At 39.6% G+C, this 57671-nt stretch carries 47 protein-coding genes and 2 tRNA genes (2 of these 49 only partly in view); 29 read left to right on the top strand and 20 right to left on the bottom strand.

Annotated elements, in window-relative coordinates; genetic code table 11:
* From carA to greA, 3 genes are all read left to right on the top strand, one after another.
* Window positions 1-383 carry the 3' portion of a glutamine-hydrolyzing carbamoyl-phosphate synthase small subunit gene (gene carA, locus ACSLUH_RS06365; protein WP_448565454.1) on the top strand. The gene continues 748 nt to the left of window position 1, outside the view, so 383 of the gene's 1131 nt are visible here — the last part of the coding sequence; its start codon lies beyond the left edge, outside the window; the stop codon is at window positions 381-383.
* 26 nt (window positions 384-409) lie between these two features.
* Window positions 410-3628, top strand: a complete 3219-nt coding sequence (gene carB / locus ACSLUH_RS06360) for a carbamoyl-phosphate synthase large subunit (protein WP_448565453.1) — start codon at window positions 410-412, stop codon at window positions 3626-3628.
* A 114-nt stretch (window positions 3629-3742) separates the two neighbouring features.
* On the top strand, window positions 3743-4219 hold the full coding sequence (greA, locus tag ACSLUH_RS06355; RefSeq protein WP_448565452.1) for a transcription elongation factor GreA: 477 nt from the start codon (window positions 3743-3745) through the stop codon (window positions 4217-4219).
* A 69-nt stretch (window positions 4220-4288) separates the two neighbouring features.
* On the opposite strand, the gene ACSLUH_RS06350 is transcribed toward greA, so the two are convergent.
* The 3 genes from ACSLUH_RS06350 to yhbY form a co-directional block, all read right to left on the bottom strand.
* Window positions 4289-4636: a rhodanese-like domain-containing protein gene (locus tag ACSLUH_RS06350; protein WP_448565451.1), complete on the bottom strand. Its 348-nt coding sequence runs from the start codon at window positions 4634-4636 to the stop codon at window positions 4289-4291.
* 302 nt (window positions 4637-4938) lie between these two features.
* A complete protein-coding gene (locus tag ACSLUH_RS06345; RefSeq protein ID WP_448565450.1) occupies window positions 4939-5631 on the bottom strand; it encodes a MipA/OmpV family protein in 693 nt (230 codons plus the stop codon).
* A gap of 421 nt (window positions 5632-6052) precedes the next feature.
* On the bottom strand, window positions 6053-6349 hold the full coding sequence (gene yhbY, locus ACSLUH_RS06340) for a ribosome assembly RNA-binding protein YhbY (RefSeq protein ID WP_448565449.1): 297 nt from the start codon (window positions 6347-6349) through the stop codon (window positions 6053-6055).
* A gap of 135 nt (window positions 6350-6484) precedes the next feature.
* Here yhbY and rlmE point away from each other — a divergent pair, with 135 nt between their 5' ends.
* From rlmE to ACSLUH_RS06305, 7 genes are all read left to right on the top strand, one after another.
* Window positions 6485-7114 (top strand): 23S rRNA (uridine(2552)-2'-O)-methyltransferase RlmE, encoded by a 630-nt coding sequence (gene rlmE / locus ACSLUH_RS06335; protein WP_448565448.1) that lies wholly within the window; start codon window positions 6485-6487, stop codon window positions 7112-7114.
* A gap of 70 nt (window positions 7115-7184) precedes the next feature.
* The gene (ftsH, locus tag ACSLUH_RS06330) at window positions 7185-9107 is read left to right on the top strand and encodes an ATP-dependent zinc metalloprotease FtsH (RefSeq protein ID WP_448565447.1); all 1923 of its coding nucleotides are present in this window, start codon (window positions 7185-7187) and stop codon (window positions 9105-9107) included.
* Window positions 9108-9251: 144 nt separating this feature from the next.
* Window positions 9252-10031: a dihydropteroate synthase gene (folP, locus tag ACSLUH_RS06325; RefSeq protein ID WP_448565446.1), complete on the top strand. Its 780-nt coding sequence runs from the start codon at window positions 9252-9254 to the stop codon at window positions 10029-10031.
* Between the two features lie 20 nt (window positions 10032-10051).
* Window positions 10052-11389 (top strand): phosphoglucosamine mutase, encoded by a 1338-nt coding sequence (gene glmM / locus ACSLUH_RS06320; protein WP_448565445.1) that lies wholly within the window; start codon window positions 10052-10054, stop codon window positions 11387-11389.
* Window positions 11390-11489: 100 nt separating this feature from the next.
* The gene (gene tpiA, locus ACSLUH_RS06315; protein WP_448565444.1) at window positions 11490-12260 is read left to right on the top strand and encodes a triose-phosphate isomerase; all 771 of its coding nucleotides are present in this window, start codon (window positions 11490-11492) and stop codon (window positions 12258-12260) included.
* A 4-nt stretch (window positions 12261-12264) separates the two neighbouring features.
* Window positions 12265-12687 carry a preprotein translocase subunit SecG gene (gene secG, locus ACSLUH_RS06310; RefSeq protein ID WP_448565469.1) on the top strand — a complete coding sequence of 141 codons (423 nt, stop codon included), beginning with the start codon at window positions 12265-12267 and terminating at the stop codon, window positions 12685-12687.
* 18 nt (window positions 12688-12705) lie between these two features.
* Window positions 12706-12790: transfer RNA gene (locus ACSLUH_RS06305), tRNA-Leu, on the top strand.
* Between the two features lie 356 nt (window positions 12791-13146).
* Here the strand turns inward: ACSLUH_RS06305 and ACSLUH_RS06300 are convergent.
* On the bottom strand, window positions 13147-13950 hold the full coding sequence (locus ACSLUH_RS06300) for a substrate-binding periplasmic protein (RefSeq protein WP_448565443.1): 804 nt from the start codon (window positions 13948-13950) through the stop codon (window positions 13147-13149).
* A 577-nt stretch (window positions 13951-14527) separates the two neighbouring features.
* On the opposite strand from ACSLUH_RS06300, the gene ACSLUH_RS06295 reads away from it, so the two are divergent.
* Genes ACSLUH_RS06295 through ACSLUH_RS06275 form a run of 5 tightly spaced genes read left to right on the top strand, consistent with a single transcriptional unit; the run spans window position 14528 to window position 19192 of the window.
* Window positions 14528-16021 (top strand): C40 family peptidase, encoded by a 1494-nt coding sequence (locus ACSLUH_RS06295; protein ID WP_448565442.1) that lies wholly within the window; start codon window positions 14528-14530, stop codon window positions 16019-16021.
* Window positions 16022-16031: 10 nt separating this feature from the next.
* Window positions 16032-16832, top strand: coding sequence for a L,D-transpeptidase family protein (locus ACSLUH_RS06290; protein WP_448565441.1), 801 nt, complete (start codon window positions 16032-16034; stop codon window positions 16830-16832).
* A complete protein-coding gene (locus ACSLUH_RS06285) occupies window positions 16822-17538 on the top strand; it encodes a 5-oxoprolinase subunit PxpA (RefSeq protein ID WP_448565440.1) in 717 nt (238 codons plus the stop codon). Before ACSLUH_RS06290 ends, ACSLUH_RS06285 begins: the two co-directional genes overlap by 11 nt.
* The gene (gene pxpB, locus ACSLUH_RS06280) at window positions 17526-18254 is read left to right on the top strand and encodes a 5-oxoprolinase subunit PxpB (protein ID WP_448565439.1); all 729 of its coding nucleotides are present in this window, start codon (window positions 17526-17528) and stop codon (window positions 18252-18254) included. Before ACSLUH_RS06285 ends, pxpB begins: the two co-directional genes overlap by 13 nt.
* Complete coding sequence (locus ACSLUH_RS06275; protein WP_448565438.1) at window positions 18254-19192, top strand: 5-oxoprolinase subunit C family protein; 939 nt, start codon at window positions 18254-18256, stop codon at window positions 19190-19192. The genes pxpB and ACSLUH_RS06275 overlap by 1 nt, the downstream gene beginning before the upstream one ends.
* 292 nt (window positions 19193-19484) lie before the next feature.
* On the opposite strand, the gene ACSLUH_RS06270 is transcribed toward ACSLUH_RS06275, so the two are convergent.
* On the bottom strand, window positions 19485-21221 hold the full coding sequence (locus tag ACSLUH_RS06270) for a diguanylate cyclase domain-containing protein (protein ID WP_448565437.1): 1737 nt from the start codon (window positions 21219-21221) through the stop codon (window positions 19485-19487).
* 193 nt (window positions 21222-21414) lie between these two features.
* Between ACSLUH_RS06270 and ACSLUH_RS06265 the strand changes: the two genes are divergently transcribed.
* Window positions 21415-22530, top strand: a complete 1116-nt coding sequence (locus ACSLUH_RS06265) for an anhydro-N-acetylmuramic acid kinase (RefSeq protein ID WP_448565436.1) — start codon at window positions 21415-21417, stop codon at window positions 22528-22530.
* Between the two features lie 143 nt (window positions 22531-22673).
* Window positions 22674-23519 (top strand): hypothetical protein, encoded by an 846-nt coding sequence (locus tag ACSLUH_RS06260; protein WP_448565435.1) that lies wholly within the window; start codon window positions 22674-22676, stop codon window positions 23517-23519.
* 182 nt (window positions 23520-23701) lie between these two features.
* Here the strand turns inward: ACSLUH_RS06260 and ACSLUH_RS06255 are convergent, their stop codons facing one another.
* Entirely contained in the window at window positions 23702-24478 is a 777-nt protein-coding gene (locus ACSLUH_RS06255) for a glutathione S-transferase family protein (protein ID WP_448565434.1), read from the bottom strand.
* Between the two features lie 447 nt (window positions 24479-24925).
* Here ACSLUH_RS06255 and fdhD point away from each other — a divergent pair, with 447 nt between their 5' ends.
* A complete protein-coding gene (fdhD, locus tag ACSLUH_RS06250; RefSeq protein WP_448565433.1) occupies window positions 24926-25795 on the top strand; it encodes a formate dehydrogenase accessory sulfurtransferase FdhD in 870 nt (289 codons plus the stop codon).
* A gap of 191 nt (window positions 25796-25986) precedes the next feature.
* Here the strand turns inward: fdhD and ACSLUH_RS06245 are convergent, their stop codons facing one another.
* The 6 genes from ACSLUH_RS06245 to ACSLUH_RS06220 all read right to left on the bottom strand — a co-directional run bounded on the left by ACSLUH_RS06245 (window position 25987) and on the right by ACSLUH_RS06220 (window position 32743).
* Window positions 25987-27483, bottom strand: coding sequence for a M28 family peptidase (locus ACSLUH_RS06245; protein WP_448565432.1), 1497 nt, complete (start codon window positions 27481-27483; stop codon window positions 25987-25989).
* Window positions 27484-27922: 439 nt separating this feature from the next.
* Window positions 27923-28339 (bottom strand): Hsp20/alpha crystallin family protein, encoded by a 417-nt coding sequence (locus ACSLUH_RS06240; protein WP_448565431.1) that lies wholly within the window; start codon window positions 28337-28339, stop codon window positions 27923-27925.
* A 163-nt stretch (window positions 28340-28502) separates the two neighbouring features.
* Window positions 28503-29699, bottom strand: coding sequence for an ABC transporter permease (locus tag ACSLUH_RS06235; protein ID WP_448565430.1), 1197 nt, complete (start codon window positions 29697-29699; stop codon window positions 28503-28505).
* A complete protein-coding gene (locus tag ACSLUH_RS06230) occupies window positions 29700-30905 on the bottom strand; it encodes an ABC transporter permease (protein ID WP_448565429.1) in 1206 nt (401 codons plus the stop codon).
* A 9-nt stretch (window positions 30906-30914) separates the two neighbouring features.
* Window positions 30915-31616 carry an ABC transporter ATP-binding protein gene (locus ACSLUH_RS06225; protein ID WP_448565428.1) on the bottom strand — a complete coding sequence of 234 codons (702 nt, stop codon included), beginning with the start codon at window positions 31614-31616 and terminating at the stop codon, window positions 30915-30917.
* Between the two features lie 2 nt (window positions 31617-31618).
* Window positions 31619-32743 carry an efflux RND transporter periplasmic adaptor subunit gene (locus tag ACSLUH_RS06220; RefSeq protein ID WP_448565427.1) on the bottom strand — a complete coding sequence of 375 codons (1125 nt, stop codon included), beginning with the start codon at window positions 32741-32743 and terminating at the stop codon, window positions 31619-31621.
* Window positions 32744-33100: 357 nt separating this feature from the next.
* On the opposite strand from ACSLUH_RS06220, the gene ACSLUH_RS06215 reads away from it, so the two are divergent.
* Entirely contained in the window at window positions 33101-34156 is a 1056-nt protein-coding gene (locus ACSLUH_RS06215) for a zinc-binding dehydrogenase (protein WP_448565426.1), read from the top strand.
* Here the strand turns inward: ACSLUH_RS06215 and ybaK are convergent.
* Window positions 34145-34609 (bottom strand): Cys-tRNA(Pro) deacylase, encoded by a 465-nt coding sequence (ybaK, locus tag ACSLUH_RS06210; protein ID WP_448565425.1) that lies wholly within the window; start codon window positions 34607-34609, stop codon window positions 34145-34147. The two genes, ACSLUH_RS06215 and ybaK, sit on opposite strands and share 12 nt — an antisense overlap.
* Before the next feature lie 177 nt (window positions 34610-34786).
* Between ybaK and sbcD the strand changes: the two genes are divergently transcribed.
* A complete protein-coding gene (sbcD, locus tag ACSLUH_RS06205) occupies window positions 34787-36073 on the top strand; it encodes an exonuclease subunit SbcD (RefSeq protein WP_448565424.1) in 1287 nt (428 codons plus the stop codon).
* Entirely contained in the window at window positions 36070-39807 is a 3738-nt protein-coding gene (locus ACSLUH_RS06200) for an SbcC/MukB-like Walker B domain-containing protein (RefSeq protein ID WP_448565423.1), read from the top strand. The genes sbcD and ACSLUH_RS06200 overlap by 4 nt, the downstream gene beginning before the upstream one ends.
* Window positions 39808-39941: 134 nt before the next feature.
* On the opposite strand, the gene ACSLUH_RS06195 is transcribed toward ACSLUH_RS06200, so the two are convergent.
* Complete coding sequence (locus ACSLUH_RS06195) at window positions 39942-42668, bottom strand: collagenase (RefSeq protein ID WP_448565422.1); 2727 nt, start codon at window positions 42666-42668, stop codon at window positions 39942-39944.
* 633 nt (window positions 42669-43301) lie between these two features.
* Here ACSLUH_RS06195 and ACSLUH_RS06190 point away from each other — a divergent pair.
* Together ACSLUH_RS06190 and ACSLUH_RS06185 are read left to right on the top strand one after the other, a co-directional pair.
* Window positions 43302-44642 carry an EAL domain-containing protein gene (locus tag ACSLUH_RS06190; RefSeq protein WP_448565421.1) on the top strand — a complete coding sequence of 447 codons (1341 nt, stop codon included), beginning with the start codon at window positions 43302-43304 and terminating at the stop codon, window positions 44640-44642.
* A gap of 1418 nt (window positions 44643-46060) precedes the next feature.
* On the top strand, window positions 46061-46639 hold the full coding sequence (locus ACSLUH_RS06185) for a hypothetical protein (RefSeq protein ID WP_448565420.1): 579 nt from the start codon (window positions 46061-46063) through the stop codon (window positions 46637-46639).
* Between the two features lie 396 nt (window positions 46640-47035).
* Here the strand turns inward: ACSLUH_RS06185 and ACSLUH_RS06180 are convergent.
* Both ACSLUH_RS06180 and ACSLUH_RS06175 read right to left on the bottom strand, forming a co-directional pair.
* Window positions 47036-47112: transfer RNA gene (locus tag ACSLUH_RS06180), tRNA-Val, on the bottom strand.
* A 107-nt stretch (window positions 47113-47219) separates the two neighbouring features.
* On the bottom strand, window positions 47220-48590 hold the full coding sequence (locus ACSLUH_RS06175; protein ID WP_448565419.1) for an MATE family efflux transporter: 1371 nt from the start codon (window positions 48588-48590) through the stop codon (window positions 47220-47222).
* A 69-nt stretch (window positions 48591-48659) separates the two neighbouring features.
* Here ACSLUH_RS06175 and ACSLUH_RS06170 point away from each other — a divergent pair, with 69 nt between their 5' ends.
* Window positions 48660-49286 carry a riboflavin synthase subunit alpha gene (locus tag ACSLUH_RS06170; RefSeq protein WP_448565418.1) on the top strand — a complete coding sequence of 209 codons (627 nt, stop codon included), beginning with the start codon at window positions 48660-48662 and terminating at the stop codon, window positions 49284-49286.
* A 10-nt stretch (window positions 49287-49296) separates the two neighbouring features.
* Here ACSLUH_RS06170 and ACSLUH_RS06165 read toward each other — a convergent pair whose 3' ends face one another.
* From ACSLUH_RS06165 to ACSLUH_RS06155, 3 genes are all read right to left on the bottom strand, one after another.
* A complete protein-coding gene (locus ACSLUH_RS06165) occupies window positions 49297-49503 on the bottom strand; it encodes a CPXCG motif-containing cysteine-rich protein (RefSeq protein ID WP_448565417.1) in 207 nt (68 codons plus the stop codon).
* Window positions 49504-49618: 115 nt separating this feature from the next.
* Window positions 49619-50473: a fructosamine kinase family protein gene (locus ACSLUH_RS06160; protein WP_448565416.1), complete on the bottom strand. Its 855-nt coding sequence runs from the start codon at window positions 50471-50473 to the stop codon at window positions 49619-49621.
* A 153-nt stretch (window positions 50474-50626) separates the two neighbouring features.
* Window positions 50627-52738: a TonB-dependent receptor, heme/hemoglobin family gene (locus ACSLUH_RS06155; protein ID WP_448565415.1), complete on the bottom strand. Its 2112-nt coding sequence runs from the start codon at window positions 52736-52738 to the stop codon at window positions 50627-50629.
* Between the two features lie 192 nt (window positions 52739-52930).
* On the opposite strand from ACSLUH_RS06155, the gene ACSLUH_RS06150 reads away from it, so the two are divergent.
* Genes ACSLUH_RS06150 through ACSLUH_RS06135 form a run of 4 tightly spaced genes read left to right on the top strand, consistent with a single transcriptional unit; the run spans window position 52931 to window position 56354 of the window.
* A complete protein-coding gene (locus tag ACSLUH_RS06150; RefSeq protein WP_448565414.1) occupies window positions 52931-53779 on the top strand; it encodes a heme/hemin ABC transporter substrate-binding protein in 849 nt (282 codons plus the stop codon).
* Window positions 53772-54833, top strand: a complete 1062-nt coding sequence (locus ACSLUH_RS06145; protein ID WP_448565413.1) for a FecCD family ABC transporter permease — start codon at window positions 53772-53774, stop codon at window positions 54831-54833. The genes ACSLUH_RS06150 and ACSLUH_RS06145 overlap by 8 nt, the downstream gene beginning before the upstream one ends.
* Window positions 54826-55605, top strand: a complete 780-nt coding sequence (locus tag ACSLUH_RS06140) for a heme ABC transporter ATP-binding protein (RefSeq protein WP_448565412.1) — start codon at window positions 54826-54828, stop codon at window positions 55603-55605. The genes ACSLUH_RS06145 and ACSLUH_RS06140 overlap by 8 nt, the downstream gene beginning before the upstream one ends.
* Before the next feature lie 29 nt (window positions 55606-55634).
* Window positions 55635-56354 (top strand): HugZ family pyridoxamine 5'-phosphate oxidase, encoded by a 720-nt coding sequence (locus tag ACSLUH_RS06135; RefSeq protein WP_448565411.1) that lies wholly within the window; start codon window positions 55635-55637, stop codon window positions 56352-56354.
* A 69-nt stretch (window positions 56355-56423) separates the two neighbouring features.
* On the opposite strand, the gene ACSLUH_RS06130 is transcribed toward ACSLUH_RS06135, so the two are convergent.
* A complete protein-coding gene (locus ACSLUH_RS06130) occupies window positions 56424-56882 on the bottom strand; it encodes a porin family protein (protein WP_448565410.1) in 459 nt (152 codons plus the stop codon).
* 122 nt (window positions 56883-57004) lie between these two features.
* On the opposite strand from ACSLUH_RS06130, the gene ACSLUH_RS06125 reads away from it, so the two are divergent.
* Window positions 57005-57671, top strand: partial view of a TonB-dependent receptor gene (locus ACSLUH_RS06125; protein WP_448565409.1) — the start only. Its footprint extends 2069 nt past the window's final position; the window shows 667 of its 2736 coding nt (coding positions 1-667); its start codon is at window positions 57005-57007; the stop codon falls past the right edge of the window.

The following is a 57671-nucleotide window of genomic DNA, read 5'->3' as shown; positions in this document are numbered from 1 at the left end:
AAGCAATTAAAGTGTTTTTAGATAAAGATTTACCTATTTTCGGTATCTGCTTAGGGCATCAATTACTTGGCTTGGCCAGTGGTGCTAAAACCGTGAAAATGAAGTTTGGACATCACGGTGCCAACCACCCAGTTAAAGACTATGATCGTAATGTTGTTATGATCACTTCGCAAAACCATGGTTTTGCTGTTGATGAAGCCGCGCTTCCAGAGCACTTAAAAGTAACGCATAAATCATTATTTGATGGTTCTTTACAAGGCATTCATCGCACAGATAAACCAGCGTTTAGTTTTCAAGGTCATCCTGAAGCAAGTCCGGGTCCTCATGATGCTGCGCCATTATTTGACCACTTCATTGATTTAATCAAAGCAAACCAAGCTTAAGTACTAGAGAAGAGAGATTAGATAATATGCCAAAACGTTCCGATTTAAAAAGTATCTTGATCTTAGGTGCAGGGCCCATTGTTATAGGTCAAGCATGTGAATTTGATTACTCTGGTGCTCAAGCATGTAAGGCGCTTAAGGAAGAGGGATATCGCGTTGTTTTAGTTAACTCTAACCCTGCGACAATCATGACTGACCCAGAAATGGCTGATGCAACATACATCGAACCAATACACTGGGAAGTTGTTAGTAAGATTATTGAAAAAGAGCGCCCATGTGCAGTGCTTCCTACCATGGGTGGCCAAACAGCGTTAAACTGTGCGTTGGATCTTGAAAAGCATGGTGTCTTAGAAAAATACAATGTTGAAATGATTGGTGCTACTGCCGATGCTATTGATAAAGCAGAGGATCGCAATCGTTTTGATAAAGCCATGAAAAACATTGGCTTAGAAACACCACGTGCAGAGATTGTTCATTCTTTAGAAGAAGCACATGAAACAATGGGACGCATTGGCTTTCCGTGTATCATTCGTCCGTCTTTTACTATGGGTGGCACAGGTGGAGGTATCGCCTATAACCGCGAAGAGTTTACTGAGATATGTACCCGAGGTTTAGACCTTTCACCAACAAGTGAATTGTTAATCGATGAATCACTGATCGGTTGGAAAGAATATGAGATGGAAGTGGTTCGTGACAAAAATGATAATTGCATTATCATTTGTTCGATCGAAAACTTTGATCCAATGGGGATCCACACTGGCGATTCAATTACCGTAGCGCCTGCGCAAACGTTAACAGATAAAGAATATCAAATTATGCGTAATGCCTCGTTAGCGGTATTACGTGAAATTGGTGTTGAAACCGGTGGTTCAAACGTTCAGTTTGGTGTCTGTCCAAATACGGGTCGTATGGTTATCATTGAGATGAATCCACGTGTGTCTCGCTCATCTGCACTCGCATCAAAAGCAACGGGTTTCCCTATCGCTAAAATTGCCGCTAAATTGGCAGTTGGTTACACCTTAGATGAATTATCAAATGATATTACGGGTGGTGCGACGCCAGCGTCATTTGAGCCGACAATCGATTATGTCGTTACCAAGATCCCTCGCTTCAACTTTGAAAAATTTGCAGGTTCAGAAGACAGATTAACTACACAGATGAAGTCTGTGGGTGAGGTTATGGCTATTGGACGTAACCAACAAGAGTCGATGCAAAAAGCGTTACGCGGGTTAGAAGTCGGCGTTAATGGTTTTGACCCTGTGGTTGATGTAACGAAACCAGGTGCTAAAACAGCGATCATGCATGAGCTTCAAGAGGCTGGTGCCGATCGCATTTGGTATATCGCTGATGCATTTCGTTTAGGTTTAAGTTTAGACGAAGTCTTTAATGCCACTAAAATTGATCGCTGGTTCTTGGTCCAAATCGAAGATTTAGTGAGAGAAGAACAAAAGGTTGCTGAAGGTGGCATGGCGAGTTTAACACCTGAGTACCTTCGTCAGTTAAAACGTAAAGGTTTTTCTGATGCTCGCCTTGCCGCTGTTATTGGTGTATCGGAAACAGAAATTCGTAAAATGCGTCATCAAGCCGAAATCTATCCTGTTTATAAAAGGGTGGATACGTGTGCGGCAGAGTTTAGCTCTGACACAGCCTATATGTATTCAACATATGATGAAGAGTGTGAGGCTAACCCTTCAGACAAAGAAAAAATCATGATCTTAGGTGGTGGTCCTAACCGAATTGGTCAGGGGATTGAATTTGATTACTGTTGTGTGCATGCCGCATTAGCTTTACGTGAAGATGGTTACGAAACGATAATGGTTAACTGTAACCCAGAAACCGTTTCTACGGATTATGATACCTCTGATCGCTTATATTTTGAGCCAATTACGTTTGAAGATGTACTTGAAATAGTTCGAATCGAAAAACCTAAAGGTGTCATCGTGCAGTATGGTGGTCAAACACCACTTAAACTTGCGCGAGCGCTTGAAGCTGCTGGTGTACCTATTATTGGTACTTCGCCAGATGCTATTGACCGTGCTGAAGATAGAGAGCGTTTCCAGCAAGCGGTTGAACGCTTAGGGCTTTTACAGCCAGAAAATGCCACCGTTACTTCGTTGGAAGAAGCCGTTGCTAAAGCAGAAGTGATTGGTTTCCCATTAGTTGTTCGCCCATCTTATGTATTAGGTGGCCGAGCAATGGAAATTGTTTACGATGTCACTGATTTAAAACGTTATATGAACGAAGCGGTAAGTGTTTCTAATGAAGCACCAGTATTACTTGATCATTTCTTAGATGATGCTATTGAAGTTGATATTGACGTCGTTTGTGACGGCACTTCAGTGGTTGTTGGCGGCATTATGCAGCATATAGAACAAGCGGGTGTTCACTCGGGTGACTCAGCTTGTTCACTGCCAGCTTACAGTTTAAGTGAAGAAGTACAAGATACGATGCGTGAGCAAGTTACTGCACTAGCGTTTGAATTAGGTGTTGTTGGTTTAATGAATACACAAATGGCCGTAAAAGATGGCAAGGTGTATTTAATTGAAGTTAACCCTCGCGCCGCACGTACTGTGCCGTTTGTATCTAAAGCGACCGGAGTTCCTTTAGCGAAAGTGGGTGCGCGTGTTATGTCAGGGAAAAGCCTTGCTGAGCAAAATATGACTAAAGAGGTAATTCCTCCATATTTTTCTGTTAAAGAAGTGGTTATTCCGTTTAACAAGTTCCATGGTAGTGACCCGTTAGTAGGCCCTGAAATGCGCTCAACAGGCGAGGTGATGGGCGTTGGTAAAACGTTTGAAGAAGCTTATGCAAAAGCCAATTTAGGTGCGGGAAATTTTGTACCTAAGTCAGGACGCGCTTTAGTTTCTGTACGTAATAGTGATAAAACACGCGTGTTAGATTTAGCAAAGCAACTTGTTGAGTTAGGGTATGACCTTGATGCAACACATGGCACCGAAATTATCTTGAGAGAAGCTGGTATTCCGGTTCGTCGTGTTAATAAAGTGCATGAAGGTCGACCTCATATCCTTGATAGAATCAAGAATGGTGAGTATAGCTATATCATTAATACTACAGAAGGTCGTAAAGCGATTGAAGATTCAAAAGTTTTGCGTGGTGGAGCCTTACGTTATAAAGTCCCATATACAACGACACTAAATGCGGCGTTTGCGACTTGCCAATCTCATGCTGCAGATGATAGAAATACAGTAACCTCTATTCAAGAGCTTCACAAACAGTGTAGTTAAGTTACAATAGTATTAATCCATTAACCAAAGCGTTAACAAACGAGTGGTTTTTTCTAGAGAAAAAACCACTTTTTAATTAGCGTGGCTTAAAATTTTACGGAAAGAAGATTTAAAATGAATCAATATCCAATGACGATACACGGCGCTGATGCATTAAAAGATGAGCTGAATTACTTGAAAACAGTAAAGCGCCCAGAAATCATTAATGCCATTGCAGAAGCGCGCGAGCATGGTGACTTAAAAGAAAATGCCGAATATCATGCGGCAAGAGAGCAACAAGGCTTTTGTGAAGGCAGAATTCAAGACATTGAAGGCAAATTAGGAAATGCACAAATAATCGATGTGACTAAAATTCCTAACACTGGTAAAGTCATTTTTGGTGTTACCGTGACTTTACTTAACATCGATACCGATGAAGAAGTAAAGTATCAAATCGTTGGTGATGACGAAGCTGATATTAAAAACAATCGTATTTCAATTAACTCGCCTATTGCGAGAGGGTTAATTGGCAAAATGGTTGACAGTGAAATTGAGATCAAAACACCAGGTGGTGTTGTTGAGTATGAAATAATAGCTGTTGAGCATATTTAAGTTATAGATGCTTGAATAATGAGTTTAAAAAACGCCGCTTTAAGCGGCGTTTTTTATTAAGGGGTTTTACTAATTAAACTGATCACACATTTCTTGATGACTACCAAGGATCGCTTTAACGTTTTTGTAGCCCATTTTATTTAGCTGCTCTGTTGCTAAACAGGCTCGTCCGCCACTTTGACAATGAACCAATATTGATTGTTGCGGATCGTCACAAATACTGGTTATCTTCGCTTCCAGTAAACCGCGGCTTATCGCGATAGAGCCTTTTATCTGACTGGCTTCAACTTCTATGTTTTCTCGAACATCTATTAGGATAGATTGATGTTCATCGAAATATTTTTTTGCATCACTTACCGATATTGTTTCGATTGATTTTTTTGCTTGCTCAACCAGTGCTGACATAGGGGAAATCATATTAGCTCCAGATATCTATGGATTAATTATATTATGATTATCTAATGTAATATAGAACGGATGTCGCTGTAAATGAAGAAATTATCGCTTTTTATAAATGTCCTAATGTCAGGTTTTACAGCAATATTTTGTATCAGTGACTTGTATGGTTAATCGTTGTAAAGAAAAGGGGCGATATAAAGAAGTCGCTTGCAATACATTTTATACTGACAGGTTAGTCGCAGCCGCTTGATTAAGGCAAGATATGTTAGCAAACATAAGGCAACTCGCTAACCATAATCCTAAGGATTGTTATTAGCGCTCTAGAATACATAAATAAAACCAATACCTATTTCCTCTTCATAATTAGCGCGGGCTATTGGGCTGATTTCAATATCGCTGCTATAACGCTCGTAGACTGCTTCACCAAAAACTTGCCAATTCTCGTTAACAATGTGTCGATAATGATAATTGATCCCAACAGAGCGAAATCCACCTTCTAACACGGTTTCATTTAATCCGGATGTTTTTGATTGTTCCAGGCTTACACCGAAGTCTTTATTGGCGTAATCGCTATCGTGAAAAACGACAGCAATAGCAAGTTCATGTCCGCTGCCGTCATTATGTTCACCAAAGCGCGTGCCAAAACCTAACAGGCCAAGGCTACCATCCTCACCAGTAACCACTCTTCCATCTAGCCAATATCGCCAATCTGAATCAAAGGCGGTGCGTAATTGCAATACGAATTCAAGTCCTTCATCGCCGTTACCGAGTCCATCCAAATATCCGTCATCGGAATCACTTTCTTCTCGCCCTTCATCAAAACTCACGGCGACATCGAATAACCAGTTTTGGGCACGAAGTCCTCGCCAGCCAAGTGCTTCTCCAGCCCAATAGAAAATATCATTGTCTTGTCGCCATTGCACAGCGCCGGCAGGATCGACTTCAATACCGAACTCATCTGAACCTTCGTAAGCAGATTCATACTCTACACCCAAGCCAAGTCCAATTGCCAAGCCATTGTCGCCTTTAGAAAAATCTTCTAGCGAAGGCAGTGCTACTAAGACGTGTTGTTTGTTCTGCTAAAACGTGTTGTTTGTTCTGCGCCATTGCAATTTGAGAAAAGGGCGTGTTTAACATGAGGATAAACAATAGAAAGATGAGCTTTTTCATTTTCTTGTCTCAGTTTTTTAGAACAGAACCAAGTGTTGTGTAAAATGCTGTTCTGATTGAGTGATTGATTAATTGTAGTCTACGCAGAACGTTAGTGAAGGGATCAAACAATCGAACGTTGCGTTTAACGTTCGATGTACTTATTTCCTGATGCCTAAGAGCTAAAAAGTTGGAGCAGACTTGGTATCATAATCGTCTGCTCTTAGTGCATTTTCGGAGAGAACAAGTTTGGCCTTGTTCAATAAAAGGCTATCTTAGTGAGAATTATGCACGAGGAATGCGAATTTTTTTCTCTTCTGATTCTCGATACAAAACCAATGTTTTGCCAATAACTTGGACTTTAATTGCATTGGTTTCGCGGACGATAGCGTCGACAATTAACCCTTTTGTTTCCCGATCATCTGTTGGGATCTTTATCTTGATTAATTCATGATGATTTAATGCAAAATCAATTTCTGCTATGACGGCTTCAGTTAAGCCATTACTCCCCAATAAAACTACTGGTTTTAGAGAGTGGGCTAAACCTTTAAGGTACTGTATTTGTTTTTTATTTAGGCTCATTAACAATTTTCGTTACAAGTTAGCTTGAATTAGCACTATTTTACCCTCATCTTGTCTGTAATACTAATATTGTTTAATCAGCATGCATGACGACAGTCGAATAATTGAAGTATATTGCTGTCATTAGAGAATTGAATGAGTAAGAAAAAGTTAACTGCAAGCAGCGCTCGTTGGATGCAAGAGCATTTTGAAGATGAGTATGTCAAAAAAGCGCAAAAATTAGGGCTACGCTCTCGTGCTTATTTTAAAATCGAAGAAATAAATAACAAAGATAAGTTGATCAAATCCGGCATGAAAGTCGTAGATTTAGGTGCGGCCCCTGGTGGTTGGTCTGAATATGCAGTGAAAGCCGTAGGTGATAATGGTCAAGTTGTTGCCTGTGATATTTTACCCATTGATCCTATTGCTGGTGTTGATTTTCTTCAGGGAGACTTTAGAGAAGAAGCGGTTCTTGATACGCTACTGGATAAAATCGATGGTAAAAATATCGATGTGGTCATGTCAGATATGGCGGCTAATTTTACCGGTAATGATGCAGCGGATGCAGCACGAAGTATGTATTTGGTCGAATTAGCGCTTGATATGTGTCACCAAGTACTGAAAAAGAATGGTGCCTTTGTTGTAAAAGTGTTTCAAGGAGAGGGCTTTGAGCAATTTTTAAAGGATGTGAGAAGTTCATTTACGACGGTTAAAACCCGTAAACCTGACGCTTCTCGAGCAAGATCACGCGAAGTTTATCTGGTGGCGACCGGATACAAATTGTAGTAAATTAGTTAAAATTACCTGATTACATCAGTTATACTACCGTTGTAACTATTAGCAAGAGGTCATTAAGTTGAGCGATATGGCAAAAAATCTTATTTTGTGGCTAGTAATAGCCGTTGTGTTAATGTCTGTTTTCCAAAGTTTCACACCGAGTGGAGGAAATCAGTCAGAAATTAATTATACCCGATTCGTCAAAGACGTTAATCAAGGGCAGATCCGAGAAGCGGTTGTCGATCGCAATGGTGTAATTAAAGGTACAAAGCGCAGCGGTGAAACTTTTGTCACAGTTATTCCTGGTGGATACGATAGAGATTTAATTAATGATCTAGTTAAGCAGGGTGTCGTTGCTAAAGGTGAATTACCTGAAGAACCAAGTATGCTAACGACCATTTTTATTTCTTGGTTCCCAATGATTTTGCTCATCGGTGTGTGGATATTCTTTATGCGCCAAATGCAAGGTGGCGGTGGTAAAGGTGCGATGTCCTTTGGAAAAAGTAAAGCGCGTTTACTGAGTGAAGATCAAATAAAAACAACGTTTGCGGATGTCGCTGGTTGTGATGAAGCGAAAGAAGAAGTGGCTGAGTTGGTCGATTATTTAAAAGATCCTTCTCGTTTCCAAAAACTTGGCGGTCGCATTCCATCCGGCGTGTTGATGGTAGGTCAACCTGGTACAGGTAAAACCTTGCTTGCGAAGGCAATTGCAGGTGAAGCAAAAGTACCGTTCTTTACTATCTCTGGTTCAGATTTCGTCGAAATGTTTGTTGGTGTTGGTGCGTCACGCGTACGAGACATGTTTGAACAAGCAAAAAAATCAGCACCATGTATTATTTTTATCGATGAAATTGATGCCGTAGGTCGCCAACGTGGAGCTGGATTAGGTGGTGGACATGATGAGCGTGAACAAACACTTAACCAAATGCTTGTTGAAATGGATGGCTTTGAAGGCAATGAAGGTGTTATCGTGATTGCGGCAACTAACCGTCCTGACGTTCTTGATCCGGCGTTATTACGTCCAGGGCGTTTTGACCGTCAAGTAACCGTTGGTTTACCTGATATTCGCGGTCGTGAACAAATTTTAAAAGTACACATGCGTAAAGTTCCTTTAGGCGATGATGTTAAAGCATCGGTCATTGCACGTGGTACACCTGGTTTTTCTGGCGCGGACTTAGCAAACCTTGTTAACGAAGCCGCTTTGTTTGCAGCTCGAGCAGGTCGCCGTTTGGTATCGATGGATGAATTTGAAAAAGCAAAAGATAAGATCTTAATGGGGGCAGAGCGCCGCTCAATGGTCATGTCAGAAAGCGAAAAGGAAATGACGGCTTATCACGAAGCAGGGCATGCAATTGTTGGTCGATTAGTACCAGATCATGATCCTGTGTATAAGGTAAGTATCATCCCTCGTGGACGTGCATTAGGTGTAACAATGTACTTACCTGAACAAGACCGATTCAGTCATAGCAAGCAACACTTGGAAAGCAATATTTCTTCATTGTATGGTGGTCGTATTGCTGAAGAAATGATTTACGGTCCAGATAAAGTATCAACAGGTGCTTCTAACGACATTGAGCGTGCTACACAATTAGCTCGCAAGATGGTAACTCAATGGGGTCTTTCAGAAAAAATGGGTCCTATGTTGTTTGCTGAAGAAGAAGGTGAGGTGTTCTTAGGAAGAACATCAGCTAAAAGCCTTCATATGTCTGATGAAACCGCTAAAGCAATAGATGAAGAAATTAGATCTTTTGTTGAGCGCAACTACAAACGTGCAGAGAAAATATTAAAAGAAAATGAAGATATTTTGCATGCGATGAAAGATGCATTGATGCATTATGAAACCATTGATGCAGGTCAGATCGACGATCTAATGGCGCGCAGAGAAGTACGCAAGCCAGCAGCTGAGTGGGATGACCATTCATCAGATTCATCAAAGCCACCTACAGGTAAAAGTGAAGTAAAACCTGATTTAAGCAATCCTTCAGACGCTCCTGCCAAGTAGCGATGAATTCAAAGCCTCGACTATCGGGGCTTTGTTTTATCCCTTATTTCTTTTTGTATTATGACTATGTTTGCAACGAGTAACGATCTATCTAAACAATTAACTTGCCAATCATTTACGTTGGACCTGGGTTCGCCATGTATCATGGGAATATTAAATGTCACGCCAGACTCTTTTTCTGATGGCGGGAAGTTTAATACCCAAGCTAAAGCCCTAGCACAAGTTGAGGCAATGATGAGTGACGGTGCTAAGATAATTGATATTGGCGGCGAATCAACAAGACCAGGAGCAGAAGCCGTTGCGGTAAAAGAAGAGCTTGAACGCACTATTCCTTTACTTAAAGCAATCAAGCAACGCTTTGATGTTTTAGTGTCGATTGATACCAGTAAAGCTGAGGTAATGGCGCAAGCGATCGAAAATGGCGTCGACATTATTAATGATGTTTGTGCATTGCAAAATGAAGGCTGTTTGTCTGTAGTTTCACAAACGGACATCCCTATTTGCTTAATGCACATGCAAGGGCAACCAAGAACAATGCAAATTAACCCTCAGTATGACGACGTTATCTCGGATATTAAGGTTTTTTTTGAAGATAGAATCACTCAATGCGCTGAACATGACATAGAGCGGCAACGTTTAATTCTCGATCCTGGTTTTGGCTTTGGTAAAACACTTGAGCAAAATTATAAATTACTTGCTAATTTGTCTGCATTTGATAGCTTCGGATTACCTGTTTTATCAGGAACATCGAGAAAGTCGATGATAGGCAATTTGGTCAATAGAGGCCCTAACGAGCGTTTAGCAGGTAGTCTCGCAACTGCCTTAATTGCTGCTCAGCAAGGGGCAAAAATAATTCGCGTACATGATGTTAAAGAAACACATGATGTGCTTGCTGTGTTAGCGGCAACAGAAAATAATAAGTAGAACTGACAACGGAGAGCTTTATGTCAGAAAGAAAGTATTTTGGTACCGATGGAGTACGTGGTCTTGTTGGACAATATCCAATTACACCAGACTTTGTCATGAAATTAGGTTATGCCGCAGGTAAAGTACTGGCGGCACAAGGCACTAAAAAAGTGCTTATTGGTAAAGATACCCGTATATCAGGTTATATGCTTGAATCGGCTTTAGAGGCTGGGTTTTCAGCCGCAGGTGTTGATATCGGTTTGCTAGGACCTATGCCGACGCCAGGTATAGCCTATTTAACCAAAACATTTCGTGCAGAAGCCGGCATTGTCATCAGTGCATCTCATAATCCTTATCATGACAATGGCATCAAGTTCTTTTCTCAAGATGGTCAAAAATTACCAGATGATGTTGAACTCGCGATTGAAGCTGAGTTAGATAAACCGATGGGGACGATAGAGTCGCGATTATTAGGCAAGGCTAATCGAATAGAAGATGCTGCAGGTCGTTATATTGAATTTTGTAAGAGTAATTTTCCAAGTCAATATTCATTAGCAGGTATGAAGATAGTCGTCGATTGCGCTCATGGGGCGACTTATCATATCGCTCCCAACGTATTTAGAGAATTAGGTGCAGAAGTCATCGCTATTGGTGCTAAGCCCAATGGACTTAATATTAATGATGGATGTGGTGCTACATCCATGGATGCTATTTCACAAGCGGTTGTTGAGCATCAAGCAGATCTTGGTATCGCACTCGATGGTGATGGTGATCGTTTAATGATGGTCGATCATACTGGATATGTGGTTGATGGTGACGAGTGTGTTTACGTCATTGCTTCAAATGATATGAAGTCGGGAAGCGTTCAAGGTGGTGTTGTTGGTACCTTAATGAGCAATATGGGCTTGGAACTGGCGTTAGCTGAGATGGGTGTTCCGTTCTTACGTAGCAAGGTTGGTGATCGTTATGTTATGGAAATGCTTAAAGAAAATGGCTGGCAGTTAGGTGCAGAAAACTCAGGCCATGTTATTAACCTCAAACATACGTCTACAGGTGATGGAATTATCGCTGCTTTAAATGTTTTAACGGCAATATGCAGTAGCGGGAAAACATTGTTTGAATTGCGTCAGGGCATGGAAAAACTTCCTCAAGTGTTAGTTAACGTGCGCTTTAATGGTAATAGCGATCCGTTAAGTTCACACGAAGTGACCTTAGCGGTTGAGAACGTTAATAATATCCTTGAAGGTAGAGGAAGAGTGCTACTTAGAAAGTCAGGTACTGAGCCACTTATTCGTGTTATGGTGGAAGGGCCCGATCATGATGAAGTAACGACGCTTGCCCACCAAATTGCGGATGTGGTAAAAAACTCATGCTAATGGGTTGAAATATGAGCAAATGAACAAGATATTGATGTTAATGCTTGTATCTTTCGGCGAGGTTAGTTAATATCTCGCCGCTTCAATTTAGGAAAGACAAATGACAAGACAAGCAATTGTAGCTGCCAACTGGAAAATGAATGGTAGCCTTTCGTTAGTAGAAGAAATGACAAGTGGTTTGAGTAATATCACGCTTGCAAATAATGTTAACGTTGTAGTTTGTCCGAGCTTTCCTTATTTAGGGGCTTTTTCACTTTCAATGAGTCAATGCCAATTGTCAGAGCAGTTTGGTCTTGGTGCTCAAAATATGAGTGAAAAATCAAGTGGTGCATATACCGGCGAAGTATCGAGTACAATGCTAAAAGAATGTAATGTTAATTATGTTATTTTAGGTCACTCAGAACGTAGAAGCCTGTATCATGAAACGAGCCACTTGGTTGCTGAGAAAGTAGCAAAGGCATTGGAAAGTGGTCTGACACCGATATTGTGTGTTGGTGAGAGTGAACAAGAAAGACAGTCTCAACAAACAGAGACGGTATTGGCTTCCCAATTGCAGCCTGTTATTGATTTAATAGGTATAGAAAAATTTACAGAAGTTGTTGTCGCGTATGAGCCGGTATGGGCAATAGGTACAGGTAAAACAGCTTCGCCAGAAATGGCACAAGAAACTCATGCTTTTATCCGACAGTTTTTGGCGAATGAAAGTGAAGATGTGGCAAGTAAAGTACCTTTATTGTACGGCGGTAGCGTTAATAAAGGAAACTGTGAACACTTATTTGCACAACCAGATATTGACGGTGGTCTTATTGGTGGTGCTAGTTTAAAAGTCGACGAATTTAGTCAAATTTGTTTGGCTGCTAAAGGGCAATAATATGTTGTATCAAATTTTGATTGTTGTGTACTTAATCGTAGCGTTATGCTTGATTGGCTTGGTACTGATCCAACAAGGTAAAGGGGCTGACATGGGGGCATCGTTTGGTGCAGGTTCTTCAGCAACTATTTTTGGGTCAAGTGGTTCGGGTAATTTTCTAACCAAAGCAACAACCTGGTTAGCAATTGCATTTTTCGCTATCAGTCTTGTACTAGGTAACTTAACTGCAAATCGTGTAAAAGCGACAGACGAATGGAACGACTTAGCATCGCCAGTAGAGCAGAGTGCAAGTGATATTCCAGCGGTTAGTGCTGAACCAAATAGCGACGTACCAACAGGTACTGCTCCAATTACTAATAGTGATGTACCTGCTAGCGAAGAAGGTACAGCGGATAAAAAAGACAACGAAAGTAATATTCCGCAATAGTCTTTAGTAAACACATTTGCAGATGTGGTGGAATTGGTAGACACGCCATCTTGAGGGGGTGGTGCTTCGCGGCGTGAGGGTTCGAGTCCCTCCATCTGCACCAAATATAAAGCGCATGACTAATCATGCGCTTTTTTATTGCTTGTCTTTTAATGTAATAAACTTGGGTTTTCAATTGGCGCTTTATAAAACATAGCTAAGTAAATTAATGCTAGTGCAACTCATTTTGTCGCCCAAGCTAGTGAGTTTTACTAACTAATCTCAGCTGTGGATAAAGAGTGCATTGCTAGTTCTTATTATTAAATTCTACGTTATATTGTGGTGAAATAGCTGGCTATTTCTACAACCATAGGCAATGAATTAACTAAAAACTCACATGTCAGAAATATTAGCAAAGCTTAAACGTCTGATTGTTTGTGTTTTGTGCTACGTCTTATGCAATGTTTTTTGTTAGGTAGTTTACAGAGATAGCCCATATTTACGTAAAACATTAATTACCTCACCGTTTTTATACATCTGAGATAATTTTTCATCATGGTGTTTTACTAATTTTTCTCGCTTATCAGGAGCTATTTTTGGCGAAAAAGCGATATAAATATTGGCGGTAGAGACACAGCCTGCATTTTTTAATGCTGGCATATCACTATTCTGATTTTGTAAAAAGCTAATTGTATTTTTAGTAAAGAGGAATGTGTCTATTCTGCCTCTCACCAGTTTTCCAACATTTTGCTCGACATAACGATCTAAATAAGGTTGAAACTGGAATTGATGCTTATTGTTTTCTACGTAACTATTTAACTCTTCAATTGAAGTATCCTGCGCGATACCTATTGTTAAATTAGCGAGAGAATCTACGCCATTATATTGCCATGTAGATTTTGGCAGTGTGAAAAAACACATCGTTTGAATGCCAATAGGCTCTATTGGGTAGACTAAATCTGGGGCTTCTGCTTTGGCAGGAGAGAGTATGACATCAGCGTCGCCTTCTCTGGTGTATTTAATTGCTCTTGACCATGGAAGGTAATTTATTTGGATATCAAACTCATTGTTGGGATAGATCTTCTTCAAAAGATCAACAATATAACCGTTATATTCATTATCTTTAGGACAAATCTGCGGGCACCAATCTATTGCTGCTACAGACAGCGTTTCTTTTATTGTTGAAGAGGGCTCAAGTGCCAATAGTGGTGTTGAGTAATAACTTGCTAATAACCATGTGGAAACACACGTTAAAGTCCTTTTTGATAATGTGATTTTTTGCATACAAAACTTAATAAAACATTTCCTAGAAGCCCAACAGGGAGCTTGAATTACAACAACAATGCAGTTTATCAATATATGAACAAATATTCGACATATATTCTATTTTCTCAGCCAACTAATTTTCTATTTTGGCAGCTCTACATCAGTCCCAAGTACTTATTTACGACACGTATCCAGTGCTTTTTTCATACACCTAACTTAGTTTTTGGGGAGAAAACGACATTTTTTAAGAGGATTTGCCCGTGAATATCTTGCGAGTATAGCCAATGTCATCTAGTGGGATGGGAATCTTGTCTAACTGAATAAGTGGTGAGCTTCCAATTAGTGACCCGTTTAGGCAACCGCAATACCGTTAACAGGGGAAATAAAATAATGAAAATTAAATACCTAGCTTTTGCCATTAGTGCAGCGTTATCTAACGTTATCTATGCTTGATTAATGTTTATTGAAAAAAGACAACGTGTCGTTTTAAGGTAATCGTTAGACGTTAACAGAAGACAGTACTTTTTATTAAAATCGTCTAATGGTAAGGTTAGACCAATCCGCATAAATATTTAATATTTATGCGGATTGGTATGTGACATATAAACCTTTGTTCAACTGTTTGGTTCTACTTGATATGTTTAATCGGTTGTTAATAGTTACACAGTTTTACCCAGTTTATCATCGCAAAAATTATCTGTGTTTGTGGCTTTTGGTTGTTCTATTCTGTTTCTCTTTTAAGCTTTTTGCTAAAGAGGAAACGAATGGCTTATGGCAAACCAATATTCCATTCCTTGATGAGCAGCATTTAGCGCCAGAGTACTGGATAGCTAAGTTAGATAAGGGAGAGCAAACTTTATTAACCAAAGCTCAAATCGACGCGTTAAATAATCAGCAATTTTCTCAGCAAGAGTTTTTACATCGACCACTTGATGTCGCAGCAACGTTAGCGAACGAGCAGGTGATTTCATTAATCGAAAAATTGAGTAAGGTTCCTTCTGACCTGCGATATAACGAGCGTGGAAGAGTGCTAACAAAACACGATTACTCAGCCTATATTAACAATTTAAATTTACGACGATTAACGCGCCAAAAAGACCCGCAACAAGTCCTGTATGGCTTGGTAACGCAACGTGCAAGTTTACGTACGTTTCCAACCTTTGATCGCGTGTTTAGTCAACGCGGCCAAACAGATATCGATAGGTTTCAAGAGTCCGCGGTATTTCCGGGAGAAGCTGTGGCGATACTGCATACCAGTGCCGATAGAAAATGGTATTTTATCCAGAATTACCATTATCGAGCGTGGGTTGAAAAAGACGCAATTGCGATCGCAAATAAAAGTGAAATAGCGCAGTTTATCAATGCAAAGCATAAACTTGTGGTCACTGGTAATAAGGTGTTTACCACATTTAACCCCAATGATGAAACAACATCTACAATCCAGTTAGACATGGGCGTTACTTTGCCGTTACTTTTACCGCAACAACTAGATGAATTTCATGTACATAATCAACATATCTTAGCCAGTTACGTTGTCTCTCTGCCAACCCGCAATGGTAGGGGGGAATTAGTCTTAAAACCAACACTAATCCCGAGAAGTGCAGATGTTAATCTTGGTTACTTAGCGATGACGCAAGCCAACATCATTAAACAAGCGTTTAAGTTTTTAGGAGAGCGATATGGCTGGGGGCATGACTTTAACGCCAGAGATTGCACTGGCTTTATCGGTGAAATATTTAAAACCTTTGGTTTGTTGTTGCCAAGAAATACGAGTCAGCAAGAGCAAAATGTGATCGGTAGCGAGGTGCGATTTAACGCAGACATGACGGTGTCTGATAAATTACCAGCGTTAACCACATTGAAAGCTGGTGATATGTTATTTTTACCGGGTCATGTCGCCATGTTTATCGGTTTTGATCAAAATGAACCCTTTATTATTCATGATGTGTTTGGATTATCGCTTATCGATCAGCAAGGTCAAACCATTGAGGGCACTCTCAATGGGGTTTCAGTGACGCCATTAATGCCGTTTGAACAGTATTTAACTAACTTGTCGGCGATAAAACGCTATTTTGAATTAAGTCATTAAAGGGTACGCGATGCGATATATATTTAGCTTTTTATTACAGCTCTGCACCTTTACTGTTGCCATTATGATCAGCTTTGCAGCGGTAAGCCAGCCACAAAACTTTTCTTTAACAAAACTTGATAGCCAACAAGTCGTTGTTGTGGTGGTTGATGAGGAAAACTCGGTTATTGGTAAACTTTATACCTTTGAACGCTCTGGCCAGGCAGATAGCATAGATTGGCAGCGCTATTCTATTCAAACTGATGTCGTAGTCGGTAAGAAAGGCGTTGCATGGGGAATAGGACTACACCCTCAGCAAAGCGGTATTCAAAAAAGAGAAGGCGATGGCAAAGCACCAAGTGGTATTTTTTCATTAACGGGTGCTTTTGGTTATTTACCCAAATTGCAAACGTTATTGCCATACCAATCAATGGCTAAGGAAGATTATTGTATTGATGTTAATCAGTCACCTTTTTATAACCAAGTTATCTCAACTACGCAGTATGGTCAGTCAGCGGTTGAAGGTAGCTCTGAGCCAATGCGGCGTGATATTCACTTAGGTGATCAGTTATACAAAAAAGGAATTTTTGTCGCGCATAATCCTGCGAATGTTGCGCAAGCTGGGAGTTGTATTTTTATGCATATATGGCGAGGAGAAAGTCAAGGTACAGCCGGTTGCACTGCAATGGCAGAAAAACAACTTGATCGTTTATTATCATGGCTAAATACTGAAAAAAATCCTATTTTCATTTTGATGACGTTAGCTGACTATCAGCAGCGCCAAAAAACATGGCAATTACCTGCGATAAAGGTGAATAAAAGTGCTTCTTAACTGCGATTTAGGGGAGCTCGATAATAACGTCGAATCTTTTGTTATGCCATATATTGATATGGCCAATATCGCCTGTGGAGAGCATGCTGGCGATGACGCCTTAATGGCGAAAACATTACAGCTGGCTAAACAACACAACGTGATGGTAGGGGCGCATCCAAGTTATCCTGATCGCAAAAATTTTGGACGTGTTTCTATGACAATGTCAAGTCAAGAGTTACAGGATATTACCCGTAAACAAATTAGTCGACTCATTGACGCGGCAGCATTATTTGAGCTTAAGGTTAGCTATGTTAAACCTCATGGTGCGCTATACAATGATATGATGAAAGATATTTCTATCTATGAGTTATTGCTAACAGTTATCGCGGATTTTAGTAACGATTTATCGCTAATGATTCAAGCGACGCCATTTATTGAACGTTATCAAAAGCTCGCTAAGCACTATGGTGTTACATTGATACTCGAAGCGTTTGCAGATCGTCGCTATACCGATAATGGAAACCTGTTAGCAAGATCAGAATCAGGGGCAGTGCTTTCAAGTGAACAAACCATATCGCAAGTAAAATTGCTACAACACTATCAACAAGTCATTGCGCAGCATGGTAAAAAAATTTCTGTTGCTGCAGAAAGTATATGTGTTCATGGCGATAATATTGATGGTGTAAAACTGATCAAGGAGATTAGTAAAATATGCAAACGATAGCGTTAGCAGATATGATGACCCTTGCGATTGAAGTTGCTAGTGAAAATGCCATTATTTGCTATTTGAATAAACGCGATAATGAAACAGATATCACCGATCAAGATATATACCGTGCCATAGTCGCGTTATCTGAAGAAGTTAATCTATCACTAAAAGGGCAGGTTATTGAATTAGTTCCTGCGTTTCGCTCATTGCTCGTGGTATTTGACATCAACAAGCTAACCATTGAATCGATTACATCAAGCATTGAAAAGTTATTCAAGCAGAGTCATTTGCATCCGGAAAGTTCAATCAAATCGATAGATATCCCAGTATATTATGGTGAGGAAGTCTCACAAGATTTAGATTATGTCGCTAGGCAAACTGGTTTGCAAAAAGAACAGGTGATCGAGCTTCATATGCAAACGGATTATTATGTTCAAGCAATTGGTTTTGCTCCTGGCTTTAGTTACTTAGGAAATTTAGACCCGCGCATTGTTTTACCCAGAAGGCAAACCCCACGCACTCAAGTACCCAAAGGAGCGGTTGCAATAGCAAATGATAAAACTGCTATCTACCCTAATAGCATGCCAGGTGGCTGGCATATCATTGGTTCTACACCTTTTGATTTGTTCGATAAAGATCGTAACCCACCAATGCTGCTTCAAGTTGGAGATAAAGTGCGCTTTAAGAAAATCAACAAAGCTGATTTTGTTGCTCAAGGAGGCGTTTTATAGTGTCTTCATTCATCGTACAAAACAGCGGTATTTCAAGTATTTTGGTTGATAAAGGCCGTTTTGGCTATGGCGCTATGGGCTTGGCACAAGGAGGACCTGCTGACGAAAATGCTTTTTACTGGCTTAATCGTTTACTTGATAATGATAATAATGCGGTAGCGATTGAATGTACACTTGGCGGAATTGAACTTAAGTGTACGTCTGAGCAGGTTATCGCCGTTACTGGTGCTAACGCACCATTATTTATTGATGGCATTAGAAAGGCAAACTGGTGTAGTCATAACGTAAAAGCTGGTGCAAAAATAAAGCTAGGTTATGCTAAGCAAGGTACTAGAGTTTATTTGGGGGTGCAACAAGGATTTACGGTTAGTAAACAGTTTGGTAGTGCAACCACAGTTGTAAAAGATAGTGTTGGTGGTCTTAATGGAGATGCACTCTCTAAAGGCGATAGCCTACCTTGCCAAGTGATTAAACACCAAACACTCAAAGCATTATCGCAAGAGATTATTCCTCGTTATCATCAACAGTTACAGCTTGGTATTGTGGTTGGTTATCAAGCAAAAGTGTTTTGTGCTAAGGCACTTAAGCAATTTTTCAATCAAGCCTATCGGGTAACCGAAGCAAGTAATAGAATGGGCTATCGGTTGAGTGGTAAACCTATCGAGGTGCCAAAGGCTGAATTAACCTCAGAGGGAATTTGTTATGGGGCGGTTCAAGTACCGCAAGATGGGCAACCAATCGTGTTGCTTAATGATCGGCAAACCATTGGTGGTTACCACAAACTCGGTTCAATATTATCATTGGATGGCAGCAAATTGTCGCAATGTCAACCAGGCGCACAAGTGAGCTTTTACCCATTAAGTGCAGAGCAGGCTATAGCGGCGGTAAATAAAGACCATCAGTGGCGAGAAAAACAATTACTGTTGGATGTCATTTAATACCAATCTGCATAAATATTTAGCCTCTTAGCGAGGATTTAATGACTTATAGGCAAGGCATTGATTGAAGAGAATGGTTTTTCCCATGTCAAAATCAATAACGCTGCATATAAGTCATTAAAACTCGCCCTTTGGGAACTCAGGAGCAACATGATAACGGCACAATATTTCCTTGATGTAGAATGACTATATCTGTGAAAATCTTGTTTGTTCTAATGCCTCTCCTGCAGTTCTAAGTGATTAAATATTTATGCAGATTGGTATAACCATGATTGTTTTTAGATAGGCGCTGTTAGGATTCTTTAGTGTTAGTGTAGTATTGATACTGGTTCTTACCTTGCCGTTTAGCAACATACATGGCGGTATCTGAGTTTCTCGTTAGGTCATTGTAGTCTGTACCATCATTTGGGTAGGTGGCGATACCGATACTAAAAGTGGCATAAATTTGTTCGTGAGTAATAACAATAGGGCTGGTTAAGGTAGATAATATTTGCTGAGCAACAATAGCGGGTGTCTTTGGGTTGTTGATATGACTTAACCAGATGGCAAATTCATCACCCCCTAAACGACAAATAACATCATCTCCACGCACAACTTCGGTCATCCGTTTGGCAATTTCAAACAACAAGTGATCGCCGGCAGAATGGCCATAACTATCATTAATGCTTTTGAAATTATCCAAATCTAGAAACAACATCGCATGTTGTTGATTAAAGGTGGAGTTCATTAAATCTCGATTAACAATACGCTGAAAACGGGTTCGGTTAGGTAACCCTGTCAGCGCATCATAATTGGCTAATCGCTCTAGTCTTTGTATTGCGATCGCTTGTTCTGTAATGTCTTTAATGGCGATAATGGTTGAAGGAAGGCCATTAAAGTGTGCATCATGAAACTGCAGATCGACAAATTTTTCAGATTGGTTAGAAAGCAAATGCATGTTTGATAGTTTACTTTCTTGATTTTCGATCGCTTTAGTGATCAATTGTGCATTTTCATGATTAAACAGTTCTTCTAGCGAATAGTTTAATAACGCTTTGTGCTCGACTGAAAACATCGCTTCAGATGCTCTATTAACGTCAACAATAAGGCCATTTTGAATAATAATAATGGCATCAAATGTCGCATTACTGAGTTCTCGCCAACGTTGTTCACTTTCTAATAGTGCATTTTTCGCTTTTGTACTAACTTCTATTTCCTTATTAAGGAGTTCGACTTTTTGAGATAATTCTTTTTTAGTGGCTTCTAAATTTCGTGCATAAGTTAGCAGGCGTTGCTGAATTTCAATTTGAAATGAACTATCATCTTTATTAAAAATGCTGCCAGCTTGGGGTTTTGCTGTAAAATCTATCGCCGATATCTCGAGTTCAGGGTGTAATTCAATAAATTGGCAAATTTTATCGTCTAAACATTGCGGTTGAGCCATGATAAACAAGCAATCTTCTTGCCCTTGAGAGCGGCAGGTAATCTCTCGTGCTTCTAATGGGATGCCAAAGCTTTTTTGACACCAACCACTTGAATATCCCGCATTCATAATGCAGACGGGATGGTCTGTACTAAAGTCACTGTCTAACCAGGCATCACATTCAAACGAGTAGGGATGTTTATATACCAGATAAAAATTCTCATCGGGTGACGGTGTTGATTCAGGCATTATTTCAACAGATGCCCAACCTGAATAAGCAAAATGAATCGGCCCTGCAGATAGTTTTGCGATAGGATCAGTAAGATTCATGGTTTCATGGAAGTTTTGTGCATCCGATTGCCCAACGGCATGAGCAAGTTCATACAATAAGCTAGCCGCGAAAACATCGGCTTCGTTTTGATGCTTATCGCCAAAAATCTTCCTGACTAACTGAAAAAACTCAACTGAAAAGGCAGCTCCTCGTACTAAAACATAGCGTGATTTGTGGATCTCAATAGAGCCTTTCTCAGGCGATGCTTTTTGCTCGCTAAAAAATTCACTGACTTTGGCTTCAGCGAGTTCAAACAAGGCTTGAAAGTCTTGAGGCACTTTTACTGTTTTTAGCATCTTTGTTCCCTGAAGCTGCTTTTGTACTTTCTTGCTTTTAGCATTTTTACTATAGGCATATTAATTTAGCAACCTATCGTTGTATATCTCATTAATAACGCTAGCGACTTCTCTTTGTAGCCTAAACCTAGCATAGGTTTATTCAATAAAGCTTGGTATAGTATTGGCCTGATTACAAATTTGGTGGCTATTTGTGGTAGACCTTGAAGGCACGCTTTATATTGGCATTATGTCAGGAACCAGTGTTGATGCTATTGACGTTGCATTAGTTTGTGTTGATGATCAAAAGACAACGTTTCTTGATGGCATAGAATATCCTTTCCTAGAAGATATCAGAGAGCAAATTTTAATGCTTTGTCAGACGGGAGAAGTGCACTTAAAAGCATTAGGTGAATTGCAAGTTAAATTAAGCCTATGTTATGGCGAGGCGGTCAATGTATTATTGGAAAAGCAATCGATAAACGCCAACCAGATTCGTGCAGTTGGTTGCCATGGTCAGACGGTTTACCACCATCCTTTTGGTCAATACCCTTTTTCAATGCAATTGCTTAATGCCAGTGTTTTAACCGCCAATACAGGGATTACAACGATATCAGACTTTCGCAGTATGGATATTGCTCTTGGCGGCCAAGGAGCGCCACTTGTACCACCATTTCATCGAAGCTTGTTATTGACTAATGACAAACACAAAGGGGTTTTTGTCAATATAGGCGGGATTGCTAACATTAGTGTCATCGATGAAGACTCTCTTATTGGCTATGACACTGGCCCCGGTAATGTCTTGCTCGATATCATCATGCAAAATCGATATAACCTCAGTTGTGATAAAAATGGTCAAAAAGCCGCTCAAGGTCAAGTGTGTAAACCTTTGTTAGATGCAATGTTATCTGATCAATATTTTGCAAAAACCGGTGAAAAAAGTACCGGACGAGAATATTTTAACCTTGATTGGTTAAATCGATATCTTGGGAGTGAGTATATTCATTTGTCTGATAAAGATTTATTAAGAACATTGGTTGAGCTTACTGCTGTCACCATTGCTAATGGGATTGGAACAAACTATTGCCATGACGTATATGTGTGCGGGGGAGGTATAAAAAATCAATTGCTGATGGCTTGTCTGCAAAGGATGTTACCAAAAGCCAATGTAAAAACCACCCAGGCACTTAATGTTGATCCCGATTATATCGAGGCCGTTGCATTTGCGTGGTTGGCACATCAATGTATCAACCGCAAGGTGGGGAACTCACCTAGTGTAACGGGTGCCAGTAAAGCGGCGATTTTAGGTAACATTACTCCTGTCATTTAACCGCTGCACTTTTCACTTTTTGCAAAATATTTGCCTATTTAATTAAAACAAAATTTGGCAAATATTGGTTTTAAAGACTAAGGTTAATAATAAAATTATAATTTATTAACCATATGATTTTAAAAAAAATTAGTAATACTTCTTTGTTATTTCTCAGTGTATTTATGTTGTTGGGCTGTCAAGGGCCTGATTTTAATACATCGATACAGTCAACAGCGAATACTTCGCCGTCGGTGTTAGCAACCGATCAGAATTCCACTCAACATACCTTTTTAACATTGGAAGAAATAAATGGTTGGAGCCACGTATCGTTTTATCCTGATGAATATAATGATTTAGCGCAATTGTCTGGTGCCTATCATATCAAAGCGACTGAAGTTATCCATAATTCGCAACGTCACTTAGAAGTTGAAACGGTATTAGTTAGGAAACTAAGCCATGCATTCAACCAAAATAGTAATGGCATAATATTGTCTCTTGAAGACAGAAACTTAACCATAGGGCAACTTAACAACTTATCTTTGACCCTAGCAATAAATGGTCGCAATTCTGTGATACCGACGCCTTTTGAAGCATCGCATTATTACAATCAATACATTCGAGATGGGATCATTAGTCAAGATTGGCTAAATAAGTTATTAGAAGAGCCAGCGGTGTTAACATTTACCTTAATGTCCAAAGGTGTCGATGATTACAAAGCAACAGCTGCGGGTTATTATCGATATTACGTTTCTGCTATCGATGAAAAAGTACAGCTATCGTTATCTGCCCATGATTTCATTGACGGATCTGTAACTGACAAGTTAGGTAAACTTGACCAAACGATAACCGCAATAGTGATCACACTTGATACAGCGACTAACCAAACCTTAGAAGATTTTATTACATTACCATCAAGCTCAATAAAAGAGCTTTATTTAGAGGCAGATATATCAATCACTGATATAAGTTTAAGTTATCGACAAATAGGTCTACTAGCGAAATATTGAAACAAGTCTCTAAGGGCCTGTTGATCTTTGTTTGAATTTTCTGCAATCGGTTACTTTTGATAAAATCAAAGCAGCGTAAGCGTAGTTTAGTTACGACAAATGAGCTAATGCTGATGGTGCTATTCTTAAAAATGGCTATTGCCCCTTTCGTTGAGGTATTGTGACTGAGGCTACTATTATGATTACAGCGCTAGGCTAGAGAGTGCTTTTTTGCCATATTCATGCCATCGTTGAATAAAACCAGGCGGGTAATAACTATTAAAACATTCGTCATATCCTGGTAGGTGTTTCATTCTCTCAAACCACTGAGCGACAAGTGTATTATCAGACCACAAGCCGTCGAGCGATAACATTGCCATTCGTTGAACATAGGGGAGGGTAACAATATCAGCCAGGGAAACATTCGGCCCTAATAAATAGTCGCTATCAACTAGGGTTCGACCTATTTTATTGACAAAACCTTTATGTACCGCAATGGCTGCTGATAATTCGGGTAACTTTAGCCCAAATTTTAAGGCTTTAAGTTGACGGTCACGTCGTTGTGCATCAGGAACTGATTCAAAATGCTCTTTAAGTTGTTGTTCTGTAAGTGTTGCCATTTCTGGTCTTATCGCGATTGACCAACTAACTGTGCTACATGCAGGATGAATACTTTGGTCGATGTATGCGAGCCATTCATGCATTTTCTTTTGTTCTGGTAATGTTGTGGGAATAAAACGATTTTGATTAAACTTTCGATCTAAATATAGACAAATATCGTTAGACTCATAGATTATCGTAGTGCCGTCTTGTAGAACGGGAACTTGAGCTTTGGGATTAAGCTCCTTAAACCAGGTGCTATGTTGTTCGCCACCACGTAAATTTACAGGATACAAGGTATATGCGATAGGTAATTGATGTAGTAACAAATGGACTTTCTGTCCACAAACAGCATTAAAATGAGTATAAAGAGTTAGCACAAGCAATTAATATTGTTAGTTATCGTCATGGTATTTTGACATAAGTGTTAAAAAATCAAAAGGTCCTCATATAACTAAACGTTATTTTTATTGTTAATTTTTTTGAAAATTTTTATATGATAATTATCTCTATGTTGTTGTCAGTTATTTGCTCTAAATAGAGTTTGGCTAACGTTAAGTTGCCAAAATGTCGTTTAATTTGAGCGAAAGCAATAAAGCGTGATTTAGCCAGTCTCGGATCTCGACACCTTATTAAAAAGAGCCAAGTTTTAACCAGAGATGGCGGTATTGAAGGGGGTATTGATGCGGATGTTTTCATTGTCTGCATCCTTGCAAATGATAGTTCAATTGATTATAGCTTAAGATTTTGGATCAGTCTGGCTATTTTACTATTCATATCGATATAATAGGCGCTCTTACATAGCCAATCTCGGCGGGAAATTAATAGTGATAATCGGTAGTAAAAAGGTATCTAAGCACGTTTATTCACCCCAGGGGGTAGTAACACAAATTGATGAGGTAATTGTTGAAGAGCCTTTACAAATCAATCTATTTTTTCCCACTGAATGTGAAACTATTGGTAAGCCTTATCAATTTAGTATAACGATGCGAACGCCAGGTAACGATGAACAGTTGATTATTGGCTTGCTGTTGAGTGAACAAGTGATTTATTCAATAAAGGACATTAAGACGATAACTCAAGAAAATACTAACGATGGCACCAACGAGCAGTTAAGTAATGTCTGGGATGTCGAACTTGTTGAAGCATGTCGGCAAAGACTACCAAAAGAGCGTCGAATGCGAACCACGTATAGTAGTTGTGGTTTGTGTGGTTTGAGGTCTATTGAGTCGTTAGCGTTAAAACAGCTGCCAACTTTATCTACTCAAACAAATTGGTTATCAGCAGAGGTCGTTTATCAAATACCAACCTTAATTAAGCAACAACAGCAATTGCAACGGTTAACCGGTGGCGTGCATTGTGCAGCTGTGCTAACGGCAAAAGGTCAAATACTAAAATTGATGGAAGATATTGGGCGTCACAACGCGTTAGATAAAGTGATAGGGGCCATAGCGGGGGATTCAACAATCGATAAAAATACCTGTATTTTTGCTATTTCATCAAGGGTAAGTTTCGAAATGGTTCAAAAGGCTCTCATTGCAGGAGTGTCCGTTTTAGTGGCCATCGGAGCACCATCAAGTTTAGCGGTCAGGGCGGCAATCCATTTTAATCTCACCTTGATTGCTTTTACTAAGCCTGAACAGTTTAACGTCTATCATGATGCTCAGCGTATCAGTAGCCAAAAATGTGATAACTGATCCGCAATCATCAGCGCATAATCCGGCGTGTTGAGCTTTTGCAGTTAAGCTAACCCCAAAAGCAGCATTTCTGATGCTTTTTTACGGCGTTATTGTTAATTTATGTGGAATACCCACACACATCAACTCTGCCTTGGATAAAAACATGAACAACTGCTGCAAATTAGCGTTTATAGCTCAACAGCCGCTAATTAACGCCTTATCCCTCGTGTTTTATTTTTCCAAGATTGAAATAGCCCAAAAGTTTTCATCGAAGCTTCCAGATTATGTGTGTTAACAAGCGCCTCGACTTGCTCTGCTGTCTGCCTTTGCCATGGGATATCATCCATATTGGCAAGACCTAGAATTAACGCTGCCATAATTTGCGCGTTCTTTTTTAGCTGAGCTTGATCGACTTTATCAAACGTATCAGAAGCAGCATGGTAGTTTGAAGCATAGTTTGCGTCAGCTTGGTTCGGAACAATGTTGGCAACACCTTGCATCATAAAGTCATAATTATCAGTGCCAACAACTGGCACATTAATCATTTCAAATGGCCCAAGGTTGCTTACAGGTCCAAGCGCCTTATTTAATGTTTCTATTATTTCTTCTCTTCCATTGGTAAAGAAGCCTGTGATTTTACCCGTTCCGATGTCGATAGAACTTGCTAATATGTGATTATCTAGTTCTTTGATGTGCGTCTTTGTATAGCCCCAAGACCCATATAAACCTTGCTCTTCACCGTTAAAGAGCGCAAATCGTATTGTTCTTTTCGGTACAATTTTATTCGCTATCATTTTTCGAGCGATGTCGATAACTAGATTAACATTGGCGCCGTTATCGAGCGCACCCGTACCTAAATCATATGAATCTAAGTGTGCACCGATAAGAATAATTTGCTCAGGAAATTGGCTTCCTTTAATTTCACCAATAACGTTGGCTGACTGATAACTTTCTCCATGTTGCGTATCGATATTGGCGGTTAAGGTTAAGGCGTGATTTTGCTCAAGTAGTCTTTTTATTTGAAGACCACGCTCACGCTCTATCACGAGTAAAGGTATCTTGGTATTTGCGCCTTTACTCGGTAGATGGCGATACAATAAATTTTTTACTCTTGAAGAGATATAGACAATTCCAGCAGCTTTAACATCGGTTGCACGTTGTTCTATACCAACCGCATCAACGTATTCTTCAAAAAGTCCGGAGATACCTTTTTCATCATCTAAAACTTTCGTCGTCACAAGGAGCCACTTATCTTTTAGCGATTTTGACTGAGCAAAATCGGCTGCAGTACCGTAGTTGAGATTAACAATGTCTATGGGCCTATTATTGAACTGCTTTAGTTCACTAAAAGGCATACTGACAACACGTGATTGAAAAGCAATATTTTGTCCAGTGATCAAAGCATTCGCGCTTTTTTCATACCAAGCTTTTGGCATAGTAAAGGGTTCTTTTTTAGCACTGACGCCAGCTTTTCTAAATTCCTCTAGCGCCCATTCAACTGCTTTTAAATTTTCAGGCGTTCCAGTCAGTCGCCCTCCAACATGGTCGGTTAGATGTTGTAAGCTTTCAATGATGTGTTCGTCTTGCCCCAGCGATTTTATTAGCTTTTCAACATCACTTGCATGTGCAGGCTGTAATGACAAGCCTAGCGATAGCAGAAGCAAAACGGAGAAGGCAGGTTTTGTTATTTTAAATAGAGAGTTCATAAATCATCCTTTTTATTTTCTTTCTATGATTACAACGGATAAAAAATAAAGCAATTACAATAAGAAGAATTATAAAATATTAGCGACTTAACAAAAGGCTAGTAATAAATTCTAGAGCGTGTTGCTCTTTACTGTACAAATTTTGTTCGAATTAAACGTGATTTAATCGAGGCGTAGCGAATACCGTATAGTTATTCTATACAAATGAGTTACAACAAAGCGTAAATCACGTTTAAACGAATCCGAAGGACAGCGCCCATTTGAAACTTCCATTTCGTTATTGCCTATTTATGGGGAATAACCACATGACATAGGCTCTGTCTTGTATAAACTTCAAATGAACTGCTGCCAAAATGTACATTAAAGGTCAACACGCTCTAAAGATAAAAAGACCTGTCGCTGACAGGTCTTTTTTTATACAGAGTAATCTATTAGGTCGTTAACTTACGGTGATCTTTCTTCGGTTTGACATTTCGTCTGGCAGTTTAGGAGCCGAGAGTGTTAATACACCATTATCAAATTTTGCACTAATATCGTTGCTATCTGCTCCTTGTCCGATATTGAAACTACGTTTGAAAAAGCCAGTTCGGCGCTCTTTAGTAATCACCTTGTCATCTTTGGATTCTTTAGTGGTATCTATCTTTGCTTCTATTGATAAAATCCCATCATGAAGTTCAATATTAATATCGTCCTTTTTAACACCCGGCAGTTCAGCGGTAATAAGATACTCTTTATCTTTTTCTGTGATATCGACTCTTGGGCTAAAAAACGATTCTGATTCAGCCAAATTGCTTGGGAAAAAGTTCTCAAAGAAATCGTTACGATTAAACCAGTGGTCACGAGGTAATAAGCTCATTTTCTTTCTCCTTAAATTATTGGGTTTGATTCTCACTCTAACCTTAGTCGAGTGTTTGGGTGTCGCCACTGTAACGTGATGTTTTCTTGATCTAGTTCAAAAAATAAACATTATTCTTTTTTTTGAACAATTATCGGGGCAGAAATTGCTTAATGAATGACTATTATTCCGCTCGCAACGCGTCGATAGGTGATAGCTTTGCCGCATTTAAAGCAGGGTATATCCCGGAAACTAAGCCAATAACCGCTGAGAAAAGTAACGAAAGTACTAAAACGACAGGGTTAATATCGATAGGAACATCAGGTAGTAAAAGCTTAGCGATTATTAGCATGATCAAAACAACCAAATAGCCAATTAAACCACTAACGACGGCTAGGCAGGTTGCTTCTGCGAGGAACAATAATTTAATTTGTTGAGAGGATAAACCTAGCGCTCTCATTAAGCCAATTTCTCCCGTTCTTTCTGTCACTGTGATGGTCATAATGGTTGCAATGCCTACGGCTCCTACCAGCAGTGAGATTAATCCTAAACTTGCTCCAGCACTTTTAATAATAAAAAGAATCTCATCAAGGCTGGTTAACATGTCATCTTGGGTGATAATGGTAAAGTCTTCGATGCCGTGGCGATTAATGAGTTGATGTTTGATGTAACTGGCGACAGTTTCCGCTTTAAGGCCTGGCTGATAAAAAATGTCTATTTCCATTAAGCTATCGCGGTTAAATAGCTGCATCGCTTTCGCTGCTGGAATGTAGATCATATCATCGAGATCTTGACCCATAAACTGTCCTTTTTCCGCCAATACGCCAACGACTTTAAAGCGCTGACTTCCAACATGGATGCTTTGTCCGAGAGCATTGTCGTTGCCGAACAACTCTTGCTTAACTTTTGCCCCTAAGACGGCAAAGCTTCTTGGTGCGAGGTTATTATCATCGGGTAAAAAGCGTCCTTGTGCTAATGTGAGTTTCCAAGCTTGGGCACCGTGAGCGCCAACGCCTGCGACATCAGTATATCGTGACAATTGATGCGCTTTAAGCTTTGCTGTTCCCATCACAATAGGAACAACATACTCTATATTACGAAGCCTGCTTAGATAATTTGCATCTTCTAGAGAAAGTGGTCTTACTGTATTGAGTAATCCGCCCATGCCGAAAGTTTCGGTTTTGCCGGGGGTGATAGCAACGATATTACTGCCAAATTGGGTAAACTCCTGTAATACAAAATTACGGATACTTTCACCAATTGATGACATTAATACTACAGCCGCCATGCCCGTTGAAAAGCCCGCAACTGTCAGTAAAGCACGAAGTCGTTGAGATAGAATGGAGGTTTTTACCCAATATAAAAGATCATCAAAACGCATCTACATGCCCCTTAATGCCAGCACAGGATCTTGCATTGCCGCACGTTTTGCGGGCAACCATGAAAATAATACACCAATAATTAAAGCGACGAAGCTACTGGTGAATGTTGCCCACCATGGTATTGCCATCGGAAAGCTAGGCCACACGATAACGGTAAATGCAACAACGAGATAACCGAGAGCAATGCCAATGATGACACCAAGACCAACAAGAAAGAGCGCTTCTATGAGAAATATATTTCTTACTTCGGCGGCGGTTGCCCCCATTGCTTTTAATAGACCAATTTCCTGTTTACGCTTGCTGACACTAATAAAACTAACATTCATGATAAGAAAGCCAGCAACGACAAGACTAATGGCGGCAATAGCACCGATACTAGCGGTGATCAGTTGCAGTATATTATTAAACGACGCCAATATGGCATTTTGACTAACGACAGTAACATCATCTTCTCCATCGTGACGTTGTTTAATGACACTGAGGATCTTTTCTTCAGTAAAGGATTCACTGCCAGTTTGTTTAAGTTGAACTAAAATTCTAAAAAGGCTCGGTGAGTTGAATATATTTTCTGCTGATCTGACAGGGATGATGACCATATCACGCAGATCGAGGCCAAGTGATTCCCCCCGTTCTTCAAGCACACCAATAATTCGAAAGCGTTGGCCCGAATATTTTACCCACTGTCCAACAGCCTGATCATTTGAAAAAAGCTCGTTAGCAACTTTTGCACCTAGGATAATGACAGAAGAAGAGCGTTCACTACTGTTAATGGGTAGGCCTTTCCCTTTAGAGAGTGTCAGGTTTCGAACGGAAAGAAAATCAGGTGTGCTGCCTATAGTGATGACTTCTCGACTTAAACCTTGATAACTTATGTAACCTGTACCAGCGATAATAGGCGCGACGGCATTCACAGAAGAAATTTTTTTTAACGCTTGTGCATCTTCAATAGTCAAGTCACGCGGTGTAGTGCCATAAATTGGCACGGAGCCGCCAGTTGTTTCTTTTCTACCGGGAAGTACAACCAACATTTTGTTACCCAATGAAGAAAACTCATGTTCAACAAATCTTCTAGCGCCTTCACCCAAGCCAGTTAGTAATAATACCGACGTTACAGAAATAGCGACAGCAAGCAACAATAAGCTTGTTCTGACTTTATGCCGAGCTAACGCAATAAAACTAAAATGTAGGTTATCAATCAGTTTCATTTAAATCCGTCATACTTGGTCATTATTATGGTAAATGTCACTAATAATTTCGCCATCAACCATGTTTAGTTGTCTAGTGGCTCTTTTGCCAAGTGCTTTGTCATGGGTGACAAGAATTAACGTGATGCCTTGGAGGTTTAATTCTTCAAGTAAACTGATCACCTCTTGGCCGGATGCTTGATCGAGGTTACCTGTTGGTTCATCGGCCAATAATATTTTTGGTGACATGACTAAAGAACGTGCAATCGCCACTCGTTGTAACTGTCCCCCAGACAATTGCTTTGGCAGGTGATGGCTGCGATCAGCGAGACCTAGCTGTTCAAACAAGGATAACACTTTTGCCTCACGAACCTTTTGACTCATTCCTGCTAACATCATCGGTAATGCTGCGTTTTCTAGCGCGGTAAGTCTTGGGATTAAATGAAAGCTTTGAAAAATAAAGCCGATATTCTCACGCCTTAATTGAGCGCGCTGTTCCTCAGTTTTATTAGTCGTTTCAATATCACCTATTTGATAGAGGCCATCATCAGGTCTATCGAGTAGACCAATCATATTGAGTAATGTCGATTTACCTGATCCTGAAGGCCCCATAATCGAAACATAAGCCCCTTTGTCGAGCGTTAAATCAACATTGTTTAAAACATGTAAAGGTTGCTCACCAACTTGATAAGTTTTATTGAGTTTATTTAGTGTGATAATGGCAGAGGTCATTTTTATTTTTTTGCCTCTGCAAAAGCGCCGATTTCAACACCAGATAAGCCGATTGAAGCAATGACCTTGTCTTTTGTCGTTAACCCGCTAACGATTTCACTGAATTGCCAATTGCCTATACCTATCTCGACGTTTCGCCTTTCTATGAAACCATCACCGTTAAGCACTAAAACATATTCATTATTAATGATGAGATCTGACGGTAGCCTCAAGACATTTTCTTTTGCTTCGAGAATCACTTCAACATCGGCACTAAAACCCGCAAGTAAATGGGGATCGCTGTGCTCTGTCATAGCAACTTCGATAGTAACGGTTCTCGCTTGTTTTTCGTAATCTTGAATATAAGGGGAAATTCGGCGTAATTTACCGCTGAAGAAACGACCTCTAAACGCATCAAGGGTGATTTTCACTGGTTTACCTACGGTTAACAGACCAGCATCTACTTCGTCTATTGGTGCAGTCACATAGTGACAATCATGAGTTAAAATATCAACGGCAGGAGGTGTAGGGACGCCGGGAGGTGAAGGCGTGGTATATTCACCAATCTCACCAGTGATCTCAGCGATAATACCTTTAAAAGGGGCGACCAGGTAAGTTTGTTCGATAGACGCGTTGATGTTATCTACCATCGCTTGACTGGCGGTAGTTTTTGCAATACTGGCTTGGCAGCTTGCCTTTCTGGCATCAAAGTTAGTTAATGCAAGATCAAGGTTTTCTTGTGAGGTTAGTGCGTTTTTAAGTAACGTCTGTTGTCTTTGGTAATCACTTTCTGCTTGGTTAGCCATTAGACAAGCTCGTTTTTGTTCACTTTGACTAGCTTTAAATAGCGCTTTTACTTCTTCTAGCTTGGCTAAACGATCTTTATTCCATAAAGAAATAAGCAAATGACCTTTATCGACAATATCTCCTTCTTTGACATTTATGCTGGCGATTTGACCACCAATAGGCAATGACATTTTAGCTCTTTGACAGGCTGTAATCGTGCCAGAACGCGTATTTGCTACCGTGCTTTCTACTAAACCCAAACTGGGCGATAACACATCGACTTGAATAGGCTTTTCAAGCGTTAACCACCAGTAAAGCCCGGCCAATATGAGTAAAACGAGTAGCCAGCGTAGCCATTTCATAATCGTTCCTTGCAATATTTATTTTCAAGTATGGTGATATCACCGATACCAAGTTAACAGCTCATCACTGTCCAAAGTGACTTGTTGCAAAATCAATCAATTTATTTCATTTTTCTATCATATGACTTTATTATTTTTAAGGCATGATCTAGCTCAACAATAGTGATAAAAAAATCAGAAAATATAGTTTTAATATTAACTTAGCATGAAACTTTGCGAGTTTCTTTAAAGTTGAATTAAAAGTATTCGTTTGATTGGTTGTTCGCTTTTTTTAGTCGCGAAGTTATCTGCTCATTTTTTGATTTTATTTGCGTTAAGTTGTAGGGTTAACTCAACTGATAACAAGAATAAAAAACTATGCTTCAAAAAAATTGTGGGTTTGCTCTCAAACTTAGTGATGACGCCTCATTACTATCATCACAACGTATACAACGAGAAGAAAAAGTAATTCCAGCGCTTAAAAAAGGGCAAGTATTGGTAAAAGTACTTGCATCCCCGGTTAATCCCTCCGATTTAGTCTACTTGCTAGGCAAGTATGGCTTAACCGCGCAAGAAGGTAAGTTTTGTGGTTTTGAAGGGGTTGGTGTTGTTATTAACGCTAATGCTGGATTATATGGCAAATGGTTAACAGGCAAGCGTGTTGCCTTATCAGCCGATCCAGAGCAAGACGGCTTATGGGCTCAATATGCGATAACACGAGCAAATTATTGCCTGCCTGTCAACAAAGACATTCCGGATGATCAAGCCGCAACGTTGATCGTTAATCCTTGTACATCAGTTTGCTTAGTAGAGCGCGCGATAGCTTTGGGAACTAAGGCGCTATTGGTAAATGCGGCGGCAAGTCAGGTTGGTAAGGGCGTGATTCGTTATGCTAGGTTAAAAGGGATAAAAACAATAGCTACTGTGCGTAGTGAACAAAATGTCTCGATAGTAGAATCGCTTGGTGCTGATCACGTTCTTTGTACAGCTCATCAAGGTTATGACGAAAAGCTTAAGGCACTATGTCACCAGCTGAAAGTAAAAGTATTACTCGATGCAGTCGCAGCAGAGGAAACACCGCGAAGTTTACGAGCGATGCCAAAAGGCTCTACGGCAATAATTTATGGAAGGTTAACTGAGACTCATGACCCGCTAGGAGGGCTTTTTTCTGTCGCTGATGTTATTTTTAGAGATATTCGTATAGAAGGCTTTTGGTTAGCGACCTATATCGGCAAAGCAAACCCCTTACATGTGCTAAGTTTAAGCCGAAAGGTGCAACGATTATTTTTATCTGGAGTGTTTAAAACCGATATTTATGCCAAAGTCGACTTTGAGCAATTTGGCCAAGCGCTCGATTATTATGCTGAGCACAAAAGTGAGGGCAAAGTGATCCTATTACCTCATGGGGGTAATACCGTTGAGTTAGGCAGTTAATTGATAAAACTTTCCATTAGTGAGCTCTGCAAGAGCTAGTGGTGATAATTCAATTTCTAAACCGCGTTTTCCACCACTGATAAAAATTGTTTCGTGTTGCTGAGCGCTCAAATCAATAAAGGTTTTGAGCGCAGACTTTTGCCCCAATGGAGAAACGCCGCCTAAAATGTAACCTGTACTATTAATAACATCGTTCGCTTTGGCCATCGTGGCTTTTTTGCTGTTCATAAGTTTGGCGAGCGATTTCAATGATAATTGTTGATTCACGGGAATAACGGCGACTACCAATTGATGCTGAATATCGACTACCAGCGTTTTAAAAACTTTTTCGATATCGACAATAAGCTTTTCTGCTGCTTCTAAGCCAAAAGAGCTGGCGTTACTATCATGTTGATATTGATGGAGGGTGTGCGGTACCTGTCGCTTTTTTAATAAAATAATGGCCGGAGTCACTGTCGTTTTCCTCTTATTTATCTAGAAAAAGTCGTTTAAGTAAATGTTTACGGTAAAGTTTATGGCTAAAGTAACGCATATGCCTGATATTATCGTTTGTGTTTACCGTGTGAAATATTCAATAATAGCTCTTGTATCATCAACTGTTTTTCCATTCAATTATAATAAGTTAACACTATGACATTTCGCATTTTGCATACTTCCGATTGGCATTTAGGTCAGTTTTTTTACGGTAAAAGCAGAGCCAGAGAACATCAACAATTTTTTGATTGGCTACTTACTGTCGTGGTGGAGCATGAAATTAATGCCATTATCGTAGCCGGGGATATTTTTGATACTGGCACTCCGCCTAGCTATGCACGAGAAATGTATTTTGAGTTTATTGTTAATCTGCAAAAATGCGATTGTCATTTTATTGTCTTGGCTGGTAATCACGACTCTGTCGCAATGTTATCGGAGTCGCAAAGTGTATTAAAGCATCTAAATTGTCATGTCATCGCAGCCGTTTCAGATGATATTGAAAAACAAATAATCCCGCTACATGATGCTCAAGGAAACCTAGCAGCCGTTGTTTGTGCGATACCTTTTATTCGACAGCGCGATATTATGACCAGTCAAGCAGGGCAGGATGCAACAACCAAACAACAAACACTGCAAGAAGCAATAAAAACACATTATCAAAGCGTATTTGCTAATGCTAAAGCACTAGCTGGCGACGAGACACCGGTGATTGCAACTGGTCATTTAACCACAGTTGGTGCTAAGACCAGCGATTCTGTTCGAGATATTTATATTGGCAATTTAGAGGCGTTTCCGGCGCAAGCGTTTCCTGATGCAGATTATATTGCACTTGGTCATATTCATCGTAGTCAAAAAGTCGCTAAAAGAGACTTTATTCGTTATAGCGGCTCACCGATACCTTTAAGTTTTGATGAGTGTAAACGGGTAAAACAAGTTCTGGTGGTGAACTTTGAACAAGGAGAGTTCAATGATGTTACTGAAATTAATGTGCCTGTTTTTCAACCAATGGCAAGTATAACGAGTCAGTTAGATAATTTAGCAAGTGATCTTGAGCAGCTATTAACGGGTTACCAAGAACAAATTGCTACACAAAAACTATGGCTTGACATAGAAATTGATAGCCATGAATACCATAGCGAGTTAATTACACGAATTGAAGAATTGGTTAAAGCGCTTCCCGTTGAAGTGCTATTAGTTAGACGGGAAAAACGCAAAGCGTTGCAACAGTTCAACACCGAGGAGAAAGTGACACTTGATGATCTTAATGTTGAGCAGGTATTTGAAGCGCGTTTGGCGCAACAAGAATGGTTAACAGATCAAGATAAAGCGCGAAAAGAGCGATTACTGGCACTATTTAGAAAAACGGTTAATGAGCTCGAAATTGAGCATTCAGGTACACCACTTAGCTCGCGAGTAACAAAAGAGGATGTTGTACGTTCATGAAAATCCTCAGTTTACGCTTTGAAAATATAAACGCATTAAAAGGCCATTGGAAAATTGACTTTCAGCAAGCACCTTTTGACAACAATGGTATTTTTGCGATCACTGGGCCAACAGGCGCAGGTAAAACCTCTATTCTCGATGCGATTTGCTTGGCACTATACCATCAAACTCCGCGATTAAAATTAGCGACTGAGGAGATAATGACAAGAAATACCGCCAGTTGTTTAGCGGAAGTCGAATTTGAAGTTAAGGGTAGACAGTATCGGGCATTTTGGAGCCAACGAAGAGCAAAAAATCAACCCGATGGAAACTTACAAAAACCCGTAGCGGAATTAGCGAAGATTGATGGTGAAATTATTGCAAGTAAAGTTTCTGAAGTTCGCCAAACGATAGCTCAATTAACGGGGTTAGATTTTGGTCGTTTTACAAAATCAATGATGCTATCGCAGGGAGAGTTCGCAGCATTTTTAAATGCTCAAGCAAAAGATCGGGCTGAATTGCTAGAAGAGTTAACCGGCAGTGAGATTTACGGCGCTATTTCACAGTACGTTTTTGAGCAACATAAACAAGAAAAACTAGCACTCACCCGAATGCTTGATCAAGCTGAAGGAATTGTTTTACTTGGCGACGAAGAATTAGCTGAAATAAAGCAACAGCAATCTTTGTTGCTTGATCAAGAGCAGCATCTAGAGCAAGAGCGAGATGTCGTCCAAAAAATACTACATTGGATCGATAAAAGTGAGCAGCTAGAACACCAGCTAAAAAATCATCAACAGCAGCGAAATGCTTTGAAAATAGAGCGAGAAAATTCAACAGCGGATCTGAATTTACTGGCGAATGCAAAACCGGCTCAACAGTTAGCGCCAAGTTATCATCAATATAGCGAAGTTAATGCGCAATACCATGAGCTTTTAGCTGAGCAGCAGGACGTTGGCAATAAGATAGCGCAAGAGCAAGTTCGCCTTGTTGAAAGTGAGCAACAGATTACAGCCGTTGAACAACAGTATGCAGCACAGCAAAAGGATATTGATGATTTTGAAAAACTCAATCGTGAAAAATTACAACCCCTCGAGAAAAAACTGTCGGTTGAGCGAACCAATGTAAAAAATATCGAACAGCAAATTCAAGAGTTAACCCATAAAAATACTCAGCTTATTGAACAAAAACAACAACATCAACAAACACAAAAAGAAGCTGAACAAAGAAAGCAAACTCTATCAACATCGTTAAAGGAACTTGAAAAGTATAAAAAAATAACAGAGCAGGTTCCGTTATGGCAAAACCAGTATCAGACGTTATCGACCAATAAAGAAAAAATTACGCAACAACAAACGCTAGCGCAAAATGTTAGTCAAACTGGTGAACAACTCAAAGCGCAAATAGCGCAAGATAATCTTATCGTTAAGCAAAGTCAGTTAGAATTTGACAGTATCAGCGATGATATTGTTAAAAAGCAGCAGACAAAGCAGGCAATATTGCAAACACTTCATTGTTCGGATGAGCAATCACTGAAACAACAGCTAGCTAAGTTGCAACAACAAATGCCAACACTAGTCTCGTCGCTCGATAAATCGAAGAGTTTTAATGATGTGGCTGAGAAACATCGCAATAACCTTAATTTGCAAGAGCAGTTAAAACAACGCGTAGCCAACCATCAACTACAAATTGAACAACTTCGCCATGAGTACAAATCAATGATGCAGCAACGAGATGACTTATCGAAAATCGTTGAGCAACATCGGTTAATTATTTCACTTGAATCGTTAAGAGGACAATTAGCGCTTGAACAGCCATGTCCGTTATGTGGCTCAAAAGAACATCCTTTAATCAATGAATATCAACAACAAAGTGAACTAGGGTCATCTGAAGAGCAACAAAGGCTATTGGCCATAGAGAGTGCACTTAAAGCATGTGAGCAACAAGGAAAAGACCTTAAAGAGCAATTGTCAGGGTTAGAAGCTGAGCTCAAATATGTTACGCAAACCCTTGAAGAGCAGCAATCCATGTTAATGCAGTTGCAGGATGAATGGGTAACAATTAAAGCGCAGGGAGAGCTAGATACAAACATTGAAGAATATTTACTATTAGAAAAACTGGTGAATGAGCGTCAGCAACAATATCGTCATTTTATCGCACAACAGGAAAAGATCTCTGACACTGAACAAAAAATCGTTGAGTTAAAGCAGGTACAAACAGATAAAGAAAAACAATTATTAACTCAATCTCATCAAATAGAACAAGCGGAAAAAGAGCATCAGCGACTGTTATTACAACATCAGGAAATAAATGCGCAGATTAAGCAGTTAGTTGAGGAGCAAGAAATATTGACTCAACAGTTGGCCGCCGCGTTGATTGACGCTGAGCAAGATAACTGTCAGTTGTTTGAACAAGAGCAGCTTGTCATAGATATCGATAGATTTAATAATTGGCGAAAAGGGGTTTCTCAAAAACTAGAGCAGTTATTGTTAAGTGAGAAATCATTGGCCGAAGTCGAAGAACAAATGCGTAGTTGTGCTCAACAAATAGCGTTAATTGACGCTAAACATCGTGATATTGAAGAAGATATTCAACAGTATATTGTTAAGCTTTCAGAAAACAAAATAGTACTTGAACGATTAGAAGTGGAGCGTGTCACCTTGTTTGCTTACCATGATATTGAACAGTATCGTCATCAACTTAAGCAAGCATTTGAGCAGATCAGCAAACAACGAGAGCAACTCATTCAGACCAAGCAAGTTCATTTGAGTCAGCTCAAAGAGTATCAGGGCTTAATACAACGTATTGAAAAACAACTCGATAGCACTCAACAACAACTTGAGCGAAAAAAACAAGATTGGTTTGCACAATTAAATGAAAGTCAGTTTGTTGATGAACAAGCGTTTAAAAAAGCACTATTGAGTGAAGAAGAACTTAATCGATTACAAGCACTCGCAGAACGAATGGATCAAGAACAACAGAAACTCGATACCATTGAAGAGCAGTTAAAAGATCAAAAAAATGTATTGTTAACTATGCAAGACGACTTAAAAGGGCAGGGTATAGATGATTTTAGCAGAGCCCAGGTTGAACCGCATTTGTTGACAATTCAACAGCAACTGAAACAATGTCAACTTAAGCAAGGAGAGTTAACTCAACAAATATCCCATCATCAGCAATCATTGCAAAAGCATAATCAACTGATGGAAAAAATTGAACAATTTCGCCTAAACGTGGATGACCTATCCTATTTATCGAGTTTAATTGGCTCTGCTGATGGCGCCAAGTTTAGAAAATTTGCACAAGGGCTAACCCTTGCTCACCTCGTTTACTTAGCGAATCAACATTTATCTAAATTGCACGGTCGGTATTTACTGCAAAACCAACAAGATGATTTGTTGGGTCTAGCGATTATTGATACTTGGCAAGCTGATGCGGTTAGAGATGTTAAGACATTATCCGGTGGAGAAAGCTTTTTGGTGAGTCTATCTTTAGCACTCGCTTTGTCTGATCTCGTTAGTGTTCGAACCAGTATTGACTCACTCTTTTTAGATGAAGGTTTTGGCACATTGGACAATGATACCCTAGAGATCGCTCTTGATGCACTCGATAACCTAAATGCTAGTGGCAAAATGATAGGGGTTATTTCTCACATCAATACCTTAAAAGAGCGGATCGATACGCAAATTAAGGTCAAGAAAAAAAGCGGTTTAGGGGTTAGTGAATTAGCGCCACAATTTAGATTTATAGAACATTAAGCACTTGGTTCAATTAGCTCAGACAAGCTTTGACAGATCGTCCTGAAAGTTGAACTTTTATCACATCACATTATTAAAAAAGGGTAACACTATGTATGCAGTGTTACCCTCATATTACTGTTAATACTTAAAGCTTATGGATTTTCAACAATAGCACATCTTGATAAATCACATAACGCCATCATAGCACGTATATCTTTGCGGTTAACGGCGCCATCGCTATTAAAGTCATATTCAAGACTTGATTCTCCGCCACGTAACATTTCTTGAAATAATGTTACATCACGTTTATCAACCGCACCATTTTCGTCGATATCAGCAGGGTTGTTAGCTTCGGTATTACACGTACCATTGCCAGCAACAATACAGTCTAGCCATTCATGGAATTCTGCATCAAAACGAGTACCCCAATCAGCTAATATATCTTGATAAGCCATATATTCTTGAGCAACTGTATTGTTCATCGCTGGTGTTGCTGAAGCTTTGAAATAAGCATCGAGTTGCTTTTGTAGTCCAGTTTGACCTTGATCGTTTGGTTGACCACAAGTATCCACCCAAGTACCAGACTCAGCACGCCATTTCCAATTATTTTCAATGGCCGTCTCTTTATCAACCCATTCCCATTTTAGCCAGCCATCTTCGTCTTTAATTGTACATCCTTCTGCTATCAGTGGGTCAACAACAGGATTTGGATCGATTTGGCCACAAGTCATTACCCAAGCACCAGCTTCGTCTGTCCATATCCAGTTATTCTTCATTGCTTGAGTTTTGTCATACCATTGCCATGAGTCAAGTGTACATTCACCTACAGGATCTACAGGATCTACAGGATCTACAGGATCTACAGGATCTACTGGGTCTACAGGATCTACTCCACCTTCGAAGTCAGGATCCGGAGCACCACATGTCCATACCCAATTACCTGAACCGCCATCGGCGTCATCTTTAACCCAAAGCCAACCATTTGCAGTGGCTTCATCTTTCGATTTCCATTGATACGGTAGGAATGTACAGTCATCTTCAGGGTATTCAGGTTCTACCGATTGATTTTTATCGTATTTTACCGCCCGCAAGGTTGGGAGAAGTTTATTATCTATTTCATCACGGTGGTTTTCCATCATAAAACGTGTTGCTAAATAACCCCAGGCATATATGCGAGTTTGATCGTCAGAATACGTTGTTTGAAATACTTCACTGAGTTGATAGGTTTTTTTTGCACCTTCTTGTAATGCCCATTCTGTGTTGTCAGGCAGAGATAGATACTCAGCAATGCCTTCACCCCACCAAACACTCGGGTTAACAGAGTCACCAAAATTACCCCATTGGTTATAACGGCCATCTAAGTAGTGATATTGTTCATGCTCTAAATTTCTAATTTTAAAGTTGCCATCACTATCAGGCTCTTGATAAACATATAAGCGCGCTTGGTTATTGTCATACATAGGGTAACCTTCCATATAGATCCCCCCGTTGCCAGTGTCAATATTGTATACTGTGCTTCCGAAATACTTATAAGCTGTTGAGCTGATAAAGACAGCTAATTCAAATGATTCATTATAATCATCAGCTACGGGAGCAGATGGGTTGGTTCCAAACGTTGAGTGAAACTTTTCTTGTCCTGCAATTAGAGCAGCACAGGAGGCATTAAGGTTTTCTTCACTAATGGTTCCTTGATAGCGCATTTTTATAGATGGAGAACATTCACGTGTACCTGATAAAATAGCGTCTTCTAAATTTATATCACAGAGGCCATTGTAACTGTCGCAATTCGCTGCATCTAAATCTTTTACCATACCTAAAGCTCTAAACCAAGCAACTGAGCCAACGCTGTCGCTTGAATAAGTATTTAAGATATATTGAATAAACGGACGTATCTTATTTGAAATTTCGGTGTTGTTCAGAGAAAACAATCGACCAAGTTCTGAAACAACTTTATTAAATTGGAGCTCTCGCTCGTGACCTAACAACCATGTGGCATCGACTTTGATAAATTTTATTAAATTATCAATAATTTCAGGGTTATTAAGGTGGACATCGATAGTTTTCTGTTGGTCATCGTCGATGGTCGAATTATAAACCTGTAATAATAACTCTCTATAACCACGTTCTTCGTCATTTACACCAGCATTGTTCTCGCGTGATACAGTATTAGCGTAGCCAAGAAAAGCTTCAGTAAAGCGCGGAAGGTATAGGGTTGGGTCTGAACCTATGGCGCTTTTTGACGCTGTAAGCATATGTAACATTTGACGTCTAACATTATGATCACGTGAAGCTTCGCCATTAAACGTTACAAAATAGTCACCTGCAAAGTATGTGTCAAATGCTCGCTTAATGCCATTTTTAAAATCTTGTGTAAAAGCGCGATTAGAATTGGCTGCCGTTTCAGCAGAAAACATTGTGCGAATGTAAGTGATTAAAATATCAAAGTCAGCGGCGCCATTTTCGTCACTACCGTCGTAAGATATCAGGATGTTATTTAATTCATTGACGACAACTTGTAAGTTATCATCCGAAAAGATTGAGTGCCCTGCATATTGTGTATCCTCCCACATCGGATAAATACAGTCGTTAACATTAGCATTTTTAATCCTATCGATTAAATTGGCACCACTGAGTCCTTCCAATTGTTCAGGGGAATTACATGACGCAGAGCTTGCTGATACGTTTTGCTTATTAGTCATCACTTTAGCTGTTGACTGCTGAATTTCCTGACGCTGAGACGTAAACTTTTGATTACCGATGTGTTGTTTGTTTATCAAGGGGTGCTGTTGGTTCGATATATTATGGCTGTGCTCAGCATTGGTTGCCGCTACAAATGAGCTTAGCATAACTCCAGCAGCAACGAGATTGTGTTTTTTCATAAAGATTCTCTCATATAAATTGCTATTATTATTTTTATGTGTTTTTAGTGTTAAATTTATGTGAAATTGTTTCACCTTGGGCATCATGGCATGGTTACATAAAATATACAATATATTTGTATCGGTTGTTTTTGGATAAAAAACCAATAGTAATATCGTAACGAGGGTAACACTGGAAAATAGGGGGGTGATACGCTGAGTTTGACTACGCAAAAAATCATTACAATTGCATTGCTTGTAAGTTTGTGCATTTATTAGTTTTTACTACACTTTAATCAGGGTCTGTTAAACCTGTTGTTTTTCTTTTTTTGTATTTTTTTAGAGTGGCAAAAGCAGGGGGAATGTTTGGTCAATGCTAATGAGCAAATGTTAAAGCTTTTAGTGTGTTATATAATCATTATCCACTTTTTGTAAAGTACGGGACAAAAGCTAAAATGGTGTTCAACTTTGGTAAACACTTTTTCAAGATGATTAAGCTTTAATTTTTTGCATTGATTAGCGCACTGTATTTGCTCCACATAAAATTAAAAACAACGAACAACCAAGACTAATTTACGACGGTGGTGTCGTACCAAGCGCTTTCTAATAGTTTGTGTTTGATTGCTTTTTGTAAAGGAATAAGAGGTTTACGTCATGGGTACGGCTAAAAGTCGGATATTAGATACAGCGCCAGCTATATCTCGTCTTGAGTTTATGACAATTATGGAACAAGCGCTTTTACAGGCGCGTCAGTCTTTGTCCTTAATTGTGTTGAAGATAAACCAATTGCATGAAACCTGCCTCTCGATTGGGTTGACCAACAATGAGCAAGTGTTATCACAGTATTTACAGCGAATAGAAATTACCGTTAACGAAAGTGCTAACGTTGGTCGCATGGGAGATGATGGCTTTGCTATTTTGATCAATGAAGATCGTGAAATATCTTTGTTAGTACTCGAGTTAATGGAAGTGCTAAGTCGTCCATTTATCTTAAATAATGCCTGCTTTGATATCGTTTCTTCCGTTGGTTATGGTGTTGCAAATGAATTTATTGATGATGCCTACGACTTTTTATCCACTGTTGAAAAATCGTTGACCAGTGTTGACCCGGCTAAACGTCAATACCTAGGTGGTTTTAACCCAAAAATCCTTGAAAAAGAACGAAGAGAGCAGTTGGTAGAGCATCGCTTGCGTGCTGCGATTAAACAAGAAGCGTTAGTATTGAACCAAGGGAAATCGAGCGACGTTTTTGCCTTGCATTACCAGCCTCAGGTGTCGTCGCTAGATTATAGCATTATTGGCGTAGAAGCTTTGCTTCGTTGGCAAGATACTGAGCTTGGTTTTGTCAGCCCAGAAGAGTTTATTCCCATCGCAGAAAGAATAGATGCGTTAAATACGTTAACTAAGTGGGTGGTATTAAAGTCCTTTCAAGATATCACGACATTAAATCAATATGTTTGCCCAGAAACGTTTAAGCTCAGTATTAATATTTCCCCAACTCAATTAATTAAAGCGTCAGTATTACTTAGCCTATTAGAAAGTGCGTTGAAACGTTATGATATCTTGCCAAGCCGCGTAGTGATAGAGCTTACAGAAGACTTACCGTTAACAGAATTTGCGAATGAGTTACAAATTATTAGTGATTTAGGTTGTCAATTGGCATTAGACGATTTTGGTACCGGGTATTCTTCAATGCATACCTTAAGAACGATGCCATTAGATTACGCCAAGCTAGATAAATCGTTTGTTACGCATTTATATACAGAGTTTTGCAACAACACCTCAGCAGATGAAAGTATGATCAGAACTTTCCAAGTACTGTGTAATTCTTTAGGGCTTAAAAGTGTGATTGAAGGTGTTGAAACACAAGAGCAACGGGACTTTTTGCGCAGTATGGGCTGTAAAGCACTACAAGGCTATTTTTTCAGTAAACCAGTTCCGCTAGATGAGCTCAGTGAACTAGTAAAGAATGAACCATATAAGCAGGTACCCTAACGTTATTATAATTTTAGTCGTTAATTGCGGAAATATTATTTTCGTAGGTTCTATTGACGCTAGAATATGGGCGCTGTTTAAAGTCTTAGTTAACCGTATAAGCCAATACGTTTTAACTTACGTATCATGTGTCAGATTACTACATGACGCTCCCCGCGCTTAAAAACGATGTAAAAGTACTCGAGGGTTACCAAGCTCCAACACATTAACAAGTTAACAAATAAATGGCACTCTTCATTAGTAGTAAGATCTCAAACGTCTACAATTTCTAACACTTAATAATACAGTTTCTTAAATTGTTAAGAAAAAACTATTTGTATCATGGTTTGCTATTAGGTTATACGACACACTTAATACATTATAACTGTTAACGCTTTGCTTTTTATTAAGTTTTATAGCTTCTATGCTGCACTCTTTTAGGAAAATACGCCAACCAATATGAGTATTTAGTAAACTAGGATCTTACTATGTCAACAAGCAACGATATTTCATAAACAACCTTTATACAATATAAATACAATATATTTTAAAAGCTATAAAATACAATTGCTTAGTTTGATTCCCCTTCCTTTCCTGTTTTGATGGAATTGTATTTTAAGATTACGTTTTTTACTATCCAACTCTAGGATTTGGTGAGCTTTTTTTAAATCTATGCAGAGTGATAATTTGTCGGTAATCAAAACAAATGCTTAGAAATTTAGTGGACTAAACGATGAGATTTTAACGCAGCATAGCCTCATTTTAGCCTCTGTCACGAGAGCTTAACGAAAAGGGGAAATGTTTTTTTTAACGCTCGTGGTATAAGCGTTTGCATAGTACTTTAACAGTTAGCCCGTTCAACCGCTTTGGCCAACATTAAAGCTAACCCCACATTTTATTATGCAGCGTTTTAAAAAGGAAAATAGTGAACGTATTAATCAAATAATATGTAAGAGGAATATCTGGGGAAAGGATAGGTTTAGCGAGAGTAGTGCCAACAGTGGTTAAAATTGACGTTCGTTTCGTTGATGAGGGGGCAATGCAGTAAGCCTAAGTATCAAATTGTAATCATATTAGGTTGTTTATTTTTTTGCAGGAGATTAGTTATGGAAACTTTACTGAGTATATTAAAAAGAAATTCATATAGGCATTTGGCTATCATTTTATTGTTTTTACTTAGTTGTAAAAACTATTATTATGATAAAAACATCTTAAACATAGAGAGCCTAGTCATTAGTTTATTATTCCCTCTAGGTTTTCTATTATTTATTGAGGTTATTAGATATTTAAAGCACCGTAAATGATGAGCTTCAGGGTACACCTCGTCAGAGGATAAAGTGCGCAAAGATAAATTAGCTAAGTTTAATTTCACCAATAATATCGGCCATTTTAAATTGGGCTGAGTATTAAAAAATGATAGGGAGCAAGGAGGATCGGAAATGAAATGTATTCTTAGTATACTGTTACTCGCACTTTCGCCTGCATTACTGGCTATTGAAATCACCACGGAGAACGCAACAAAATCAGAATTGGCAACGGTTGAGCTACTTAAAGCGCTTCGCGCATCCCATGATACCAATAAATGGGAATTCATTGATAAAGTTCATATCAACGAAAAGGCTATTCCACATAGCCACCCTTTATTAACATTACATACGCGTCATACCAGTAAAGCACATAAAGATTTTCTTTTATCTACCTATTTACACGAACAGATTCACTGGCATATAAGCAAGAATGAAGAAAAAACCAAAAGTGCAATTGAAGAATTAAAAACTATATTTAAGGATGTACCGAATAGCTTTCCTGAAGGCGCTGGCAATGAATTTAGTACGTATCTACATCTTTTAGTTTGTTTTCTGGAAATGGAAGCGATATCAGAGTTGCTCAGTGCTCAGCGAGTTAAGGCCGTTATGAGTTTTTGGCAGCAAGACCATTACACCTGGGTTTACCGCCAAGTGGAGCAGAAGAACAGTGAGATAAAGAAAGTTTTGGATAACCATGGATTATTAATTTAGTAATATCCCTCATTTTTCAACGTGATTTTTTTGATAAACAGCGCACAATAGCGGTATACAGTTGTCTATCTACAAGAAAGCTTCTAGTAAAGGACTTAATCTTATGAAGTGGTTTGTTTTTGATAGCCTGTAGTTCAACTAACATAGTTGCTAAGAATAACGTTATGGTGCTTGTTGATTTAAGCAAGTAGAAAGCACCTTATGGAGCAGAAGGAAGGTGTAAGTTTGAATCAAGGCATTTGTTGTCCGCAGAGACAGGGTTTTCCGATATGCAGAATTAAATTATAGAGTTAGAAGAACCATTTCTGAAATCATCAGTTTATATGATTTCTCATTTTAGCAGTACTTGGTGCATAAAATAATATCTATGTGTAGATATAGGTATGTAAGATAATTTGGTACGACCGAGTGGACTCGAACCACCGACCCCCACCATGTCAAGGTGGTGCTCTAACCAGCTGAGCTACGGTCGTACAATTGAACTGTTGAGTGAATCAACGAGGCGCTATACTAGCGATCTGCTTTACAGCTTGCAAGTAAATTTTAGTAAATATTTTAGAAAACCTACCCGTTTGTCTATTTAAGCGCCAACCGGGTGCATTTCTAAACGATGCTGGATGATCTTTAATCGCCAAGCCAACATAAATGCCGCGCAAGTTAAACCAGAAATAAATCCTATCCAGAAACCGTATGGGCCAATTGGTTCAATTAACCAATCGGTTAATCCGAGCACTAAACCAACGCCAAGGCCGATAACCCAATAAGCGATAAAGGTAATATATAAAATAGATTTTGTATCTTTATACCCTCTAAGTGCACCTGCTGAAATTACCTGTATTGCATCTGAAAACTGAAACAAAGCAGCAAGAAACATTAAACTTGCTGCTAGCGTTACCACGTCTTGATCAGTGCTATAAATTAACGCAATTTGTTCTCTAAAGATAAGGGATAGCGTTGCGGTGACAAAAGCGATAAGTAAGCCTAACAAAATTGAATATTTACAAATCATTTTTGCACCTTGATGATCTCTATCACCAACGGCAAAACCTACTTTTATTGTTACCGCCATGGCTAAACTGAGTGGCACCATAAAGACCAAACCGGAAAAGTTAATGGCGATTTGATGACTAGCTACGACATTTGCACCAAATGGCGCGAGAATAATGGCGACAACTGAAAATAAACTGACTTCAAACAATAAAGACATTGCTATTGGTACACCTAACAATAAAATTGATTTCATCGCTTCGATATTCGGCCAATAAATCTTATCCCATAAGGGCGCTACTCTGAGTTTCTTTGAAACTAAACAATAAATTAGCATGCCGACAAACATAACCCAGTAAACAATCGCTGTAGCTAAGCCACAACCTGCACCGCCAAGGGCTGGCATTCCAAATTCACCATAAATAAAAATATAGTTCGCGGGAATGTTAATGAGTAAACCAATGATGCTAATGATCATGGTTGGTTTGGTATAAGAAAGCCCTTCAGCGTAATTTCTCAAAACAACGTATAAGCAAAAGCCAGGTCCTCCCCATACGATGTAGCCCAGATAATCAAACATCAGCGTTTTTAAGTTACTTTCTAATGGCACCCGCTCAATGATAAGAGGGGTAATGCCATAATATAAAACAATCAGACTTAACCCTAAGGCCAGTGCAATCCAAGCGGTTTGAAAGGTTTGATTGGCAACGTCTTTAAAGTTTTTAGCACCAGCTAGTTGGGAAACAATGCTAGCTAACGCCATTATTACGCCATAAATGGTTAAAATCAGCGGTAACCAGATGCTACTAGCAACCGCCACCGCCGCCATATCGGTTGCACTGACTCGACCCGCCATCACGGTGTCAGCAAAACCCATTAAATTCTGGATTAATTGGGCAATTAAGATAGGGTAGGCAAGTTTCATTAAACTTTTAGTATTGTCTAAAAACCCTGGAAATGTCATTTATGGCTTTATCCTGTAATTAGCTTTTTGTTATCATCGCCAAGCACGTTGTTGAAAGAGAGATATTATATGTTTACTGGCCTAGTACAAGCACAAGCTAGAGTCGTATCAATTACTGAAGCGGATGCGCTCGCCCGTTTAACTATATCGGTAGAAAATGAACAGGCGAAAGCATTATTACTTGGCGCGAGCATAGCAATTAATGGGGTATGCTTAACTGTTGTTTCGTATCAAGAGCAATCTTCATGTACTCATATTAATTTTGATATTATCTCAGAAACTTTGCAGGTAACCAACCTAGGAGCGCTAAAAGTTGGCGATATGGTTAACTTGGAACGTTCATTAAAAATGGGAGATGAGTTGGGCGGACATATCGTTAGTGGTCATGTTCAAACTACGGCTCATTTAGCGAATAAAGTGCAAACAGACACTAATTGCACGTTAACCTTTATCATTAATCACCAATGGATGGCATTTATTGTTCACAAAGGTTTTATCACCATCAATGGCATCAGTTTGACGGTGGGAGAGGTAGGAGATGACAAGTTTTGCGTGCATTTAATCCCCGAAACCTTAGCGAGAACTAATTTATCGCGTTTAGCAATTGGTGATCAGGTTAATATTGAATGCGACCAGCAAACGGTAACAATCGTAAATACCTTAAAACGTCTTGATCTAACCAAATTAATTAGTTAACCATTACTGCTTAAAAGTATTGCTCGTCGTCGGCATCAATAGCGAGCTGAACTTTTTGATGATATTCATCGATATGCATATTTAAATGAATATCGTGACAACAAGCCGGACACTCGTCATAGTAATCCTGGTCACCGGCAGAGGTGTCAAGTGTGACAAACAAATGATGGCCACAATGCGGGCATTCAATACGCTGCTGTTTAATACTGTTTGGCATAATACCTCCTTATGATTGCACTAAAGTTGTACATGCCACATCTGTAATTATGACGCTTTTCTTTGAGATAGCGAGTAAAGCCAAAGACTTTTTCAATTGTTAAATAAGATCAATATCATAGCGAATTGATAATATCTTTTGCTTGATCAATGTAATGACCACCAAACATATTAGCGTGATTTAAGAGGTGATAGAGGTTGTATAGTTTCTTTTTTTCTTCATAGTTTGGGCTCGGTGGTAAGTAACTAAAGTAACTTTGATAAAATGCTGGCGGAAATCCACCAAATAATTCGGTCATGGCGATATCAGTTTCTCGATCACCATAATAACTTGCGGGGTCAAAGATAATTGGTTGTCCCTTTTCAAAGCCGACATTACCTTGCCATAAATCGCCATGCAAAAGAGACGGCGATATCGCATACTGATCAAGTCGTTGACGACATTTATTCAGGATGTTTTGGTGCTTTGCGAGAATGATACCTTTTTCGGCCAAGCGTTTTAGCTGAGGACCTAAGCGGTACTCGCTAAAAAAGACACTCCAATTTGAACTCCAGTGATTACATTGTTTGCTGGTACCTATAAAATTATCTTGCTGCCAGCCGAATGCATTAAAGGTATCCATGCTATGAAGTTGGGCCAGTGCTTTACCTAAGGTTGGCCATTTTGATTGCGCATTTTTGTCCATTTGATGGAACGTTAAGATTAAAAAAGCATGCTTTTCGTGATGACCAATCGCAATAACATCAGGGACTTTAATAACATTTGCTTCGGACAGCCTCGAAAGGGATAACGCTTCCGCTTGAAAACTATTGAGATAGTTGATGTGATTGTATTTTACAAAATAGATGTTTTTTTCATCCGAAATGCACTCAGCCTGATTGATATCCCCTCCTGTTAATCGGTACCGAGCTTTGATGGTAAAAGATTGGCCAGTTACTTGGCTGATCACGTTTTGTACGGCTGACCACATAGAACACCTTTACTTGCGCTAACCATGTAGGCAACTAGTTTACGAGATCAAAGCCGAGTATTCAAAGTGGGGCGGTTAGCTCACAAACCTTTGTCGAATATCTGGAGGTTCAACGACAAATACTTGTAAGCTAACCTTAAACTGTTAGGCGTGTTAAAACTGGTAATTTAGGTTAACCAAAACACTTCTACCTGCTTGCGTATATTGCTCTTTACTTGCTGTATTATTTTGACCGGCGATACTTTGATAATGGTAATATTCTTTATCAAGTAAATTGGTTACTCCCGCGGATAATCGCCATTGACCAATTTCAACCTGACTATACCAGTCAACGACGCCGAAACCTTGGCTGGTTGCAGTGCTAACTCCCTGAATTTTAGGCACATCGTTTTGTGCTTTTGCGAATCGTAACGCCAAGGTATGTTGCCAATAGTTTTGCTCTAACGACATTAATAAGCTCCCAGAAAGTGGCGAGATACTTTCAAGAGGTTGAGCACTTTCATTGTTTCTGCCATGAGCATCAGCAATATTAATGGCAAGGCTGATTGAATCATTCAACCAATGTTTGGCGCTAAACTCCCAACCTTCAATACGAGCCGATGAAATATTCCGGTATTGAAAAACTGATTTTTCAACGCCTGGGATGTAAGTAGGCTCAGTTGCCACGAGTTGTGATTCAATAAAATTGTCGAATCTGCTGTTGTAGTAAGCTAACGAAAATTCGGTATTAGGCCATTGTCCTTTGATGCCGAGCTCGTGGCTATTGCTGGTTTCGGCTTCAAGTGCTGGGTTAGGTAGTATTTGATAAAACGGCTCCACGCCATGGTTTTGATAAGCGAGATCGTGTGGCGGTATTTTAAAGCCTCTCATCCATTGTCCATAAAAAGTCACATTGCTATTTAAGTGAAAGGTAGTCGCTAATTTTGGTGACCAAGCGTTTTCATTGATGTCACTAAGCTCACTCATTTGATAAAGTGCATCATCTTTCGCTGACATACGGTAATCATCATAACGAACCGCAGCAATAAAGCTCCATGGCGTATTGGTGGTGATAATATCTTGTATATATATACCTGTCATTGTTGTTTCAGCACCAGGAAAGGCTTTTTGCGGTGTATTTTCAAAAACAACTTCACCGTCAAAGCCTACACGAGTTTTTAAACGAGGCCGCTTGGTGTCATAAATATCTATATCGATACCATAGCTCAATTGATGCTCGATGGTGTCTTCTAACAATTGTTTGTTAAACATGGCTTTTAGACCAATGATATCTTGTTCAAAGCGATAGTCGTTGAAATCACTATACCCGCGATTGCTATGTCGAGTTTGTTGACTTTGTTGTTGATATTGAGAGACATAAAGAAGTCCTTGCCAAGAATCGTATATTGCCGAACCAGCTTGTGAACGGTAATCGATGGTAAAGGCGATGCTTTCGTTTTTATCATCAATACTATCGATTTTAGCTAAGGAATCGACGTCGACAACTTGTGAGGTAGATTGTTGATAATAGTCACCGATAAGTAGCAGCTCTGCATCACTACCAATGGAACGTTGGGCCTTGGCTAAAAGCGCCGTAGAGTCACTATCGTATTCAGGTAACGAACTGGTATAGTTTTGCGTCTCGTGGCCATTTCTTTCGGTTAACGATAGACTTGCTGCCCAATCGCTTATCCTAGCTGCGCCTTGAAATCCCATTTTATTGGTTTGACTGTCACTGTTGGTGCCAAGTTGTAGATTTGAGAAGTATTGTTCTTCTCCTAAAAAGTCTCGGGGATTTTTTGTTTGGATAACCACGATGCCGCCTAGTGCATCTGAGCCATACAAAGAAGAGGCTGCACCTTTAGCAATTTCAATTTGCTTTATATTGTCTGTATCTAAATAGCCACGGCCAACAATAAAGCCGCCACCACCTGCGTAGCTATCATTTAAACGCCTGCCATCTTGAATATAAACTAAGCGATTACCTCCTATACCTCGAACTGTGAGGGTTTGCGCTTGCCCAGCATTACCTGATGAGGTAATTGAAGGGTCATATTTAAACAAGTTAGCAAGATCGCTTAACACAAACCGTTCTATTTGTGATTGGTCAACTACCGAGACACTGGCGGGTATTTTTGCCAACGGCTGTGCGACACGACTGGCAGATATCACCATATATTCATCAGCCTTAGCATCAGTTGTTTTTGTTGCTAAGTTATCTTGTGCTATAGCCGTTGTTGTGATGGCTAAGGCGATAATTGTTAATGGAAAGGGCAATGATTTCATAAACTCCAACTTACATAAATGAGAACTATTCTTATTTGCATAGTAAACAATTTATTTTGGTAATGCAAATAAGAATGATTTGCATTTGTTTTTATCGTCAATTAATATGCAACAAATTGTTTTAACAAACTAGAGATTATTGAGATGTATAAGAAATTGACGACGTCATTCGCATGTTTAAGCATTGTGCTGGTGTTTACATCACTAATGCTTTCATTGGGGCTATCAGCAAAAAGTGTTGATGAAAATAGCTTTAGAGTAGTAAGTGCTGGAGGTACGATAACCGAGATTATTTTTGCATTGGGTGCACAAGAGGTATTGGTAGGTGTTGACCAATCTAGCCTTTACCCTGAACAAGCCTCAACATTACCTATGGTTGGTTATTACCGAAGTTTGTCAGCAGAAGGAGTTTTATCACTACAACCGACTGATTTGATTACTATCGAGGGTGCGGGTCGGCCAGAGTCTTTATCCCTTATAGAGCAAGCGGGTGTCTCTGTTCATATTCTTAATAAACCAGAAAACATTGAACAGCTTTTACAATTAATTGCAGACGTTGGCTCTGTGTTTGATCGGCAACAAGAGGCTAAAGTCTTAGCCGATTCTATTAAAGCCGATTACCAACGGTTAATCGATCAAAACACCGAAAACCATGACAATGTAAAAAAACAGTTAAAGGCGCTTACTGCGATATCGATTACTGATCGAGGCGTTGTTGTTGCTGGCGTTGAAACGGTTCCTAACTTTATTTTTGATTCGTTAAACATTGACAATGTTGGCAAGACTCATCGTGGTTATAAGCCGATGAATATTGAAGCGTTATCAGTCAATCAACCGGATTTTATCGTCGTTCCTGAGCATGTGGCTAAAGAACTCGGCGGCAAGGAGACCATCTGTCGCTTGCCTAGTATTCGCCTGCTTGATGCGGCTAAGCAGTGCCACGTGTTGGTCATGGATAGCTTGTTAAGCTTAGCGCTGACGCCACGAGTGGCACAAAGTTTAAAGATCGTTGACCAATACAAGGTATTGATCAATGACTAGCATAGCAACCAGTAACGTTGCCACTTGGCATAAAGCACATCAATATCGGTTTGAACTCATCATCGCTATAGCGATGTTAATGACTATTATCGTTGCGATGATTTCACTGTCTTTTGGTCCTGCCGTTTGGTCGTGGAAGCTATCGTTTGCTTGGTTATCACCGGCAAGTTTTCCTGAGTTCAGCCAATTACAACTTAATGTGGTCTCCGAGATCCGCCTGCCACGACTCTGTTTGGCGTTGTTAATTGGTATTTTATTAGCCCAAACCGGTGTCGCAACACAAGCACTATGCCGAAACGCGTTAGCGGATCCCTCAATCATTGGTGTGACGTCGGGAGCCGCTGTTGCTGCGGTGTTTTTAATATCAATGGGAAAATACTATGACATTAATGTTCATTTTTGGTTGCCAATTGCGGCGTTTTTCGGGGCATTAATTGTAACCTTGTTAGTCTATACATTTGCTCATCAACAGGGACAGGTCAATGTCGCTAATTTAATTCTAATTGGCGTAGCCCTCAATGCTATCGCATTCGCACTCATCGGTTTACTAAGTTACCTTGCCGACGATAGTGCTTTAAGGTTGATTAACTATTGGACTATGGGGTCGTTGGCAGGCGCAACTTGGGAAACATTGGCTAATGCATTACCGTTAATGCTTATTGCTTTCATTGGCTTGTTGCTGATCAGAGATAAGCTAAGTCTACTCATGTTAGGTGAAGCTCAAGCTCGTTATATGGGGGTGGAAGTTAGTAAGCTTAAACAGCAAGCCATTTTCTTCGTTGCTATTGGCGTCGGTGTTGCAGTAGCGCTAGCTGGCATTATTGGCTTTATCGGTTTAGTGGTCCCTCATATATGTCGATTATTAGTGGGGCCAAACTTGAAAAGGTTAATGCCACTGAGCATGGTGGTTGGCGCTTTAGTAATGTTACTTGCTGATTGGATAGCAAGAAACGTTGTCTCACCAGCGGAACTGCCTCTGGGTATTATTACCGCGTTATTGGGAGCACCACTGTTTGTTTATTTATTAGTTAAACAACGGGGCCATCATGCTTAATTTTAATAATGTTAATGTTAAAAGAGGCCGAGAAAATGTGCTGCAATCGGTTAGTGCCAATGTTAGTCCTGGTGAGCTTATCGCTGTTATTGGTGAAAATGGTGCGGGAAAATCGACATTGCTTAAAGCCATTACCGGTGAGTTACCTGTTGAAGGAGAATTAACTTTTCACAATAAAGTTATGTCAGCTTATCAACCAAGTGAGTTAGCACAGCATCGTGCGGTGATGTCACAGCATTTGTCATTGCCTTTTGATATTCCCGTTTGTGAGTTTGTTGCTATGGGGCGCTTTCATTTTAATGAAACCACCATTAATACTCATCAGGCAGTAGAGCAAGTAATGAGTGCAGCGGGATTGAGCCATTATATTAACCGTACAACAGCTCAGTTATCAGGAGGGGAGTTTCAGCGCTTACAATTAGCACGTTGCCTCGCTCAGCTTGATGCACTCTCACCGGATTGTCGCAATAAGTTAATGTTACTGGATGAGCCAACTTCCGCTTTAGACCTTCGTTATCAGCATAAACTACTGCAATTGGTTAAAAAGTTTACTGACGCTGGTAACGCGGCACTGATAGCAATCCATGATTTAAACTTAGCTGCCATTTATGCGAGCCAAATTTGGTTAATCGATAAAAACACGTTACGAAAAGTAGGGCATGCTCACGACATATTGCGGGAAGACGTGTTAACAGAGGTTTATCAAACTCCAATGAAGGTGTTTGAGCACCAATCAATTTCAAATCCAATTATTTATTCATCACCGAACTAATTCAATATAATAATTTTTAAGGAGTATTTATGCGTGAACAAGCAGTAAATCAAGCGCGACTTTTTACAAGGCAAATTAACAATGGCGTTTTATCGACGGTGTCTAAAAACTTACCGGGCTATCCCTTTGGTTCGGTGACACCATTTATTTCTGATTCTCAAGGACATATTTATTTTTATGTCAGTGATATCGCTCAGCACTCACGAAATATGAGCGAAAACTCGAAAGTTAGTTTGACATTATATCAACAAGCAGCGCAGGGCGATCAAAATGAAAATGCGCGAGTAACCCTAGTAGGGGATTGCGTTAAGGTTTCTGGTGAGCAACAAGACAGCTTAATTACTAAATATGTTAATCAATTCCCATCAGCGGCAAGCTATCGACAAGCTCACGATTTTGCTATCTGGCGTTTGGATATCATCCGTGTTAGATACATAGCAGGCTTTGGTAAGATTTTTTGGTTGGAGGCAGATGAATGGCAACAAAATGCAGCACCATGGGACGATGCCCAAGAACAACGGGTTATCGAACATATGAATGAAGACCATGTCGATGCGATGACATTAATACTGGCACACCAGTTTGGTATAGATTGCCAAACACCAAAAATGAGCGCGGTATTAACCGACGGATGTTATTTACAGACAAATAATACGCGTTTTTTTATACCTTTTAGCCAGCCATGTTTATCGATAGGTGATATTAGAAAAGAGCTGGTTGCTTTGACACACAATGCGCGAGCCGCTTAGCTGCGTTTACTTGAGATAAAAAAGCCACTTAATTTAAGTGGCTTTTTACTTTCAAGACTTAACTAAAATTTAGAAATTGAAGCTTAATCTAGCATAGAAATAACAACCTCTAGCGCTATAAGTTGCAGGATCATGACCACCATCAACGGTTGATGCAAGAATAGGAGGCTCTTCATCGAATAGGTTATCAATACCCAAGGTTAATTTACTTTCCCAATACTGAGGCATACTGTAGCTAACCTGTGCGCCATGCTTAACGTAGTTGTCAACTTTCGGCAATTCGATAACATCGTCATCACTATCAAGTAAGTCATCGATGTAACTAACATTCCAACTTGCTTCCCACTGATCTTTTGCCCAGTTTACGCCACCGTTAAGTTTGATTTGCGGGAAAGAGGCACCACCGGTTACTAAACCTGCTGAATCAGTGCGATTTTCAACACAATTACGAATGTCTAGTTTAAGTAAGGTATTGCGTCCATTTACCACTGCATATCCGACTATTAAATTAAATTCAACAGTCGACAACTTTAATTAACTAAAAATTTTCATTTTAGGTGGTTTATTGATCGAATACATAATATCTTATATTGTATACAATAATGATGGGTAAAAATGCCATCATAAAATAATTAATAAGGGAAACATGTATGAAAACGTTTAAACTAACTACTCTCTCAGCCGCATTGCTAGCAACTATGGCGTCAACACAAGCTTATGCCAACGACGTAAACCAAGAAACTGCCGATATTGAGGTTGAAAAGATCTATATCACTGGCTCTCGTATTGCACGAGCAGAAGTAGCATCATCTTCTCCAATCACTGTTGTAACTAAAGCACAGTTAACGAATTTAGGGATTAGTGACGTAAGTACAGCATTACGCAGATTACCTGCTTTGACGGGTGCTACCGCCAATAATCAGAGTAGCGCGGGGGCAAACAATATTCAAACTGCAACTTTACGAGGAATTGAAGCGACTAATACGTTAATCCTTGTTAATGGCAGACGATTGGTCGGCTCTGACGAGAGTGGTTTGGTGGATCTTTCATCAATACCGTTTGAAGCTATTTCGCAAATCGAAGTTCTAAAAGATGGTGCTTCTGCTATTTATGGCTCTGATGCTATTGCGGGTGTAATTAACATCAAAACTCGTCAACGTTATGAAGGGTTTGAAGTTAACGCCCATTATGGTCAATCATCAAAGGGTGATGCACAGGAACGCAAGCTAGGTCTCGTTATGGGAATTAGCGGTGAAAAAGGCAGTGTGATGATCGCTGCTTCATCGAGCAACAATAGTGGCTGGGAAGAAACTGATC

The sequence above is a fragment of the Thalassotalea ganghwensis genome (assembly GCF_053485795.1).
Note: the sequence above shows the minus strand (reverse complement) of the source record. Positions and strands in the feature narration are given on the sequence as shown.

Excerpts from the sequence above, each read along its gene's own strand:
- carB (WP_448565453.1), top strand. The coding sequence starts at position 410 with ATGCCAAAACGTTCCGATTTAAAAAGTATCTTGATCTTAGGTGCAGGG.
- greA (WP_448565452.1), top strand. The coding sequence starts at position 3,743 with ATGAATCAATATCCAATGACGATACACGGCGCTGATGCATTAAAAGAT.
- ACSLUH_RS06350 (WP_448565451.1), bottom strand. The coding sequence starts at position 4,636 with ATGATTTCCCCTATGTCAGCACTGGTTGAGCAAGCAAAAAAATCAATC.
- yhbY (WP_448565449.1), bottom strand. The coding sequence starts at position 6,349 with ATGAGCCTAAATAAAAAACAAATACAGTACCTTAAAGGTTTAGCCCAC.
- rlmE (WP_448565448.1), top strand. The coding sequence starts at position 6,485 with ATGAGTAAGAAAAAGTTAACTGCAAGCAGCGCTCGTTGGATGCAAGAG.
- folP (WP_448565446.1), top strand. The coding sequence starts at position 9,252 with ATGGGAATATTAAATGTCACGCCAGACTCTTTTTCTGATGGCGGGAAG.
- glmM (WP_448565445.1), top strand. The coding sequence starts at position 10,052 with ATGTCAGAAAGAAAGTATTTTGGTACCGATGGAGTACGTGGTCTTGTT.
- tpiA (WP_448565444.1), top strand. The coding sequence starts at position 11,490 with ATGACAAGACAAGCAATTGTAGCTGCCAACTGGAAAATGAATGGTAGC.
- ACSLUH_RS06300 (WP_448565443.1), bottom strand. The coding sequence starts at position 13,950 with ATGCAAAAAATCACATTATCAAAAAGGACTTTAACGTGTGTTTCCACA.
- ACSLUH_RS06290 (WP_448565441.1), top strand. The coding sequence starts at position 16,032 with ATGCGATATATATTTAGCTTTTTATTACAGCTCTGCACCTTTACTGTT.
- pxpB (WP_448565439.1), top strand. The coding sequence starts at position 17,526 with ATGCAAACGATAGCGTTAGCAGATATGATGACCCTTGCGATTGAAGTT.
- ACSLUH_RS06270 (WP_448565437.1), bottom strand. The coding sequence starts at position 21,221 with ATGCTAAAAACAGTAAAAGTGCCTCAAGACTTTCAAGCCTTGTTTGAA.
- ACSLUH_RS06245 (WP_448565432.1), bottom strand. The coding sequence starts at position 27,483 with ATGAACTCTCTATTTAAAATAACAAAACCTGCCTTCTCCGTTTTGCTT.
- ACSLUH_RS06240 (WP_448565431.1), bottom strand. The coding sequence starts at position 28,339 with ATGAGCTTATTACCTCGTGACCACTGGTTTAATCGTAACGATTTCTTT.
- ACSLUH_RS06235 (WP_448565430.1), bottom strand. The coding sequence starts at position 29,699 with ATGCGTTTTGATGATCTTTTATATTGGGTAAAAACCTCCATTCTATCT.
- ACSLUH_RS06230 (WP_448565429.1), bottom strand. The coding sequence starts at position 30,905 with ATGAAACTGATTGATAACCTACATTTTAGTTTTATTGCGTTAGCTCGG.
- ACSLUH_RS06225 (WP_448565428.1), bottom strand. The coding sequence starts at position 31,616 with ATGACCTCTGCCATTATCACACTAAATAAACTCAATAAAACTTATCAA.
- ACSLUH_RS06220 (WP_448565427.1), bottom strand. The coding sequence starts at position 32,743 with ATGAAATGGCTACGCTGGCTACTCGTTTTACTCATATTGGCCGGGCTT.
- ACSLUH_RS06215 (WP_448565426.1), top strand. The coding sequence starts at position 33,101 with ATGCTTCAAAAAAATTGTGGGTTTGCTCTCAAACTTAGTGATGACGCC.
- sbcD (WP_448565424.1), top strand. The coding sequence starts at position 34,787 with ATGACATTTCGCATTTTGCATACTTCCGATTGGCATTTAGGTCAGTTT.
- ACSLUH_RS06200 (WP_448565423.1), top strand. The coding sequence starts at position 36,070 with ATGAAAATCCTCAGTTTACGCTTTGAAAATATAAACGCATTAAAAGGC.
- ACSLUH_RS06195 (WP_448565422.1), bottom strand. The coding sequence starts at position 42,668 with ATGAAAAAACACAATCTCGTTGCTGCTGGAGTTATGCTAAGCTCATTT.
- ACSLUH_RS06190 (WP_448565421.1), top strand. The coding sequence starts at position 43,302 with ATGGGTACGGCTAAAAGTCGGATATTAGATACAGCGCCAGCTATATCT.
- ACSLUH_RS06185 (WP_448565420.1), top strand. The coding sequence starts at position 46,061 with ATGAAATGTATTCTTAGTATACTGTTACTCGCACTTTCGCCTGCATTA.
- ACSLUH_RS06175 (WP_448565419.1), bottom strand. The coding sequence starts at position 48,590 with ATGACATTTCCAGGGTTTTTAGACAATACTAAAAGTTTAATGAAACTT.
- ACSLUH_RS06170 (WP_448565418.1), top strand. The coding sequence starts at position 48,660 with ATGTTTACTGGCCTAGTACAAGCACAAGCTAGAGTCGTATCAATTACT.
- ACSLUH_RS06165 (WP_448565417.1), bottom strand. The coding sequence starts at position 49,503 with ATGCCAAACAGTATTAAACAGCAGCGTATTGAATGCCCGCATTGTGGC.
- ACSLUH_RS06160 (WP_448565416.1), bottom strand. The coding sequence starts at position 50,473 with ATGTGGTCAGCCGTACAAAACGTGATCAGCCAAGTAACTGGCCAATCT.
- ACSLUH_RS06155 (WP_448565415.1), bottom strand. The coding sequence starts at position 52,738 with ATGAAATCATTGCCCTTTCCATTAACAATTATCGCCTTAGCCATCACA.
- ACSLUH_RS06145 (WP_448565413.1), top strand. The coding sequence starts at position 53,772 with ATGACTAGCATAGCAACCAGTAACGTTGCCACTTGGCATAAAGCACAT.
- ACSLUH_RS06140 (WP_448565412.1), top strand. The coding sequence starts at position 54,826 with ATGCTTAATTTTAATAATGTTAATGTTAAAAGAGGCCGAGAAAATGTG.
- ACSLUH_RS06135 (WP_448565411.1), top strand. The coding sequence starts at position 55,635 with ATGCGTGAACAAGCAGTAAATCAAGCGCGACTTTTTACAAGGCAAATT.